Here is a 57,671-nt window from a genome sequence, read left to right as displayed (position 1 = left end):
TGCCGCAATGGCTGGTGGAACAGCTTCAACAGCATTGGAGCGAAGAAGAAATCCTCGCCTTCGGCCGCAGCATCAACCAACCTGCCCCGCTCGACATCCGCGTCAATACCTTGAAAGGCAAACGCGATAAAGTGCTGCCATTGTTGCAAGCCGAAAGTGCTGATGCAGAGGCCACGCCTTATTCGCCTTGGGGTATCCGCCTGAAAAACAAAATCGCGCTTAACAAACACGAGCTGTTTTTGGACGGCACACTGGAAGTCCAAGACGAAGGCAGCCAGCTGCTTGCCTTATTGGTGGGCGCAAAACGTGGCGAAATCATTGTCGATTTCTGTGCCGGTGCCGGCGGTAAAACCTTGGCTGTCGGCGCGCAAATGGCCAACAAAGGCAGAATCTACGCCTTCGACATCGCCGAAAAACGCCTTGCCAACCTCAAACCGCGCATGACCCGTGCCGGACTGACCAATATCCACCCCGAACGCATCAGCAGTGAACACGATACCCGTATCGCCAGACTGGCAGGCAAAGCCGACCGTGTGTTAGTGGACGCGCCCTGCTCCGGTTTGGGTACTTTACGCCGCAATCCCGACCTCAAATACCGCCAATCTGCCGAGACCATGGCCAACCTTTTGGAACAGCAACACAGCATCCTCGATGCCGCCTCCAAACTGGTAAAACCGCAAGGCCGCTTGGTGTACGCCACCTGCAGCGTATTGCCGGAAGAAAACGAGCTGCAAGTCGAACGTTTCCTGTCCGAACATCCCGAATTTGAACTCGTCAACTGCGCCGAACTTCTGCAAAACCTAAAGGTCGATTTGGATACCGGCAAATACCTGCGTCTCAACTCCGGAGAACACCAAACCGACGGCTTCTTTGCCGCTGTATTGCAACGTAAGGATTAAGGTTGAAAAAAGGCCGTCTGAAATCCTTTCAGACGGCCTTTTTGATAGATTTTTTACATTAAAATCATTAAATACGATAGTCGCGCTCTGCAATAATATACTTTAAGGCATGTATCTCGACCTTTCATCAGAATATTGTGAAAAGCTGGAAAAAATGCTTTATGCTTTGTAAATGTATGTGTTCTCGTTCAAAATTCGCCCGGTCATGCCTCAGGCGATACCCGATACAGACAACGATAATATATAAATCATTTGGTTAAAAATCATGTCGCATATTTATTCTTCACCCACAAAGCCCCGTTTATTGTCATCGGCCGTTGCCGTCGCCTGCTGTCTGTTGCCGTTTCAGACGGCCTCTGCATACAGCCTGCAAGACATCCTCAGGGACGCTTTAATCAGCGACCCGATTGTGCGTGAAGCCAAAGCCACTCAAGAAGCAGCACAAAGCACGACCAAAGCCACGCGCGCACGCCATTATCCTGTCGTTACCCTGACCGGTACGAAAGTGCTGGCGCAACACAATAAATACAACAGCAACGACATGGATGACGGTATCGGCGTGCGCGGCAGCGTGAACATCTACTCATGGGGTGCGATTGAAGCCGCCGTCCGCCGCGACCGCAGCCGCGAAGAATACTATCAACACAAATACACCGAAAGCCAAGAGCAGCTGGGCAGCGATATCGGCCGCCTCTACCTGAGCGCATTGCGTGCAAAAGAAACCCTGATCCTCAACGAACAGACTTTGGCGCGCCACAACAACCTCTTAAAAGACTTGGACACCATCGTCAAATATGATGCCGGCCGCCGTTCCGAGCTGATTGAAGCGCGCGCACGCCAACTGCAAGTTGCAAACATCATTGCCCAACAACGCCGCACCATGGATTTGGCACTGAGCCGCCTATCCCGCTATACCTCGCGCCAACTGACTGCCAACGATTTGGAAGATCCGTTTAAAAACGACACGGCGAAATCCATCACCAAACGCTTCAACAACCCCAACCGCAACAACAATCCGTCCTATCAGGCGCAATTGGCCGAACGCGACAGCGTCCGTGCCGATTTGGATGCCTCCAAAGCCGAACGTCTGCCTGCCCTCAATTTGGAAGGCAGTGCGACGCGCAACACCAGACAGCTTTATTTAAACGTCGCATGGAATGTGTTGGATATTGCCGCACGACACAATGTAGAGCGCAATGCCAAATCATTGATTGCCGCAGAAGCCAAGTCCGAACAAATCCTGCGCGACATGAACGAACGCGTTCAAACGTCGGCCATCGATATGCAGGAAAGCGAACAGCGCACCGCGCTGACGGCGCAACACATCGCCGCCCAAAAAGAAGTCATCAAAGTGTACGAATTGCAGTTCAAAATCGCCCGACGTACGCTGACCGACGTTTTGAGCGCATACAGCGAGTTATCCTCCATCGAGCAGGATTACGTTGCCGCCCGCAACGATTTCCGTGATGCGGCACTCGACTATTTAAATACCCAGGCCAAGATCTCCGCTTGGGTCGGTTTGGCACAAAAATAAAGCCATATCCGCCGGTTAAACCAAAAACATTACGCGAAAAAATATGAAAGCCATCATTGAACATATCGTTTTAGTGACCCGCCTTTTGGGTGCGCCCGTATCCGAAGCCGCTTTGTCCGCCGAAGTCGTGCGCGACAAAAAGCTCAAGGTCAACTATCACTCGCTGGTCGAAGTCCTGCGCAGCCACGGCTTTGAAAACACCTTATCCAAACGCAATCTAGAAGACATCCCCTCGCTTGCCGTGCCGGTCATGATTATCCTGCACAACGAAGAGGCAGCGGTCATCACCCAAATCGAAGGCTCCGGCCAAGAGCGTAAATACCATATCCGCCAAGTTGACGGTTTGGAACAAGAACTCAGCCATGAGCAGCTCTCCGGCCTGTATTTGGGCTACTGCTGGTTTATCAAACCCAAAATGGCTACCGATATGCGCTCGGAGCTGCCTGAATACCATTTGCCCAAAGCATGGTTTTGGAAAGTCATTTGGCGTTTCCGCAGCTACTACTACCAAGTCATCTTGGCCACCATCATTATCAACTTCCTTGCGCTCGTCAGCTCTTTATATGTGATGAACGTGTACGACCGCGTGATTCCCAACCAAGCCTATGAAACCTTGTGGGTATTGAGCATCGGCGTGGTCTTGGCGATTTTGTTTGAATTTGCCGCCAAGATGATTCGCGGTCATTTGACCGATATTGCCGGTAAAAAGGCCGACCTGATCATCAGCTCCGCCCTGTTCCGCCGCGTGATGGCATTACGTTTGGCAGACCGTCCTGCATCTTCCGGTTCATACGCCAGCAACCTGCGCGAATTTGAAGCCGTGCGCGAGTTCATGACCAGTGCCAGCTTGTTGACTATTGTCGACTTGCCTTTCCTGTTGCTGTTTATCTTCGTAATTTCCATGGTCGGCGGCAAACTGGCACTCGTTCCCTTGACCATCATTCCGATTGTCGTGATTGTCGGTTTTGTCGTACAACGCCCACTCTCTCGCCACATCAACGAATCAATGAAAGAAGGTTCGCAACGCTCCGGCCTTGCCGTTGAAGCCATCGAAGGCATCGAAACCCTGAAAACCAACAACGCCACATCTTGGGCGCAACAACGTTGGGACGAATACACCGCCAAAACTTCCGCTTCTTCCATCAAAGTCAAAGACACCAGCAACTTCATGGTCAACTTCGCCGTTGCCATGCAGCAACTTAATACCGTCTTCTTGGTCGTTGTCGGTACCTATTTGATTCATGCTGACAACCATGCGGAACGCATTACCATGGGTGCATTGATTGCCTCCGTGATTCTGTCCGGCCGCGCCTTGGCGCCATTGGCACAAATCGCTGGTTTGGCCACCCGCTTCCAACAAGCCAAACTTGCCCTCAAAGGCGTAAACGACATCGTTACCCGCCCTATCGAGCGCAATCCGGAACGCAAATATATTACTTTGGACAATGTTCAAGGCAGTATTACCTTTGAAAACGTATCGTTCAAATATCAAGCCGACAACAACAGCGCCGTCGAAGATTTGCGCCTGACCATCAAACCGGGCGAAAAAGTCGGTATTTTGGGCCGTATCGGCAGCGGTAAAAGCACCATGCTCAAACTGGCCAGCGGTCTGTACGATACCGAAAAAGGCAACGTTACCCTTGACGGCCTCGATATGCGCCAGCTTGACCCCAACTTCCTGCGCGATCAAGTCCTGCTGTTGAGCCAATCGCCACGCCTGTTCCTCGGCACATTGCGTGAAAACATGGATTTGGCGCGTACCGGCAGCTACTCTACCGACCAAGACTTACTGACTGCGCTCAACCGTTTCGGCCTCGATAAAATCATCCGCAACCATCCGCGTGGTTTGGATATGCCTCTGGGTGAAGACGGCTTGGGCTTGTCCGGCGGTCAAAAACAAATCATTGCCCTGGCGCGTATGACCTTGCGTAACCCGAAAGTCGTCTTGCTGGACGAGCCGACCACCAGCCTGGACCAGGCTACCGAACGCATGGCGCTCAATGCCATTGCCCAATGGGGCCGCAACCGCACCATGCTTTTGGTAACCCACCGTCCGCAAGTGCTGCAAATCGTCAACCGCATCATTGTGATGGACAATGGTAAAGTCGTGATGGACGGCCCGCGTGACCTAGTATTGCAAAAACTCATGCAAAACGAACAGGCCAAAGCAGCCAACGTCAAACAACAACAGCAACAAGCTGCCACAGCCCCTCAATCGGCAGCACAATAAAGCAAAAGGCCGTCTGAAACCTACTTACCCTTTCAGACGGCCTGCCCTAATGGTTAAAATCCACCAAACACAATAAAGATACACGATTATGAGCCGCGAAAACAACGTCAAATCCAAAGACCTACACCTCATCAACGACCTCAATGCCGCCCTTCAAAAAGAAAAACACAGCGGCCAATTTTGGGTCATCATCCTATTCTTCCTTTTCCTGGTTGTCTTCGTCGTCTGGGCATACAACAGCCCGGTCGAAGAAGTGACCCGCGGCAACGGCAATATCATTCCCAGCAGCCGTGAGCAAGTAATTCAAAGCCTCGACCCCGGCATCGTAACCGAAATCATGGTTAAAGAAGGCGATATGGTCGAGAAAGATCAGATTCTGATGAAACTCGACGACACGCGCAGCTCCGCCGTTTTGCGAGAAAGCGAAGCCAAAGTCGAAAACCTCGAAGCTACTGTTGCACGCCTTAAAGCCGAAGCCTACGGCACCAAGCTCTCCTTCCCTGACAGCGTGGGTCCCGAGCTTCGCCGTCGCGAAATTGCCGCCTACAAAGCACGCCGTCAAGCCATGACCGACGCCGTCAGCGGCCTCTCCCAAAGCAAGGCTGCGCTTGACCGCGAAATCGCCATTACCGCACCTATGGTTGCCGAAGGCGTGGTTTCCGAAGTCGAACTTTTAAGAATGCGCCGTGAGTCTGCCGACTTGGCCACCCAAATTTCCGAACGCCGCAACCGCTACAAAGCCGATGCCAACAACGAACTCTTGCAAGCCGAATCCGAGCTGGCGCAATCCAAAGAAAACGTTGCCATGCGTGCCGACCCGGTTGAACGCTCGCAAATCCGCGCACCTATGCGCGGTATCGTCAAAGGCATAAAAGTCACCACCATCGGCGGCGTTGTGAACGCAGGCGAAGACATCATGCAAATTGTCCCCGTTGACGACAAACTGCTGGTCGAAGCCTATATTCGTCCGCAAGACATCGCCTTTATCCGCGCAGGCCAACCTGCATTGGTTAAAGTCAGCGCATACGACTACTCCATCTACGGCGGTTTGGAAGGCAAAGTTACCCTCGTCGGCGCCGATACCGTCAGCAATTCCATGCAAAACCGTGCCAACGACCTGAAACTCGACCCGAACCAAGTCTATTACCGTGTTCTCGTCCAAACCGAAAACAACTCCCTGAAAGACAAAAACGGCAAACCTATGCCGATTATTCCGGGCATGGTTGCAACGGTGGACATCAAAACCGGCGAAAAAACCATCTTCCAATACCTGATCAAACCGATTACGCGTATGAAACAAGCGTTGAGCGAACGCTAATCGATAAAACGATAAAAGGCCGTCTGAACGTTTTCAGACGGCCTTTAGTTTATGTTTTAAATACCTCCTTATCCGGCAGATAAATTATTTCTCCTTAAACGTAGCTCCGACAAACGTTCTTTTCGGATTGCCGCGCTCTACTTGATAGAGTTGCGCGTGCTGATCCTGCGAAAAATTTCCTGCTTGTCCGGCATGATGCTCCGCCAGCTTTTGCGCCAATAACATTACCGCCAATTTTTTATTGGCATGCTGGCTGCGTTCGCTCTCGACCCGCACGGAAATGCCGCTTTCTTTATGGGTAGCGCGGACGGCACTTTCGGTTTTATTGACATGTTGTCCACCCTTGCCACCTGAGCGGCAGGTTTGAAACTCGATTCCGTCTTCAGACGGCATTTCATACGTCTGCGGCATATCGGGCAAGCAGAAAACGCCTATATACCAATTTTTGCGCGGATGTTTCGGGCGGACGGGGCTGGGGCATACCCATTGGAGCGTCCCCTGCCAAGTTTGCGCTAGGCTTTCGGCTTTCTGCCCTTCCAACTTGAGCGTCGCCGACAAAATGCCGTGCTTATCGGCGGTTTCGGTAACAAGTTCGGCATCAATGCCTTTTGCTTGGGCTTCGGCAAGCAGCTTGCCCAAGACGAAACGGACAAATATACGGCACTCTGCCGGCCCTTGCGCGGTGGAAATTTGCAGATAAATCAATGGTGTATTCTGTTTCATCTTTACGCTCCACACTCGCCGCCGGTTTTATAAGTCAAAACAGGCTTAAACCGTGCGACCAATTCAATCAAACCTACATTTTTCATAGCAGCAATAACGCTGTCGATGCTTTTATAAGCCTGCGGCGCTTCTTCAAAAATCAAGGCCTTATCCTGACAAACGACTACGCTGCCGAATTCGGTCTGGCGCAGGCTGTCGGCAGTGTATTTGTGCGACAGCCTGCCTTTGCATTCGCCGCGCTGCCACTTCCGACCTGCGCCGTGAGCCAAGGTATTCAACGAAATTTGGCAATCTTCGGCAGGTCGGACCAGATAGCTGTAATCGCCGCGCGAGCCGGGTATCATGACCAAGCCTTTATCGGTGGGCGTTGCGCCTTTTCGGTGCAGCCAACCGATTGTGCCGTCAATCTCGGTTTGCTCCAAAAAATTATGGTGGACATCAAGCAGGCATGTTCCTTCTGCGCGCCAACGGTCGAGCATTCTGACCGCAATCAAACGGCGGTTAAGGCTGGCAAATTCAAGGGCTATTTGGTGTTCGGCAAGATAGGCCGCCGCCGCTTCGCCCTCTTCCGCCAAACCTTGATGTCCAAAGGCAGCAATATGACGTTGCAAAATCTGCTGGCCCAATCCGCGCGAACCGCTATGCACCAACAGTTGCAGATGGTTTTCATCAAAATCGGGCGGAAGCAGATCTGCGCGATAAACGGTGTCAACGGTTTGCAACTCGGCAAAATGGTTGCCGCCGCCAATCGTACCGACGGCAAGGCCGTCTGAAAATTGGCGCATATCGACAGCGTCGCCTAACAAATCAACCTGTTCGTCTTTGTCCAACGGCGTATCGATATTGCCCAGCTGTTTGGCGAGTTTGGCCGGTTTTAGTTTGGCTGCGCGTAAATTGGTCTGCCAAAACGCCATACCGCAACCGATGTCGTTCCCAATCAGGGCAGGATAAAAATGACGGTCGCTGAAAAATGCTGCGCCAACCGGATAACCGCGCCCTGCGTATAAATCCGGCATTCCGGCAACGCGTAACATATGCGGTAATCGGGCGGTGGTTTCGAGCTGTGCGACAGCGTTGCCTTCAATCCATGTATTTGAATCGGCAATAATTTGAATATGATGGGGATAATTGCCCATGTGTTTATGCTTTCTTTAAAACGGATAGAAACCGTCAACAGATGACAATAAATATCTACCGTCTGCGAAATGTTCAGACGGCCTGGTTTCTAGCCGATAATCGTAGGGAAAGCAGCCCGAAGCGGGCGACATGGAATGCGAAAAGCGTTATCCGAAAGTCAGACCGACGCTTGGGCTGCAAAGAATGTGATTGAGCGGATTGAAGTATTGCGTGTCATGGCTTACTCCTTTCTTTGCATGAAAATATTAAAAACGTTCGGATTATAGAGTGTTCATTTCCAATCATGCAAACTTACTGACATCAATCTGCCAATAATGTTGCATAAATGGCAACTATTGAGAACATAATTTAGGCCGTCTGAAAACTTTTCAGACGGCCTTTGATACCCAATAATCCTTACAAAACAACGGTCGGATAAGAGCCGACAACTTTCACGAAGGAAGCGCGTTCGCCCAAAAGCTGCAAGGCTTTTTGGACATTTTCATCGCTTTGATGTCCTTCGATATCGATGAAGAACAGGTATTCCCACAAAACCGATTTGCTTGGGCGGCTTTCAAATTTGGTCATAGAAATGCCCAACTCGGTGAAAGGTTGCAACAAGGAAGTAACGGCACCGGCACGGTTGGGCGCGGAGACGACCAAAGAGGTTTTGTCGTTGCCGCTGCGGCCGGTTTCTTGATGGCCCATCACCAAGAAGCGCGTGGTGTTGTTCGGTTCGTCTTCGATACATTCGGCGGCAAAGCTCAACTGATAAATTTCCGCGGCAATACGTCCGGCAATGGCGGCCACATTCGGGCTGTCAGATTCGGCAACCAAACGCGCTGCTTCAGCATTGCTGGCTACGGCGATACGCTCGGCATTGGGCAGGTTGCGGCCGAGCCAGTCGTTGCATTGCGCCAAGGCTTGGGCATGGGCAAAAACTTTGGTAATGCCGCCGATTTCGTGGCTGTCTTTACGCAGCAGATTGTGATGAATGCGGACAACCACTTCGCCACAGGCTTTCAACGCAGTTACTGCCAACAAGTCCAAAGTACGCCCCACTGAGCCTTCGGTCGAATTTTCTACCGGCGCCACCAAATAATCGGCTTGACGCGTTTCAACTTGTTTGAAGCAGTTGTCGATGGTGGTACACGCCATGGTGTGTGCGGCGTGGCCGAAATGTTTGATGGCGGCTTGCTGGGTAAATGTCCCCTTCGGGCCCAAATAGGCAATCGTCAGCGGACGCTCTACCGCCAAACATTCGCTCATAATCTCGCGAAACAGCCGAGTGACCGATTCATCCGGCAAAGGGCCGCGGTTCAAATCCTGAATCCGGCGCAAAACGGCCACTTCCCGCTCAGGACGATACACTGCGCCTGTCCCTTTCAATTCGCCGATAGCATGCGCATGACCGGCGCGCTCGTTGAGCAAACGGAGGATTTCCGCATCGATGCTGTCGATGGCATTGCGGTGCGGCAATAATTGTTCGTCTATGGATAAAGGCATAAGCTGTCTCGCAATTTTGTGGGGGATATTTTGATTTTAACATTAAAGGCCGTCTGAATTCCGTTTTCAGACGGCCTCAACACTATCTTTATCTAACTTTATCGTCTATCAGGTTTGCAAACGCCTCCAAATCCATCATAATTAAGCCTTTTGAACGACAAGGCCTATTCCATGCACTCAGACGGACTGTACACCCGTTTTCTGCCCGATGAAGAAGCAACCCTGAAACTGGGTGAAGAATGGAGCAAGCAGCTTTCCGCTCCGCTGACCATCTACCTTGAAGGCGGGCTGGGCGCAGGCAAAACCACGCTGACACGCGGGATTTTGCGCGGACTGGGGCATACGGGCGCAGTCAAAAGCCCGACTTACACCATTGTCGAATCTTATCCGCTGGATACATTCACCCTCCACCATTTCGACCTCTACCGCTTTACCATGCCTGAGGAATGGGAAGATGCCGGTTTGGACGAATTGTTTGCGCCCGACAGCATCTGCCTCATCGAATGGCCGCAGCAAGGTGGGGAATTCACGCCTCCGGCAGACATTACCATTACATTGACGTACACCGATAAGGGCAGAACCTGCACCTTTTCCGCCCACACAAACCAAGGCCGAAAAAGTTTAGAATCATGGTCAAATTAACTAGAAGACACATTCTCCGTCAAGGCACAGGACTATTTCTCACCCTCACGCCCGTTGGTGCTGCATTGGCCAAACCGGCCTCTCCTGCGCAATTCCTTGCCGTCCGCATTTGGCCGGCGAACGCCTACACACGCGTTACCCTTGAGAGCAACCACTCGATGAAATACCAACATTTTATGTTGGACAACCCCAGCCGGTTGGTCGTCGATATTCAAGGAGCGGAAATCAACAGCGTCCTGCAAGGCATTTCCAGCAAAGTGCTGTCTAACGACCCTTTTATCCGCAGCATTCGCGCCGGTCAAAATACGCCCAATACCGTGCGTATCGTCATCGACCTTAAACAAAGCACCCATCCGCAAGTCTTCGCACTCGCCCCCGTCGGCAACTTCAGAAACCGCTTGGTTATCGACCTCTATCCGCACGGCGCAGATGCCAACGACCCGATGATGGCCTTGCTCAACGGCAATGTTCCCAAACAACGTCAAAATACCAATATCGCATATGACACCCCTGCCCCTAAAAACAATCGTGGCAGCGGCAGCAACCGCCGTCCCGTGATTATGATAGATCCCGGTCACGGTGGCGAAGACCCCGGCGCAATCGGCCCGAGCGGCCTCAAAGAAAAAAACGTTGTACTCTCCATTGCACGCGAAACCAAAAAACACCTCGAAGCCTTGGGTTACAACGTATTCATGACGCGCAACGAAGACATCTTTATCCCATTGGGCGTACGCGTTGCCAAAGGCCGTGCGCGCAATGCCGACGTATTCGTATCCATCCACGCCGATGCCTTTACCAGCCCGTCCGCTCGCGGTACCGGCGTATATATGCTCAATACCAAAGGCGCAACCAGCTCGGCGGCAAAATTCCTTGCCCAAACCCAAAACAACGCCGACGCCATCGGCGGTGTACAATCCAGCGGCAACCGCAACGTCGACAACACGATTTTGGACATGACCCAAACCGCAACCCTGCGCGACAGCCGCAAGCTCGGCCATTCCGTCTTGACCGAATTGGGCAAACTCAACCAACTACACAAAGGTCGCGTTGACGAAGCCAACTTCGCCGTCCTCCGCGCGCCGGATGTTCCGTCCATTTTGGTGGAAACCGCCTTCCTCTCCAACCCTACCGAAGAGCGGCTGCTCGGCAGCGAATCATTCCGCCAGCAATGCGCCCAAGCCATTGCCACCGGTATTCAAAAATACATCAATACCGCCGTTTTACGCCGCGGTTAATGACTATAAGAAACAAAGGCCGTCTGAAAATTTTTCAGACGGCCTTATCTTTTCAAGCAATCCATTTAACCGCATTTCCCTACCGCAGCCGGATAAATGGACACCTTCGTCTGCGTCAATGCAAACAGGTTTTCCAACTGCATTTGCGCCTGACGGTTGGCATGTTCCAAAATCTCAGCCTTACACGCGCTTTGCAATACCTGCCGTTTCGCTTCTTCCTGCACCGTCTTGAATACCGACTTATCCATAGGCAGCAAATTAAACGAGCCGGTCTGAATATCGTACACTTCGATATTTTCCAAATCCACGCTCAAGATTTCCACCGCCGGCAGGCTGATCAATACTTTATCGTCCACAATATTGACATTGCCCGCACCTAACTTGTCCAAATCCAAACCGGCCAACACCTTACCGCGCACAATAAAAATACCGCTTTGCGAATCCTGCCAAAGCCTGCGCCAATCCCCTTTTTTCTCCGTACGGATAATCGTATCGATATAAAATGCCGTACTTTCCAAGCGGTTCATCTGCTTAATCTGCATCAAAACCCCCTCACGGGACAAAACCTGATGTTCTTCGTTCTGACCATGCAGGGCATAAAACCAGCCGCCTGCAGCCGTCAGCGCACACAACACCAGCACGACCAATCCGCGCCCAAACATTTTCATTTCAAACATCCCCCGTTAAAATAATCATCAAAACATTCCCCATATTCTCCCAAAACTGTCAATTTCAAGCCATATTCAGGCCGTCTGAAACAATAAATTTCATTACCAAAAAGTAATAAAAATCTCAACAAACAAAGTTTGCCTTTTGGTAAAGACAAGACTACAATCCATTACACACAATTCAATTTCATCTCATCATGAATACCACCGACCTGCGCCGCCACAACCTGCGGCAATGGATAACACAACACCACAACGGCCAACAGACCAAGTTTGCCCAAGCCATCTCCATCAACCAAGGCGAGCTGTCCGCCCTGCTGAAAAACAAATCTTTCGGCGAGAAAAAAGCCCGAAAAATCGAGCAGGCAGCCAATATGCCTGACATGTGGCTGGATCAAGACCACCAAGACCGCCACCCCCCCACCATCAGCCAAGAAAGAAATACCATGTCCCACATCTCCACCATCCCCGAAATCCTAGCAGACATCAAAGCCGGCAAAATGGTCATCATCACCGATGCCGAAGACCGAGAAAACGAAGGCGACTTGCTGATGGCCGCCCAATTCGTTACCCCCGAAGCCATCAACTTCATGATCAAAAACGCACGCGGCCTGGTCTGCCTGCCGATGGACGGCGAAATGGTCGAAAAACTCGGCCTGCCCATGATGACCCAGAAAAACGGCGCACAATACGGCACCAACTTTACCGTCTCCATCGAAGCCGCACACGGCATCACCACCGGCATTTCCGCCGCCGACCGCGCCCTGACCATTCAAACCGCCGTTTCCCCATCCGCCAAACCCGAAGACATCGTCCAACCCGGCCACATCTTCCCACTGCGTGCCCAAAAAGGCGGCGTACTCGTCCGCGCAGGACACACAGAAGCCGGCGTTGACCTGGCACAAATGAACGGCCTGATTCCCGCCGCCGTCATCTGCGAAATCATCAACGACGACGGTACCATGGCGCGTATGCCCGAACTGATGAAATTTGCCGAAGAACACAATCTCAAAATCGGCACCATTACCGACCTCATCGAATACCGCAGCCGTACCGAAAGCCTGCTTGAAGACATGGGCAACGCACCCGTACAAACCCCGTGGGGCGAGTTCCAACAACACGTTTACGTCGACAAACTCTCCGGCGAAACCCACCTCGCCCTCGTCAAAGGCACCCCAACCGCCGACGAAGAAACCCTCGTCCGCGTCCACGAACCCTTCAGCGTCATGGACTTCATCCAAGCCAATCCGCGCCATTCATGGTCATTACCTAAAGCCCTTGAGCGCATCCAACAAGCCGAAAGCGGCGTAGTCATCCTCCTGCACCGCACCGAAGACGGCGCCACCCTGCTCGACCGCACCCTGCCCAAAGGCGCAAACCAAGCCTACAAATGGGACAGCAAAAGCTACGGCATAGGCGCACAAATCCTCGCCGGCCTCAACGTCAAAAAACTGCGCGTCCTCGGCCAGCCGTCATCCTTCACCGGCCTCACCGGCTTCGGTCTCGAAGTCGTCGGCTTTGAAGAAGCAGAAAACAAATAAACCGCCCGTCTTATCAAAAGGTCGTCTGAAATCCCGATTCCGGTTTTCAGACGACCTTTTGCTATAAATTACCTGATTCAGCTAAAACCTCCCATAAAAGTCATTATTAAATTTATTCTAAATAAAAATAATAATATAATAAATTAAGAATAATTTAAGAATAATTTTTATTGCATTTGAAATTAAGATGTAGCATAATAATCTCCATCAAGAAGGGGGCACTTCCTCCTGATATTTTATTTAATCTTAAAAAACAAAAGGATATAATTATGCCCAACAGCTATATCGACCGCCGCACAGAAATATATAACCAACGAAATCAAAATAAGATTACGTTGAGTTTACGTTTATCCATTAAAGATGATTTGATTTTGCAAGAGCTTGCCGATGCTTGGGAAACAACCCGCCAAGATATCATTAATGATTTAATTCAAGAATTCATTATTCAAGACTGGGAGAACAAACGAATGATTGACAAACAAAAAGACGAAGAAGAATTTGATAATTCAACTACAACACGATATTTCTTATTAAATACTAATAGTGCCAACGACCTGGAAGACCATAATTTTATGATGACAAACCAAGTAGCTGCTGCATTTGAAGATGGCTACAAAGAAAAAATCTGTCGGATTAAAAAAGGAGACTATGTATTCCTATATGCCTCCGGACAAGGAATTGTTGCATATGGTCAAGCAACAGGAATCGTAGAGAAAACTCATCATTACGGTGTTGATAACAAAACATTTTTTCAGAAACTAGAACATTTTGTCGATTTAAGTCAAAATCCAATCAAAGCAAGACAGGTTAAATCCATTTTGGGACGTTCTTTTCCTTTTGCCCAAACATTATCTCAGATTACTGATGGGGAAAAACTGTTGGAGAATCTCAAATAAGACAAAGTAAGGCTACAAGTATCCTGTAAAACGGCAGTTAAATTTCAAAAGGTCGTCTGAAAGTTTTCAGACGGCCTTTTAAGTTTGTTATCCAATTCAAAAACATCGAATATAAAAAAAGCCGATACACCTTCCTGATGTATCGGCTTTCGCTATCTGCTCAACGCTTAATTTCTGCCGGGCAATTCTTTTTCGCTCAATGGTTTAATGTACCAAATATCGCGGCAGTAGTCGGCGATGGAGCGGTCGGATGAGAAGAAGCCCATGTTGGCGATGTTGATCAAGGCTGATTTGCGCCATGCGGATACGTTGCGGTAGTGTTCGTCCGCTTTGTATTGCGTGTCGATGTAGCTGCGGAAATCGGCCATCAGCTGATAGAAGTCGCCGTATGGTTGCAACACGTCGTTGTAGCGGTTTGGCTCTTCGGGAGAGAAAGTGCCTTGGCTGATTTGGTTGACGACGCGGCGCAGGTCGCTGTCTCGCTCGATATAGCTCAACGGGTCGTAACCGTTGCGGCGGATTTCTTCGACTTGTTCTACGGTGTTACCGAAGATATAGCAGTTGTCCGCACCGACTTTTTCCAAAATTTCGACGTTCGCGCCATCCAGTGTACCCATACAGATTGCGCCGTTGAGGGCGAATTTCATGTTGCTGGTACCGGATGCTTCCGTACCCGCCAGTGAGATTTGTTCGTGCAAATCGGCGGCCGGGATGATGATTTGGGCAAGGCTGACGCTGTAGTTCGGGATGAACACAACTTTAATCAGGTCACGGATACGGGTGTCGTTATTGATAACTTTGGCAACGTCATTAATCAATCGGATGATTTTCTTCGCCATGTAATAAGCGGAAGCGGCTTTACCGGCAAAGATGAACACGCGCGGCTGCCAATCGAAATCCGGGTTTTCCAGGATTTTGTTGTAGCGGTCAACGATGTGCATCACGTTCAATGCTTGACGCTTGTACTCGTGGATACGTTTGATTTGGATGTCGAAAAGTGCATCGGTATTAACCTTGATGCCCAGCTCGGTTTCGATGTATTTGGCAAGGCGCTCTTTGGCGGCTTTTTTCACTTCGCCGAATTCTGCCTGTACGGAGGCATCGTCCACTTTGTCGTTGAGCTTGGTCAGGTTGTCCAAATGCAGACGCCAGTCTTCGTCGCCCAGATGTTTGTCCAAGAATTTGGTCAGGCCCGGGTTGGCGATGTTGATCCAGCGGCGCGGGGTGACGCCGTTGGTTACGTTGGTAAAGCGTTCCGGGAACACTTTGGCAAAGTCGGCAAAGATGGATGTGGTCATCAAATCGGAGTGGATTTTGGCCACGCCGTTGACTTTGTGCGAACCGATCACGGCAAGCCATGCCATGCGGACGCGACGGCCGTGGGTTTCGTCAATGATGGATACGCGGCGGACAAAGTCGTCGTCGAAGTTGCCGATGGCACGTAAGGCATTGAGGAAGTAGGCGTTGATTTCAAAGATGATGTCCAAATGGCGCGGCAGCAGACGGCTCATCAGGTCAACCTGCCAGGTTTCCAAGGCTTCGCTCATCAATGTGTGGTTGGTGTAAGAGAAAATCTTACAGCACATATTCCATGCTTCAGTCCATTCGATGCCCTCTTCGTCAATCAGGATGCGCATCAATTCTGGAATGGCAAGCACCGGATGAGTATCGTTCAAGTGGATGGCGACTTCGTCCGCCAACGTGCGGATGCTTGGGAAACGGCATTTGTGGCGTGCAACAATATCTTGAACGGAAGCAGAAACCAAGAAGTATTCTTGCTTCAGGCGCAATTCGCGGCCGGAATCGGTAGAGTCGTTCGGATAGAGGACGCGTGAGATGTTTTCGTCGCTGTTTTGTGCGCGAACAGCAGAGGCATAGTCGCCTCGGTTGAAGTCGGCAAGGTCGAACAGGTTGCCTGCGTGCGCAGTCCACAAGCGTAATGGGTTGGCACATTCGCCGCCATAGCCCGGAATAATTTCATCGTATGCCCAAGCGGAAATTTCTTCGCTCGGCTGCCATTCTTTTTTGTTGCCCAAGTTCAATACTTGGCCGCCGAAACGGACGGAATATTGTTTGTTCGGACGGGCAAACTGCCATGCCAAATCTTGGTCGAGCCACAAATCGGGTTTTTCGACTTGTTGGCCGTCCACGATTTCTTGTTTGAACATACCGTATTGGTAACGGATGCCGTAGCCCATGGCAGGAATGCGCAGGGTTGCCAAAGAGTCAAGGAAGCAGGCGGCCAGACGGCCCAAACCGCCGTTACCCAAACCCGGATCTTCTTCTTGTTCGCAGACATCGGCAAATTCTTTGCCCAGTTGCTTGAAGGCTTCTTCAAACTCGGCATAAACGCCTTCGTTAATCAGCGCATTGACAAACGCACGGCCGAGCAGGAATTCCATAGACAGGTAATAAACCATGCGTTTGCTGTTGTCGATGTGAGCGCGGCGTGTTTTGAGGAAATCCTCGGCAATCAGGTCGCGTGCGGCCAACATGGCGGCGTTGAGCCATTGGTGTGAAGTTGCTTCTTTAGGATCGACGCCCAAGATGAAAATCAACTTGTAAACAATGGACTTGCGGATGGTTTCTGCATCCGGTTTGGGCATAACGTAATCGTAGCCGGAGATGGGGAGTTTTTGCTTAGCCATGGAAGCCTTTCTTTAATTTGAGGCACTTGGACAACGCGCCTGATGGTTTATAGAAACAACGTCATTCAGTTTTCAGACGGCCTGAAGGAGTATAAATGCCGTCTGAAAAATTTATAGGTAGGTTTGTTTCAGGTTTGATACGGATTATAACTGAAAGATTCAACTCCGTATTATTTTTTCCTTATAAAACATTTAATTACAAATTAAACTACTCATCATCTCATCGGCATTTCCATTTATGCCATGCAAGCTTCGGCTCAACGGATACAGACGAAATATCAAAGAGTTAATACAATAACAGCTTGGTTTTTCTTTAATTCGTTTTATGTAAAACCCAAATCCCCATGTGTTCGACAACACATTTTCCAGCCTCTTCGTAATTAAATTTCTCAGATGGTACGCAAGAAATTTCCCAGTTGCCTTGAGGCAGGTTAAATAACTGACGACTACGTTTGGCATTGACCAACAGCAGCCATTCATCGTCCAAAACAACCTGAATCGCCTTGCTGCCTCTGTTGTGCCAACAATATTCGGTCATCTGGCTACCGTCCGCATTGAACCATTGCACACGCTCTTTTTCCCACCAGCAATCATCTGTCAGCAGCTTGATTTGGCTGCGGACGCGTATCAGCGCTTGAGTGTAATTTTGCAACTCATGAGGCTCATTTTGCCAATTCAACCATGTAATCGGATTATCTTGGCAGTAGCTGTTGTTGTTGCCTTGCTGACTGTTGCCGAACTCATCGCCCGCCAAAAGCATGGGCGTACCGTTGGATAAAAATAAGGAGGCAAGCAACGCTTTGGAGGTGTATTCACGATTTTGCAAAACCTCTTCATCATCGGTTTCGCCTTCTACGCCGTGGTTGTAGCTGATGTTTTCATTATGCCCGTCGCGGTTGTTTTCGCCGTTGGCTTCGTTGTGTTTTTCGTTGTAGCTGACCAAATCGCGCAAAGTGAAGCCGTCGTGTGCGGTAATGAAGTTGATGCTGGCGGACGGGTGGCGGCCGCTGTGGTTGAAAATATCGGACGACCCGGCCAAGCGTTCGGCAAATGCGCCCAAATTGCCGCTTTCCCATGACCAAAACGCGCGCATATCATCGCGGAAACGGCCGTTCCATTCGGCAAAAGGTTGCGGGAAATTGCCCAAGTGATAACCGCCCTCGCCGATGTCCCATGCTTCGACAATCAGCTTCAAACCGGCCAAAACCGGGTCTTGATACAGGACTTGGAAAAAACGGCCGTACGATTGGAAATCGGGTTCGCGTCCCAATACGGTTCCCAAATCGAAACGGAAGCCGTCGACATGAAACTCTTCCGCCCAATAGCGCAGGCTGTCTGCCGCCCAACGGGTAACGTCGCGCCGGACAATATTGAGCGTATTGCCGCAACCCGACCAGTTTTCATAATTGCCGTAAGGGGTGTGCCAATACCATAAGGTGTTGTCGATACCGCGCTGACACAGCATCGGGCCTTTGTCGTCCTGCTCTGCCGTGTGGTTGTACACGACATCCAAAATCACTTCCAAACCTGCCTGATGCAGGGCTTTGACCGCTTGTTTAAACTCCGCCGCCGCACGTTCGGGATTATCGGCATAAGACGGCTCGACGGCAAAATGGGAATAAGTGTTGTAGCCCCAATAATTGCTCAAGCCCATCTGCTGAAGATGGTATTCATCCAAATGATAATGAATCGGCAGCAGCTCGACCGTCGTTACCCCCAATTCTTGCAAATAGGCCAAAACCCGTTTATCGCACAAGGCTTTATAAGTGCCTGCGTACTTCAAATCGGGGAATTGCTTGGTCAACCCTTTGACATGGGCTTCATAAATAACGGTTTTGCCCCACGGTATTTCCGGATGGCAATCTTTGGCCCAATTAAATCGGCTGCGTCCGACCGCGACGCTTTTCGGCGCAACGGCGGCATTGTCTCGTTCATCTTCCGGCCTGAACCATGCCATTTCTTCGGCGTTACGGTAGCTTGGTTTGCCGTCAATTTTTTTGGAATACGGGTCAATCAGCAATTTGTTGGGATTGAAACATGAGCCGTATTCTGCGTTTTCACGTCCATACACGCGGAAACCGTATCGCTGCCCTGCCTTAACGTCCGGCACAAATCCGTAAAATACCGAACCGCGCCGCGAAGGCATCTCCAAACGGGTTTCTTTATCTTTATCAAACAGACACAATTCGACCTTTTCGGCATTGATGGAAAACAAAGTAAAATTCGCGCCCTTGCTTGTCAGGGTCGCGCCCATGGGATAAGGCTTGCCTTCCTCGATATGCCATGATTTGGCAGTCATAGAATGATTCCTTGGTATGTATTTGGTTTCGTGTCCAATATAAGGCCGTCTGAAAATCTTTCAGACGGCCTTGAGTCATATTGATATCACTATCTTTTAATTTTCAGCTGTTTAGGCAAGCATGATGCCCACCCTCAAAGTTGATTTACGCTTCTTCTTTGACTGCCGCCTGATACAGGTAAACGGTTGCCAACGGCGGCACGGTCACAGACAGGGAATTTGGTTTGCCATGCGACCAAACTTCTTCTGTCTCCACCGTTGCGCCGGCAGAAACGCCGCTGCCTTTGTAATGCAGGTCGTCTGAATTGAGGATTTCGCGGTATTCGCCGGCAGAATTCACGCCGAAGCGGTAGCCTTCGCGTACTACTGGCGTGAAGTTGCTGATGACGATAACGCGGTTGCCTTCGCGGTCGCGGCGTTCGAAGACGAAAACGGAATTGTTGCCATCATCGGCAACCAGCCATTCGAAGCCTTCCGGCCATTGGTCTAATTGGTAAAGCGGCGCGGTGTCTTTATAGACATGGTTCAATTCGCGCACAAAGTCTTGTACGCCTTTGTGCCAGCCGCCCTCTTGCTCCAGCAGGAACCAATCCAGTCCTTCGTTGTAGTTCCACTCGCGGCCTTGCGCAAACTCGCTGCCCATAAACAAGAGTTTTTTGCCGGGGAAGCCGTACATAAAGCCGTAGTAGGCGCGCAGGTTGGCAAATTGTTGCCAGCAGTCGCCGGGCATACGTCCGAGCAGCGAGCGTTTGCCGTGCACGACTTCATCGTGTGAAAGCGGCAGGACAAAGTTTTCGCTGTACTGGTACATCATGCCGAAGGTCATTTTGTTGTGGTGGTATTTGCGGTTGATGGGGTCTTCCATCATGTAACGCAAAGTATCATTCATCCAGCCCATATTCCATTTGAAGCTGAAGTTCAAACCTTCTTGGCGGGTCACATTGGCAAATGATGTGGACTCTTCGGCGATTTCAGTCGCAGCCGGAACTTCCTCTTTCAACATGGTGTTGGTATCACGCAGGAAAGCGATGGCTTCGAGGTTTTCATGGCCGCCATATTGGTTCGGAATCCACTCGCCGTCTTTGCGCGAATAGTTGCGGTAAATCATCGAAGCAACCGCGTCAACTCGGATACCGTCGAAGCCGAAACGTTCTATCCAATACAGGGCATTGCCTTGCAGGAAATTTTTGACTTCGTTTCTGCCGAAGTTGTAAATCAGGGTGTTCCAGTCTTGATGGTAGCCTTCGCGCGGGTCGGCGTGTTCGTACAATGCGGTGCCGTCAAACTTGGCCAGACCGTGATCGTCGGTCGGGAAATGGCCGACCACCCAATCGAGGATAACGCTGATGCCCTCGTCGTGCGCGGCTTTAATCAATGCGCGCAATTCTTCCGGCGAACCGAAACGGCTGGTCGGCGCATACAAACCGGTTGCCTGATAGCCCCATGAGCCGTCAAACGGATATTCGGAAACAGGCAAAAACTCGATATGGGTAAAGCCCATGTCTTTGACGTATGCCACCAACTCTCTGGCCAGATCTTCGTAAGTCAGCCAGAAATTGTTTTCCGGATTGCGTTTCCATGAACCCAAATGCACTTCATAAATGCTGATCGGCGCATCAATGGCGTTGGCACGGGCGCGGAAAGCCGGTTCTTCCACTTCGCCAGGCAAACCGCGCACGATAGATGCCGTGGTCGGGCGCAGCTCCGCACCGAAAGCATACGGGTCGGCTTTCTTGCGCACATTGCCGTTGGCATCGCGGATTTCAAATTTGTAGAGGGCATTAAGTTTGACTGCAGGAATAAAGATGTCCCAAATGCCGTTGTCGCGGTGGAAACGCATCACATGGCGGCGGCCGTCCCAGTTATTAAATTCGCCGATAACGGAAACGCGTTGCGCATTTGGCGCCCAGACGGCAAAGCGTACGCCCTTCACGCCGTCCAACTCAGCAAAATGCGCGCCTAAAGTCTCATAAGGACGCAGGTGCTTGCCTTCGGCCAACAGCCAGGAATCCATGTCTTGCAACGCAGAGCTGAAATGATAAGGGTCTTCTTCAATCACAGGCTCGGAGTCTTCGGTATGACGGATACTCAAAGCGTAATCGGGCGCATCATCGGGCAAAACAGCCACAAAGAAACCACGTTCATCAATTTTTTCAGACGGCACGATGAGTTCGCCGCTACGGCGGTTCACAATATCCACACTTACTGCGCCGGGAATCAAAACGCGCACTACTTCATCGCCCTCTGCAAGGCGGTGTCGTCCCAGATAAGCGAACAAGTCGCTGTGAGTGGCAAGAAACAGGCTTTCGACCGTATCGCGCTCGATTTGGTCAAGTTCATGATAAGCCTTGATTTGGCTGTTTGTTTTCATGCGTACCTCGTCAATAATGGCAAGTTGGCCGCCCATGAGGCGGTGTTGTGGGAAATCTTCCAAAGAAACCGGCATTTTTTGCGCCCAGTTCGGATAGCCGTCCGTTACGCCGGGGACATTCAAATTGTCAATGACGCCCAGCAGGTTTTCCAGTTGTACGGCGTAAAGCTTGCTACGGCTCAATGCGCCGTATTTGTGCAAAGCCGCCAGCAAGGTTTCATCGGCTTTTGCCGGCATTTGTACGTCCGCACTCAGACAGCCGGTATATTTCAATTTGTCCAGCAAATCGGCTTTATCGTGTTCACGCTCGTCCAAGGCCGTCTGAAAAGCGGCTGCATCAGGCAAAGTACCGAGTTTGAACATCGTATCCAAATCTTTGCCTGTCCAATAACCTGCCAAGGGTGCGACATCGTGGGTACTGATGACCGTAATCGCCTGCTCGGGGTATTCTTCCGGCAATTGGAAATCGTTCCAACCCTTGCTGAAATACATGACTTTGTACGAGAAAACCTGATAGCGGTTGAGCAGATGGCGGGCTTCGTCGGGTACCGTACCCAAATCCTCGCCGATAATGACGCAACGGTTGCGCCGGCTTTCCAACGCCAAAATAGCAAACATCACTTCGGCATCGTAATGCACATACGCGCCGAAATCTGCTGTTTTACCGTTTAACACCCACCACAAACGGCACAATGCCATTACATGGTCGATCCGCAATACGCCATACAGACGCATGTTTTCGCGCAACAGATGGGCAAATTTTTCATAGCCCGTATGCTTCAACATCAACGGATTAAGCGGCGGCAAATCCCAATTCTGCCCTGTCGGCCCCAAAGGATCGGGCGGCGCGCCGACTGACAAGTCCATACAATAATCTTGGCGGTTTAACCAAGTATCCGCGCTGCCTCGCGCCACGCCGACTGCCAAATCGCCGTAAATGCCGAGTTTGACACCGTATTCGGCAGCGGCTTGGTTGACTTCGCGCAACTGCTCCGCGCAAAGCCATTGTAGCCACATATAAAAACGGATTTCACGTTCATGACTGCGTGCGAATTTTTCTACCGCTTCGCCATCAGGCTGATGAAATTCAGACGGCCATGACTGCCAACCCACTTGTCCGGGACGGCTGTAATACTGGTCCAAAGCCTCAAACAAACCGAAGCCCCGTAAGGCTTTGCCTTTTTCTAATACAAACGCTTCAAATGCAGCGCGTTCATTTGCCGCAGCCTCGCAAGTATCCTGTTCAAACGCGTTAAACGCCATGTGCAGCGCATCACGCTTGCACGCCCAAACCGCTGTATAAGTCACCGTTTCCGTAATACGCAAAGCGGCGATACGCTGACGGATTTTCGGTTGTGCCAGCCAGTTTTTCAGTTGCTCGTTATAAGTGAACGCACCGACCTTCTCAACATCCAAATAAATCGGATTGAGCCATTCGCGCGAAGAAGGGCTATACGGGCTGGCAAAGGCGGGCTTGCTGGTAAACAAAGCGTGCAAAGGGTTGATACCGACAAAATCCAGCTTTTTCTCCGCCGCGTATTTCATCAGGTTCAGCAAATCGGTAAAGTCGCCTATGCCCCAGTTGCGCTCAGAACGCAGGCTGTACAAATGCATGGTCAAACCATTCATCCGTCCGCCATTGGCAAGCAATTTAGGCTGGTAAACCGATTCAGGCGCAACAATCAGGCGCACAAAGCAACTTTTGCCGCCGCTCTCGGCCGACAAGGTGTAATAACCGCAAGCCAGTTGGGGCAGCTTAATCCAAAGCGTATCGTTGTCGCCCGGATACACAGTCAAGGTCTGACATTTATTTGCTTCATCAATCAATAAGACCGCTTCCGCGCCATGAAATTCAGACGGCATCTGTAAAGATTCTTCGCCGTTTTCATGCGCAACCATCGTATTCAAATAAAGGCCGTCTGAATCCGGTTTGCTTTTATCCAAAACAGCGACAATCGATTCCAAAACTTCCGTTTTGGTCACATGATAAGTGCCGTTGATGTCGTGATAACCTAAATCAATACCGGCCTGTACCGCCTGCTGCTCCAATGTTTCACTCATTGCATTCTGCCTGTTTTACCAATATCTGAATCTTAATACAGATTCTGCCGCACCGTGATATGTAATTCATTGTAGTCTCAAACAAACCCCATATTTCCCCGCTTGATTTGACCTGAGCCAAAATTTCCTATTTATCTGTCTTGTAAAAACTTAAAGGCCGTCTGAAAAGGAGGATTTCATTCCTTTTCAGACGGCCTTTATCATGCTTTAAGCCTGATTAGTGGTGATGATGACCGTGCGGACCGTGTACGTGACCGTGGGCAATTTCTTCCTCGGTCGCATCGCGCACGCCCTCAACAGTCGCTTTGAACAATACTTTCATACCGGCCAAAGGATGGTTGCCGTCCACCACGGCTTTGCCGTCGACAACATCGGTTACACGATAAATCAATACATCGCCGGTTTCCGGATCATCAGCTTCAAACATCATGCCGACTTCGACTTCAACAGGGAACACGCTGACATCTTCAATGCGCACCAACTCAGGATCTTGTTCGCCGAAAGCATCATCGGGCGACAAAGCCACTTCGACGGTATCGCCTACATTTTTGCCGTGCAACGCTTCTTCCACCAAAGGGAAAATACCGTCATAACCGCCATGCAGGTAAGCAATCGGCTCTTCGGTTTTGTCCAACAGTTGGTTGTTGGCATCGTACATTTCATAATGCAGGGAAACTACGGAATTTTTAACAATAGACATCATGCCGTCCTTAATCAATATTTAAAAGTTACGCTACGGTTATTCTATCACAGCCTCAACCAAACAATCGGCTTGCTTTAATAAATACCCCGTTCAAATGCGACAAAAAGATAAAAGCCTATATAAAAAAGCAAAATCAAATGATTTCAATACGCATAAGTTGCTTTTTCACAACACAAAGTGATTAAATTACAAAAAACTTCCCCAAAGCAAAAACATTCCAAACCCTTAAAACCAATAACAAATAAAACTACACAACCAATTGAATATAATATGTTTTTAAAATCTTCATCAATAATGAATATTTTCAGATGATTTTTCGCGCGCCAATATGATTTACATTATTTTCACTATTTTCGTATTGATTTTAGCCGGCAAACGGTTACGCAACGTTGCATTGACCTATCCCGTGGGGCATAATATTGAAAAATTCAGCAATGAATTTCTACTGTATAGGCCGTTTGACGGCTATTTTTAGTTTAAATCGATTTAAAAAAGGTTCTTAAAAATGAAAAAATCTCTGTTCGCTGCTGCTTTGTTGTCTTTAGCTTTGGCCGCTTGTGGCGGTGCTGATAAAGCTGCTGAAACTGCTGCTTCTGCCGCTTCTGCTGCTTCCGAAGCCGCTGCATCTGCTACTGAAGCTGCTGCTTCTGCTACTGAAGCTACCGCTTCTGCTGCTACCGAAGCTACTGAAGCTGCTGCTTCTGCTACTGAAGCCGCTGCTTCTGCTACTGAAGCCGCTGCTTCTGCCGCTTCTGAAGCTGCTAAATAATATTCTTTTGAATATAAGAAAAGCAGGATACCATTGCGTATCCTGCTTTTTTACATTCCTCACATTCCCCTTCCCGACTTTTCCTCCTGACTGCCATGCACCTTCACGACCGTTTTGCAGCGTTTCTTTCCGCCTCTGAAATCATCGAAGCCACTCCGGCCTTGTTAAACGACCAACGCCGCCGTTTTGTTTCTTCGCCGGATATTGTCTTACAGCCGAACTCTGTCGAGAGCGTGCAGAAAATCATGCGTTTCTGTTTTGAAAACCGCATCCGTGTAACCCCACAAGGCGGCAATACCGGATTATGCGGCGCAACGGTAATCACCAAAGGTGTACTGCTAAATCTCTCCAAGCTCAACCGCATCCGCGATATCAACCTTGCCGACAACAGCATGACGGTTGAAGCTGGCGTGATTTTGCAAAATGCTCAAAAGGCGGCAGCCGAAGCCGGACGACTGTTTCCGCTCAGCCTTGCCAGCGAAGGCTCTTGCCAAATCGGCGGCAATATCGCCTGTAATGCCGGCGGTTTGAATGTCTTGCGTTACGGCAGCATGCGTGATTTGGTATTGGGTTTGGAAGTCGTTTTACCCAACGGCGAACTGATTTCCCACCTTCAGCCCCTACACAAAAACACGACCGGCTACGACTTGCGCCATCTTTTTATCGGCAGCGAAGGAACATTAGGCATCATTACCGCCGCCACACTCAAACTCTTTGCCCAGCCCAAAACCAAAGCGACCGCATGGGTAGGCCTAGATGATATTGAATCCGCCGTCTCGCTTTTGACCGCTGTGCAAGGCCATTTTGCCGAACGCTTGACCAGCTTCGAGCTGATCAGCCGCTTTGCCCTTGATTTATCTTCGGAATTCAGCCAACTCAAAAAGCCTGCCGATGCGGAATGGCATATTTTGATCGAACTTGCCGACTCTGTTCCCGACGCAGGTTTGGATGAAAAACTTGCCGAATTTCTCTATCAAAACGGATGGGAAAACAGTATCTTGGCGCAATCCGAGCAAGAGCGCTCCGATTTGTGGACCTTGCGTGAAAATATTTCCGCCTCCCAACGCAAACTCGGCACCAGCATCAAACACGACATCGCCATCCCTATCGCCCAAGTGGCCGCTTTTGTCCGCCAATGCGCGCCTGCCTTGGAAACCCGCTTCCCCGGCATACAAATTGTCTGCTTCGGACATTTAGGCGACGGCAGCCTGCATTACAATACATTCCTGCCCAACGTATTGAGCAACGAAGCCTACCAATACGAAGACGCCGTCAATACCATTGTTTATGAAAACATCCTTGCCTGCCACGGTACGATTGCTGCCGAACATGGCGTAGGCATCATCAAAAAACATTGGCTGCCCCGAGTGCGCACACAGGCCGAACTTGCTCTGATGCATGCCATCAAAAATCAGCTTGACCCTTACGGCATCATGAACCCGGACAAACTCCTGCCTTCTTTGGATTAACCAATACAAAAAGGCCGTCTGAAACATTTCAGACGGCCTTTCATCTTATCCAAACTATTTCAATGCCGTTTTCCAGTCCAATCCGCCCAACGACGGTACCTGTATCACTTCATTGGTATCCAAATTGACCGCTGTCAGCTCTCCGCCCCACAACGCTCCGGTATCCAAAGCAATTACTTGGTCTGTGTTAACGTAGCCCAACGACGACCAATGCCCGAACACGGTAATATAATCCAAATTTTGCCTATCAGGCGCTTTAAACCAAGGGCGCAGGTAAAGTGGCATTTTCTTCAAAGTGGATTTATATTCGTAATCCAATTCGCCTTTGTACGTCAGCGCACGCATACGGGTAAAGACATTGACAATCATCCGCAGGCGCTCGTAGCCGGTCAAATCATCCGTCCACGCAGTCGGCTTGTTGCCGTACATTTTGCCAAAAAATTTCCTGTATTTTTTACCTTGCAATTCAGCCTCGGCTTCACGGGCAAGGCTTTCGGCCTTATCAACCGACCATTGCGGCAAAATACCGGCATGCACCATCACATGCCTGTTGCCGCGCACCAAAAGCGGTTGATGACGCAGCCAGTCCAATAGGGATTGACTCTCGGGATGGGTCAAAATCGGCTCAACCGTATCGCTGCGCTTGAGCGTTCCTTCACCGCAACCGACGGCCAAAAGATGCAAATCATGATTACCCAAAACCATTTGCACACTGCTGTCGTGCTCTTTGGCAAATTTCAGGGTTTCCAATGACTTCGGACCGCGATTGACAATATCGCCGACCAGCCAAAGGGTGTCCGTACCATGATTAAAGCCGATTTTGGCAAGCAGCAAAGTCAGCTCGTCAAAGCAGCCTTGAATGTCTCCGATTGCGTAATGTGCCATTATTATTGTTTTCCGTTGTTATTATTTTCAGACGGCCTCAAGCCCAGCCCAGGCCGTCTGAAACATCAATTATGCGTTTAAAACCAATACTGCTTCCGCTTCAACCTGAACGCCTTTAGGCAGGCTGGCCACGCCAACCGCCGCACGCGCAGGGAAAGGTTGTTCGATAAATTCAGCCATCACTTCATTAAACACGGCAAAGTTGGCCAAATCGGTCAAATAAGCATTGAGTTTGACAATATCGTTCAAAGAACCGCCGGCCGCTTCGGCTACGGCTTGCAGGTTTTTAAATACTTGCACTGCTTCGGCGCGGAAGTCGCCATTACCGACCACAGTCATCGTGGCCGGATCCAAAGGAATCTGTCCGCTCATATAAACCGTATCGCCTGCGCGGACTGCTTGGCTGTATGCGCCAATTGCGGCAGGGGCTTTGTCGGTATGGATAATGGTTTTAGACATGATATTCTCCTCAAGTAGAAATGTCAGAAACAGGTGGAAGCTTCGAATTTTACTTTCAACAGAAATACGTTTCAATAAAAGCATTCAATTAATGCGTTTAGCCCATCTTGTTCTTCCTCGATTTTAAACCTACAATCCCACACATTATTCATTTCAAAGCCGAAATTATTATGTTTTTTGTCTTATCCCCAGCCAAAAACCTCAACGAAAAAGACCCCTCCCCCGTCAGCAGCTTTACCCAGCCCGACCTTCTGCCCGAAGCAGAAATCCTGATGCAGGAGTTGCGTCAGCTTGCCCCTCAACAAATCGCCGAGCTGATGCACGTTTCCGACAAAATCGCCCTGCTCAATGCTGAACGCAATGCCGTATGGCACACGCCGTTTACCCCTGAAAACGCTAAACAGGCCGTATTTATGTTCAACGGCGACGTCTATGAAGGCATCGCCGCCGATACGCTCAAACCGGAACAAATCGACTACCTGCAACAACACGTCCGCCTGCTCTCCGGCTTATACGGCGTACTGCGCCCGCTCGACTTGATGCAGCCCTACCGCTTGGAAATGGGTACGGCCTTTGCCAACTCGCGCGGCAAAAATCTCTACGAATTTTGGGGCGATAAAATTACCGACCTGCTCAACCAAACGCTGAAGCAGGCCGACAGCGACGTTTTAATCAACCTCGCCTCACAAGAATATTTCAAATCCGTCAACACCAAAAAACTCAACGCACGCCTGATTACGCCGATTTTCAAAGACGAGAAAAACGGCAAATACAAAATCATCAGCTTCTACGCCAAACGTGCGCGCGGTTTGATGGTGCGCTACGCGGCAGAACACGGCATTACCGATCCTGAAATGCTCAAAAATTTTGACTACGAAGGCTATTCATTCAATGAAGCAGCTTCAAACGAAGCCGAATGGGTATTCATGCGTGAAAAACAATCTAAATAAAAACAGAATACTAGATATTTTTTCTAAAATACCTCTTGGCAAAGGCCGTAAGTTCCATTAATATTACGGCTTCAAGAACGGAAGCGTGGCAGAGCGGTTTAATGCAACGGTCTTGAAAACCGTCGAGGGTTGATAGCCCTCCGTGAGTTCGAATCTCACCGCTTCCGCCATTCTTGATATTTTTTTATCTAGTGAAAATGAAATGCGAGACTTGATGATTCAAGTCTTTTTTTATTTTCAAATCCAAAGAATACCGTAAAGGCCGTCTGAAACTTTCTATAACGCAGTTTCAGACGGCCTAATACCTTTAAAATTCCCCCAAATCCCTAAAGTCCTACCCAGACATTTAGGAATTTGGGGGATTTTTGCAAAGGTATCCGCTTTTCTGATCTTTGCCGTCAATGGTATCGGCCTACCCATCACCAATACAGAATTTTTGCTCGACAATAGAGGGGCGTTTTCTATGCCGACGCGATCGTGCATTTTGCCTCAAGTCTATGTACTACCGTATCGTTTACAGTAGGATTTGCTGCATATTCTGAGCTGTTGCCACAGCGTACCGCCGTTGCTGTTATCTTGGAGAAGATTGCGGTAAGCAGTGTTTAGATGGAGTGTCATTCGATGATGGTGTGGTGGCAGGACAGGTCTTGAATGTGGTATCGTTCTTCTTGGGTCAGTTGCGTGTCGCTCATGGTAATCTTTCTTATAGGAGAGACCGTATGTTGCTGCATCCAAACTTTTCCGTTATGGAAAGTTTGCCCTTCAAATCTGAATCTGCTGGCCTCTATTTATCATTATTTAATTGCTACAAGGATATTTAAATGAAACGGGAAACCATTGCACTGCATGCAGGCTATCAATCCGAACCGACTACCAAATCCGCTGCTGTCCCCATTTACCAAACCACTTCCTACACTTTCGACAACACGCAACACGGCGCAGACTTGTTCAACCTTGATGTAGCGGGCAATATCTACACCCGTATCATGAATCCGACCACTGCCGTTTTGGAAGAACGCGTTGCCCGTTTGGAAGGAGGTATCGCCGCATTGGCTGTCGCCAGCGGTATGGCGGCAATTACCTATGCCGTTCAAACTTTGGTTGAAGCAGGCGACAACATCATTGCAACCAAAACCCTCTACGGAGGCACATACAATTTCTTTGCCCACAGCCTGCCGCGCCAAGGCATAGAAGTACGCTTTATCGATCCGGCCAAGCCCGAAGAAATCGCCGCCAATACCGACAGCCGCACCAAGCTGGTGTATTGCGAATCTATCGGTAATCCCGCCATCAATGTCGTCGATATTCCAGCATTTGCCCAAGCCGCGCACGCTCAAGGGCTGCCTTTAATGGTAGATAATACCGTCGCTACGCCCACGCTGTTCCGACCCATCGAACACGGCGCCGACATCGTTATCCAATCCCTGACCAAATACATCGGCGGCCACGGCACAACGATTGGCGGTGCCATTATCGACGGCGGTAAATTCCAATGGGCAGGCAATCCGCGTTTTGAAAAAAACTTCAATCAGCCTGATCCGTCTTACCACGGTGTAAACTACTGCGAACATTTTGGTGCGGCGGCCTATATCGCCCGCGCCCGCGTCGTTCCATTGCGTAATACCGGTGCCGCCCTGTCTCCGCACAGCGCATTTTTACTGCTTCAAGGTTTGGAAACCCTCGCCCTGCGTATGGAGCGTCATTGCGAAAATGCCCTAAAAGTAGCCGAATTCTTAAATAAACATCCGCAGGTCGAATGGGTGAACTATCCCGCCCTGCCCGACAGTCCGTATAAAGCCTTGATTGACCGCGACTACGGCGGAAAAGCCTCAGGTTTGCTGAGTTTTGGTATTAAAGGCGGTCGTAAAGCCGGAGCGAAGTTCATTGATGCCCTGCAACTCTTCCTGCGCTTGGTGAATATCGGCGATGCCAAATCGCTGGCTACCCATCCTGCTACAACGACCCACCGTCAGCTTGACGATGCAGAACTCGCCGCAGCGGGCGTCAGTCCCGACATGGTACGTCTGAGCGTGGGTATCGAGCATATCGACGATTTGCTTGCCGACTTGGCGCAGGCATTGGATGCCGCACAGGCATAAGCAATAGCAGCGCTAATTAGATGGAAAAAGTCTCCGCTTAAAAAGGCCGTCTGAAAACTTCTTTTCAGACGGCCTTTTTCCTTTTCTACAAATCAAATGCGGCGTTAATCAAACGTTTGGTGTAATCGTTTTGCGGATGGTGGAAAATCTGATCCGCGCTGCCGTACTCAACCATTTCGCCCTGCTTCATCACAATCACATTATCGCTGACAGCGCGCACGACAGACAAATCATGACTGATGAACATATAAGTCAGGCCGTATTTCTTCTGCAAATCGCGCAAAAGTTCGACCACTTTGGATTGTACGGAGCGGTCAAGCGCAGAGGTTGGCTCGTCCAAAAGGATGAATTTCGGGCGCAGGATAACGGCGCGTGCAATAGCGATACGTTGACGCTGGCCGCCGGAGAATTCGTGCGGATAACGGTTGAGCGCGTCAAGCGGCAGGGACACTTCCTTCATGACTTCCAAAACGCGTAGGATGCGTTCTTTTTTGGTCATTTCAGGATGATGAACCGTCAAACCTTCGCCGATAATTTCACCAACGGTCAGACGCGGGGAAAGCGAACCGAACGGATCTTGGAACACAATTTGCCGTTGCGATTTCAGACGGCGTGCTTCTTCGGCGGTATAGTTTTTCAGGTCTTTGCCTTCAAAGGAAATATTGCCGGTATAAGGCAGCATCTGCATGACGGCTTTGCCCAGCGTGGATTTGCCGGAACCGGACTCGCCGACGACGCCCAATGTTTCACCTTTTTTAATTTTGAGGCTGATGCCTTTGACGGCGTCAAAAGTTTTGAGCGGTTTGCCGAAAAAGTTTTGCTTCAATACGAAAGAAACATGGACATTATCGGCTTCGATTAACACACCGGCATTGTTTTCTTCCGGCTCTTTCATGCCTTTGGGAATGGCATTGATGAGTTCGGCAGTATATTCGTGTTTCGGATGGGCAAATACTTCTTTGATTTTGCCGCGCTCGACAATTTCGCCGTTGCGCATGACGCAGACGGTTTTGGAATAGTGTTCCGCCAAACCCAAATCGTGGGTAATGAAGATAATCGCCATGCCCATTTGCTGTTGCAAGTCGTGGAGCAAATCGAGAATCTCGGCTTGAATGGTTACATCCAAAGCGGTGGTCGGCTCGTCGGCAATCAGCAGGTCGGGTTCATTGATGAGCGCCATAGCAATCATGATGCGTTGCAGCTGACCGCCGGAAAACTCGTGCGGATACTGCTTCATGCGGCGTTTGGCTTCTTTGATGCCAACCCGTTGCAACAATGCCAATGCTTTTTGTCCTGCCTCTTTTTTGCCGAGCTTTTTATTGTGTACCCGCGCCGCTTCAATCAGCTGCGTACCGATACGCATAAACGGATTGAGGGAAGTCATCGGCTCTTGGAAAATCACGCTGATGCGGTTGCCGCGCAAATCGCGTAAGGTTTTCTCATCGGCGTCCAAAATGGAAATGCCGTCAAACGTAATACGCGAATCTTTGCTGTATCGGGCAAATTTTTCAGGCAGCAGACGCATGATGGACATGGACGTTACCGACTTGCCCGAACCGGATTCGCCAACCAAAGCCAATGTTTCGCCCTCTGCCACTTTAAAGCTGACATTACGCACGGCGTGCACGGTTTTCTCATGCAGTTCGAAATTGATGTCCAGATTTTCTACAACCAGTAACTGTTTTGTCATTTTGATTATCCTTTTGGTTGTGGTTTAGCGGTCTTTCGGATCAAGCGCATCGCGCAGGCCGTCGCCGATAAAGTTGAAACAGAACAAAGTGGTTACCAGGAAGAAACTCGGTACGAGCAGCTGCCATGGTGCGGCTTCCATCGAAATCGCGCCTTCTTGCAGCATCGAACCCCAACTGGTCATAGGCTCTTGCACACCCAAGCCCAAGAAGCTCAAGAAGGATTCAAACATAATCATGCCCGGTACCAACAATGAGGCATACACCATCACCACGCCCAAAACATTCGGAATAATGTGGCGCGTTACGATTTTACGTTTTGCCACGCCGCTCACACGCGCCGCTTCGACAAACTCTTTATGCTTCAAGCTCAAGGTTTGACCGCGCACGATACGCGCCACGTCCAACCAAGACACCAAACCCACGGCGGCAAAAATCAAAAGCAGGTTGCGACCGAAGAATGTAGTCAGCAGAATCACGAAAAACATAAATGGAAACGCGTTCAAAATTTCCAAAAAGCGCATCATCAGCGAATCGAGCTTACCGCCGATAAAGCCGGCAATCGCGCCGTAAAGCGTACCGATGACAACGGCCACCAATGCGCCGGCCACACCGACCAGCAAGGAAATACGTCCGCCGGTTGCCGCGCGCGACAGCAAATCGCGGCCGAGCAAATCTGTACCCAGATAGTGATGGGTAGAAAAGGACGGCGGAATCTGCATATTGTCCCAGTCGGTGAAGTCGTAGGTGTAGCGGACAATCCATGGCGCCACAATCACAAAAATGCTGATCAGCAACAGGATGATAATGCTGTACACCGCCGCTTTGTTTTGTTTAAACCGCCGCCATGCGTCGCTCCACAGGCTTTTGCCGTGTACTTGGGCGTATTCTGCTGCCTCTGCGAGGGCCTGAGTCTGCTTCTTTTTGAATAACATAATGTTCTCTCTCGCTTTTTATTCTTTCTTCAGGCCGTCTGAACGTTTCAGACGGCCTTTGCGCAAATGGGATTAATAACGGATTTTCGGGTCAATAATGGCATACAGAATATCGAGGATGGCGTTGAACAAAATGGTCATAATGCCGACCAAAATCGTCAAACCCAAAATCATGCCGTAGTCGCGGTTGAGCGCGCCGTTGACAAACAATTGTCCGACGCCGGGAATACCGAACACGTTTTCAATCACAATGGAGCCGGTAATGATGCCGACAAATGCCGGACCTAAGAAAGAAACAATCGGCAGCATGGCGGGACGCAGCGCATGGCGCAGAATGATGCGGCTCATGGGCAGGCCTTTGGCGCGTGCCGTGCGGATAAAGGGACTGTTCAACACTTCAATCATCGCGCCGCGCGTAATCCGCGCGATACTGGACACATAACCAATGGACAAAGTAACAACGGGCAAAATCAAGTTCATCAGTGCACCATCGTTCCAGCCGCCCGCAGGCAGCCATTGCAGTCTGACGGCAAACACCAGCACCAATACCGGCGCCATCACAAAACTGGGAACGACGATACCGGTCATCGCGCCGCTCATCAGCGAATAATCCAGCCAGCTGTTTTGTTTTAAGGCGGCGATAATGCCGATAAACATGCCGAAGATGGCGGCGATTAAAAAGGCGTAGAAGCCAAGTTCTGCCGATACCGGCAGGGATTGGGCAAGCAACTCATTAACGCTGAAATCTTTATATTTGAACGACGGCCCCAAATCCCCCTGCGCCAACTGCTTGAGGTAGTGGAAATATTGGAGGTACATCGGATCATTGAGGTGATATTTCGCTTCGATGTTGGCCATGACCGCAGGCGGCAAATTGCGTTCGCCCGTGAACGGGCTGCCCGGTGCGAGCCGCATCAGAAAAAACGATACGGTAATCAACACCAGCATGGTCGGGATGGAAGCACATATCCGTTTGATGATGAATTTCAACATAATCAGGCTGTCCTGTCTGAACATACCGGACTCGTGAAAACAAAGCTGACCTGAAGCGGAAATCGAATGAATGGCAGCAGGCATCTGTAACGTCGCCGCGCCGGTTTCTCTCTCTATTCCGACCGGGTTATTGTTTTTATTCGGAGTCGGGTAAGGTTTTTTTAGTTTTTAGATAATTGTTGTTATAAGGCCGTCTGAAACTTTGTATCCGCCGTTTCAGACGGCCTTTCACGTTAACGCGCCAAAGGTTCGGTGCGTTCAATCAGCCATGCTTTAGCCGCGCCTTCTGTCAAAGGCTCAAGACGGCGGCGCACTTCGGCGTGATATTGATTCAGCCATTCGATTTCGCTGCCGGTCATCAGTTTGGTATCGATCAGGCGCGTATCGATTGGGCAGAGGGTAACGGTTTCAAAATACAGGAATTTACCGAACTCGGTTTCCTCAGGGTTTTCAACCGGACGGTTGATTACCAGGCTTTCGATACGGATACCCCATTTGCCCGGACGGTAAAGACCCGGTTCGTTGGAAGTCAGCATGCCTGACTTCATCGCGTGATGCGGTTGCGGTACGGCGGCAACGGCAATGCTTTGCGGGCCTTCATGCACATTGAGGAAATAGCCCACGCCATGACCTGTACCGTGACCGTAATCGCATTGCGCCTGCCAGAGCGATTTGCGGCAGATGGCATCAATCATCGGGCCTTTGATGTTTTCAGGGAAAATGGTTTCCGCCAGAGAAATATGCGCCTTCAACACCAAAGTGTAATCGCGCTTCATGGCCGCACTTGGATTGCCGACGGGAACCACGCGCGTGATGTCGGTCGTACCGCCCCAGTATTGGCCGCCGGAGTCAATCAGCAGCATACCGTCGCCTTTGATTTTGCTGTTGTTTTCCGGTGTCGCGCTGTAATGAGGCAAGGCGGCATTGGCATTGTAGCCGGCGATGGTGTCGAAACTTGGCGAAATAAAGCCGGGACGTTGGCTGCGGTGTTTGTAGAGCATGCCGTCGATGTCCAGCTCGCTCAATTCGCCGCCGTCTGCCAAAATTTGTTCAAACTCGGCAAAGAAGCCGCACAATGCCGCGCCGTCTTCCGCCATGGTATTGCGGATATGGGCGATGTCGGCATCGGATTTGACTGATTTGAAGAATGTGCTTGGGTGGATGGCTTCAATCAAACGAACGTCTTCAGGCAGGCGGCGCAAAGTACCGACAGCAGTTTTGTTCGGATCAATCAGCAATGCGCCCTTAACGCCTGCCAAATAGTCCGCCGCTTGCGCATAAGGCAATACTTCAAAACCTGCCGCTTTTAAAGCTTCGGCAGATTCGGCTTTCAGACGGCCTGCATCGGTAAACAATACGGCTTTGTCTTGGCTGATAAACAAATGGGACAAGAACACGGGGTTGAACGGCACATCATCGCCACGCAGATTGGTAATCCAGGCGATGTCGTCCAAAGAAGAAACCAAATGCGCCTCTGCGCCCTGCTCTTTCATGGCCGCACGAATACGGGCCAGTTTTTCGGCCGCCGTTTCGGAAACATAGTCGGGATGGTGAACGTAGATTTCCGGAGTCGGCAATGCAGGACGGTCGTCCCACACTTCGTCCAACAAGGTTTCAGGATATTCGAGGCGGATGTTTTTGGCGGCAAGTGCCTGTTTCAAACCGCGCTCGCCGCTGAGTGCGAACATATCGGCAGGCGCGCCGACGACTGCGCCCTCGGGCAGATTTTGTGCCAACCACTCGGTATAAGGCGCATCAACGCCCATTTTTTGCAGCTCGATGCCGTTTGGCGCAAGCTGTTGGCCTGCCTGTTCCCAATAGCGGCTATCCGTCCACACGCCTACTTTATCGGCGGTTACCACCAAAGTACCGGCCGAACCGGTAAAGCCGGAAAAATCGCGACGTGCCTGCCAATGCTCGGGCAGGTATTCGGAAAGGTGCGGATCGGCGGAAGGAATGACAAACGCGTCCACGCCATGTTTTTTCATGGCTTCGCGTAAAGCGGACAAACGTTGTTGTACAGATTTCATGTGTTATGTCTCCTGTTGTTTCAGACGGCCTCTGTCATCAATGCCGTCTGAAAACTTGTACTGTCTATAATCAATCTATTTTTTCGGTGCGAACGACCAGCTCTTGACCGTATAGTTCCGCAAAGGGTCTTTGTCGGAATAGCCGATAATATCGGGTTTGACCATACGCACTTCAACCTGATGATACAGCGGAATCAGTGCAGCGTCTTCTTGAAGCTGCTTCTCCGCATCGGCATAAAGCTGGCTGCGCGCTTCCTTGCTGACACCATCTTTCAGCGTATTGTTCATAAATGTGTCAAACGCCGCGCTTTTGTAGCGGAATGCATTGTTTGAGTTGTTGGATTTCAAGATATTGAGCATACCCGCCGGATCGTTGAAATCGGAACACCAGCCGCTGAACGAAACCTTGAAATTGCCTTGCGCGCGCGTATCCAAATAAGTTTTCCATTCCTCGTTGGACAAAGTCGGACGGATAAACGGAATGGCGGCCTTCCACACCGACTGCACGGCAGTAATTTGTTTTTTAGACGCTTCGCTGGTGCTGTACAAAATATCGAACTCAAGCGGATGGTCATCGTTGTAGCCTGCTTCGTTCAACAGTTTGCGTGCGGTTTCGATGCGTTTTTCAGGCGTCCACTCTTTCCACTCTGGATAAACAGGAATCACGCCCTGCATTTGCGGCGGCGTCAATTGGAACGCAGGCGTATCGCCACGGCCGCCCACTTTGACGACGATGTCGCGGCGCGTCAGCATATTGAGCGCCTTGCGGACGCGCGGATCATTAAACGGCGCCGCTTCGTGGTTCGGCTCCAAATACCAGCTACACAAAGAAGTTGTACGTTTCACTTGTCCCGGAAACTCAATATCCGCCACTTTGACCTGGTCACTGGGAATACCGTAAGTTACATCAATTTCATTGGCGCGATAACGGTTGTACTCGCCGCTGCCTGACAAGAAAACCGCCTTCGGAATGGCTACTTTGTCTTTATCGTAATAATTGGGATTGCGTTCCATATTGATGTGGCTGTTGACTTTCCAATCCTTTAACAGATAAGCGCCACTGGAAACATAATGACCGGGCTGCGTCCACTTGTTGCCGTATTTTTCAACAGTGGCGCGGTGAACCGGAAAAGTGAATTGCTGAATCAGCATATCAGGGAAATAAGGTACAGGCGCAATCAACGTAAATTGCAGGGTCTTCGCGTCCAATGCCTTGACGCCCAATGTCTCAGGCTTGGCTTTGCCGTTTAATATATCTTCCGCATTTTCCACTTGGGCATCGACCAAATAGCTGCCGAAAGGTGCGCCGGTGGCCGGATCGGCAAGACGGCGGAAGCTGTACACGAAATCTTCGGCAGTAATCGGATCGCCATTACTCCATTTGGCATCACGCAGATGGAAGGTCCAAACACGCTCGCCCTCGCTCTCCCATTTTTCCGCCAAAGCAGGAATGGTTTTGCCTTCGGCATCCGTACCGACCAAACCATCCATCAACTGACGGATAATCGCACCGGCCGCCATATCACCGCTCATCTGAGGATCCAGCGTACCCGGCTCGACGCCGTTGCTGACTACCACGCGCTCATAATCGGTACGCTTAAACTCAGGAGCAGGCTTGACATCGCGGCTGCACGCTGACAATGCGAATACGGCAGTCAATGATGTAGCCAACAGCGGATAGGTTTTTCCGGCCATATTTCATTCCTTCTTTTGGGTATTCTTCTCTTTCAGACGGCCTGATTATTCAAACTACACTTAACTACATTTATTTAGAAGTTTTCCAGCATAGTTAAATCGTCTATTTCAAGTCATGAAAATAGTGTTTCAAACCACATATTCCAACGAAATAATAGTAAGCCGTCCAAGATTGTTGGCAAATTAACACAAAAATACGTAACTGAAAACTATTTTTCAATTTATCCTACGATAAGTTACAAATGTATTGATTTTTTATGTTTTGTCAAATAAGATTATCCGAACTCTTTCGCCATAAGCAAGAAAAAGACATAAAAAGGAGAATCAAATGAAGAAGTTATCTTACTTTATTGCCACTGCCCTCATCGGCTCTTCCCTAAGTGCCGCCCACGCCGAACCTAAAATGAGCGGCACCATCTACATCATGACCGAGGTCGAACACAACAATAAAACCGGTGTAACCAATACAACCATTTCCGATAAAAGTTCCAGTCTTTATCTCTCCGATGAAGTACGACTCAACGACGACTTATGGTTGAAATGGCAACTTGGCTCCTTTATTTACTTCGATTCCGACCGCTGGGGCGGCTGGGGTACTGCCGACTCATACGTCGCGCTCAACAGCTACAAAAACCTTGGCACCGTCAAAATGGGTTACATCAGTACGCCCATGAACAGCATTTATCTGAACCCGTTCGACACCAACAGCCCGATTTTGGAGTTCGGCAAAATTTCCCGCTTCGGCCAACGCCGTGTTTCCATGGCTTATGAGTCGCCTTGGAAAAACGGTTTCCAATTCAAATTCAACGTTTCCCCCGGTTCCAATGCCGCGCGCAACAACAATGACTGGAATCCGGACAAAAAACGTGACGGCGACTGGGTCTTCGGCTGGGGTGTAGACTACTACCACCCAAACAACGGCTTTAACGCGCACTACGCTGCCGAATACGCACCCAACGACTCTCCAACCGAAACCAAAGACTTCCAAGCCCATGCATTCATGGCCGGATATAGCAAAGACAAAATCTCCGTCGATGCCGCGTTCCAATACGCCAAAAATACTTGCGACGGCTTCAGCTGCTGGGGCGTATGGAAAGATGCGGCAGGCAACGTAGCCGGTTCTTACGACAAAGAAATCAACAACACCAAAGAATTTATGGTGTCCGGCTCATACAAAGTGGGCAATTTCAAACCTCAAATCGGCTTTGCCTACGGTAAAAGCTCTGTCGGCGAAGACTACAAACACGTCGCCGTCAGCACCGATTACAGCTTCTCCAAACGGACAACCGCCACACTCGGCGCCGGCTGGTTGAAAGAAAACGTCAATCCGAAATACGACGAAGATTTGCCGAAAAAATCTTCTTACGCAGTGGGCATGGTATTCAAACACCGCTATTAATGCCTGACAGATTAAAGGCCGTCTGAAACAATTTGTTCAGACGGCCTTTTCTACATCCTATAATTAAACTTGCAGCCTACCTTAAAAATCATTACATTGCCCACACTCAAGCAACAAAAACGTCATCATGAACGCCCACCGCACCCTCATCATCTCCGTTTTTATCGTCGCCAGCTGCGGCCTCGCTTACGAGCTCATCATTGCCGCGCTCGCAAGCTATCTTTTGGGCGACAGTATTTTGCAGTTTTCCTCCGTCATCGGACTTTATCTGTTTTCAATGGGTATCGGTGCCCACCTGACCCAATACATCAAAGATAAAGACGTATTGCACCGCTTTATCGAAATCGAACTTCTGGTCGGCATCATTGGTGGTATTTCCGCGCTGGCATTATTTGTGGCCTTCGGTTTATCCGCCGCCCCGTTCCGCATCCTGCTCTACGCTTTTGTACTGATTGTCGGCATGGTTGTCGGCATGGAAATCCCTTTGGTCATGCGCGTGTTAAACCAAAAAGGGGCGGAATTTAAAGAACTCGTTTCCAAAGTATTGACCTTCGACTACTTGGGCGCACTTGCCGTCTCTCTGTTGTTTCCGCTCCTGCTCGCCCCCAAACTCGGCATGGCGCGTTCCGCCTTGTTGTTTGGCATCTTCAACGCCGCCGTCGCCTATCTGACCGCCCGTGTATTCAAAGCCGAATTACCCCGCTATCACGCCATCCGTACGCGTGCGTTTATCGTATTGACCGCGCTCATTACGCTCTTCATCTACGCCGACCGTATCTCTTTCAAAGCCGAACAAAGCTATTTCGGCGATCCCGTCGTCTATCAAAGCCATTCTCCCTACCAACGGCTCGTCGTGACACGCTGGAAAGACGACACCCGCCTCTACATCAACGGCAACCTGCAATTCTCCTCACGCGACGAAGCCCGTTACCACGAAGCACTCGTCCTGCCTGCCATGCAGATGGTGCCGAACGCCGAACGCGTCCTGATTCTCGGCGGCGGTGACGGATTGGCGGCACGCGAAGTCTTGAAATATCCGCAAGTCAAAAATGTTACTTTGGTCGATCTCGACCCCGACATGACCGCTACTTTTAAAACCTCCGCCACCTTGAGCGCGCTCAACCAAGGCTCGCTATCCCACCCCAAAATGCACGTCGTCAACGACGATGCCGCCAAATGGCTGGAAGGGTCGTCTGAACAATTCGACGTCATCATCATCGACCTGCCCGATCCCTCCAATTTCTCGCTGGGCAAACTCTACTCCGTCCCCATGTACCGCCTCGTTGCCCGCCATCTTCAGCCGCAGGGCAAAATCGTCGTCCAATCCACCTCCCCCTACTTCGCCCCCAACGCCTACTGGTCGGTCGTCGCCACCCTCGAAGCGGCCAAGTTGAATACCGCGCCCTATCATGTTTACGTCCCCTCATTTGGCGAATGGGGATTTGTGTTGGCAGGGTTTGACCAAAACTTCCCCATTCCGCAAAAATTCGACGTACCCACCCGCTATCTCAATGCCCAGACCGCCGCCGAAATGTTCCGCTTTCCGCCCGATATGGCAAGGCGCAAGGTTGAAGCAAATTATTTGAACAACCAAATTCTCGTCAGTTATTTTGAAAGCGATTGGAACAATGTGATGCGATAGAATATCTAAAGGCCGTCTGAAACATCAGTCTTCTTTTTATCTCCGTTCAGACGGCCTCATCGTCCGTTTACCCTTTTTCACACAGCATTTGCTTGAAAAAATAAGGTTTATCTTTATCTAGATAAAACACAATCGACACTATCCGTTGAATGAAGGAACAAACACTTATGCAGTATTTTGGAATCGGTTTTTTGGTTTTAATCTTTTTGGAAATCATGTCCATCGTCTGGGTTGCCGACTGGATAGGCGGCGGCTGGACGCTGTTTGTGATGGCCGTCAGCTTTATCAGCGGTATCTTTATGCTGCGCCATACCGGCATTTCCGGCCTTTTGCTCGCAGGCGCAGCCGTCCGCAGCGGCCAAAACATTTCCCTCTATCAAATGCTGTGGCCGATTCGCTATACCGCCGCCGCGGTTTTCCTGCTCAGCCCCGGCTTTATTTCAACCGCCGTCGCCCTACTCTTGCTGATTCCGTTTAAAGGCAATACGCCGGTTTCTTCTGCACAGTCTTTCCAAAGCCGCCAAACTTACGGTCCTGCCAAAGATGATGAAGACATTATCGAAGGCGAATACACGGTTACGCGCACCGGCAAAGCCGACAAACCGCAAGACTATATCGAGCACAAACCCGATTGACGACTTCCTTCATAACAGGCCGTCTGAATTAGGAATACCTCAAAAGTGTTTCATATTTCAGACGGCCTGAGTCATTTCCGGGCTTTGAAAATGTAAATATCGGTTTGTAATTCGGTTATTCCGCATAAATCATTTAAAATAAGCAGCTATTTTGATTCTAAAAACGACACGGTATCCAATGAACGTTCAACGTCTTTTCCCTCTCTCCCTCAGCTTGATTACCGCCGCTGTTTTATCGGCGTGCGCCACCCAAAACACACCGACTGCTTCGAAAACCGAAAGCGTCGTTCAGCCTAAATCCACTTCTATTCCTTCACGCCGCGCCGACAGCGAGTCCAAAGTCCTGTCCGATTACAGCCAATACCAAAGCGCCATCGATGCCGCCAAACGCGGCGACGATGCTTGGGTACAACAATTTTTATCCCAAGCCAGCGACAGCGCAATGGCTGAAAACGTCCGCAACGAATGGCTGAAAACCTTGGGCGCGCGCGGCCAATGGGATTTGTTCCGTCAAGAATTCAGCAAATTGAACGCCGCCGGCGTCGCACAAGAAGTGCAATGTTATGCCGATTTGAGCAGCGGCAATGACAGCAAAGCCGCCGAGCTGGTTCGCGTGACCGGCAAACTGCCTGCCGGTTGTACCCGCTTGGTTGAAAGCGCGGCAGCTTCAGGCCGTCTGAACACCAACGACGCATGGCGTCGCGTGCGCGGCTTGTTGAGCAACAGCCAAACCACGGATGCACGCAACCTCGCCGCCGCATTGGGCAGCCCGTTTGAAGGTGGCGCGCAAGGTGCGACCGAATACAGCCTATTGAGCGTAATCGGCAAAGATGCACGCAAATCCGCTTCTGCCGCCGCCACCCTGTCCGACATGGAATCCGGCCTCAGCCGCGAACAACGCAGCTTCGCATGGGGCGTATTGGGCCACTACCATGCACAAAGCCAAAACATGCCGACTGCTTTGAGCTACTACGGCCGCGTTTCCGACCGCAAGCAACTGACCGACGAGCAATTGGAATGGTACGCACGCGCCGCCTTGCGCCTGCAACGTTGGGACGAATTGGCAAGCGTGATTCAGCATATGCCTGAAAAACTGCAAAAAGACCCGACATGGCAATATTGGCTGGGCCGCAGCTTTGCCGCACAAGGCAAAAGCAGTCAAGCCAAAGAAATGTATGAAAAAGCTGCCGCTTCCGGCCGCAATTTCTACGCTGTATTGGCAGGTGAAGAGCTGGGCCGCCGCATCAATACGCGCAACAACGTTTCCGATGCCGATGCCAGAGACGTCCGCCGCATGAGCGAAGACGGCGCCATCAAACGCGCATTGGTTTTGTTTAAAAACAGCCAAAGCAACGGCGACTCTAAAATGCGCCGTCAGGCACAGGCAGAATGGCGTTTTGCCACCCGCGACTTCAACGAAGACAACCTGCTGACTGCCGCACAAGTCGCTTTTGACAACCAGTTCTACGACATGGCAATCAACAGCGCAGACCGTACCGACCACAAGCTCAACTACAAACTGCGCTATATCTCTCCATTTAAAGACCTGACCGTCCGCTATGCCGCACAGGCAGGCGTTGACCCGGCATGGGTTTACGGTTTGATTCGCCAAGAGAGCCGCTTTGTCATGGGCGCGCAATCCAGCGTCGGCGCACAAGGCCTGATGCAGGTCATGCCTGCAACCGCCCGCGAAATCGCCGGCAAAATCGGCATGAGCAGCAGCGAACTCTACACCATGGACGGCAACATCCGCATGGGTACTTGGTACATGGCAGATGCCAAACGCCGCCTGCAAAATAACGAAGTGATGGCCACCGCAGGCTACAATGCCGGCCCAGGCCGCGCCCGTAACTGGCAGGCTTCTTCACCGTTGGAAGGCGCGATTTACGCCGAAACCATCCCATTTACCGAAACCCGCGATTACGTGAAAAAAGTCATGACCAATGCGACTTATTACGCGTCATTGTTCAACGAACCGCAAACTTCGTTGAAACAACGTATGGGTACAGTTCCCGGCCGTTATTAATACCCGATAGGCCGTCTGAAAAGTGAGACAGAATCAAACGTTCAGACGGCCTGCAATCTTGACAGACTATCGAGTTTATAAGATAATCGCCCGATTGTTTCTGACCGAAAAGGTCACTTGCACGGCAAAAGCCGACTTGTTAGGAGGTGATGTTTACATCACGGCGCGTATCCCGCCCTGCCCTCGGCAAACCAGCGATACAACAACTCCCCCATTATGACAAGCCGTCCCCTATTTCTTAAAACGGTTTGATTGAACAAAATTTAAAGGAAATAAAATGCCAGCTATTCGTGTTAAAGAGAATGAACCATTTGAAGTTGCTATGCGTCGTTTCAAACGTGCCGTAGAAAAAACCGGTCTGTTGACCGAACTGCGCGCCCGTGAAGCGTACGAAAAACCAACTACCGAACGCAAACGCAAAAAAGCTGCTGCAGCAAAACGTCTGCAAAAACGTCTGCGCAGCCAACAACTGCCTCCTAAAATGTACTAATTACAGGCCTGCCCTGTGATAAACGACACACCGCAAGGGCAGCTTTGCGGTGTGTTTTGTTTTTCAGACGGCATCTTTTTATTGATATAAAGTGAGAACATTATGAGCCTAAAAACACAATTAACCGAAGACATGAAAACCGCCATGCGTGCCAAAGACCAAGTATCTTTAAGCACCATCCGCCTGATTAATGCCGCCATCAAACAATTTGAAGTAGACGAGCGCACCGAGGCCGATGACGCCAAAGTCATCTCCATTCTGACCAAAATGGTGAAACAGCGCAAAGACAGCGCCAAAATTTATACCGAAGCCGGCCGTCAAGATTTGGCTGACAAAGAAAACGCAGAAATCGAAATCCTCAACCGCTACCTGCCACAAATGATGTCCGCAGAAGAAATCAAAACTGCCGTGGAAGCAGCTGTTGCAGAAACCGGTGCATCAGGCATGGCCGATATGGGCAAAGTCATGGGGGTATTGAAAACCCGTCTGGCCGGCAAAGCCGATATGGGTGAAGTCAACAAGGTTTTGAAAGCCGCATTGACTGCCTAATCGTCAAACAAAAAGGCCGTCTGAAATATGATTTTCAGACGGCCTTTTTTTATTATATCCATCAAGCAGTGGTTACTTTGTCCTCATGACGCAACAAGGTAATTAAATCGCTGATACGTTTTTTCATGGAACGGCGATCGACGATTTGGTCGATTGCGCCCTTCTCTAACAAGAATTCTGCACGTTGAAAACCTTCCGGCAAGGTTTCGCGTACAGTCTGCTCGATAACGCGCGGACCGGCAAAACCGATCAGCGCATTCGGTTCTGCCAAAACCACATCACCCAAGAAGGCAAAGCTGGCAGACACGCCGCCCATGGTCGGGTCGGTCAATACGGAAATAAACGGCAGACGTTTTTCAGTCAGCAAATGCAAAGCCGCGCTGGTCTTCGTCATCTGCATCAAAGAGTTGACCCCTTCCTGCATACGCGCACCACCGGAAGCCGCCACGCAAATAAACGAACAATTATCTGCAACGGCACGACGTACACCCTGAACGAAACGCTCGCCCACGACCGAGCCCATAGAGCCGCCGATAAAACGGAATTCAAACGCAGCCACAACGACAGGCAGGCCGTTCATGGTACCTTTCATAACGACCAATGCATCGTCTTCGCCGGTTGCTTTACGTGCAGCCGCGAGGCGGTCAGGATATTTTTTACTGTCTTTGAATTTCAGCGGGTCGGTCGGTTTAATATTGGCTGCAATCTCTTCACGGCCTTCTTCATCCAAAAGCAGATTCAAACGTTCGCGCGCAGAAAGCGGATTGTGGTGATTACATTTCGGGCAGACTTCGCTGTTTTGCTTCAACTCGGTTGAATAAACCGTTGCCGAACAAGACGGACATTTGTGCCACAGGCCTTCAGGGACGCTGGACGAACTGCTTCGGTTTTTAATTTTCGGAGGAAGAATTTTATCTAGCCAGCTCATGAATGACTCCTTGGAATTCAGAATTCAGACGGCCTATTGAATGTAAGGCCGTCTGAAACAATGGAATAAAAAATTTAGCGAATCGCGTCTTTCAACTCTTTAACCAACACGCCTACCGCCTCGGCCTCGCTACCTGCGTGGCTTTCAATCTCTTTGACGATACGGCTGCCGACAATAACGGCATCCGCTACCGCGCCAATCTTACGTGCACTCTCCGCATTATTAATGCCGAAGCCGACACCGATCGGAATATCAATATATTTGCGCAAAAGCTCTATTTTACGCGAAACTTCTTCAGTATCCAAACTTGCCGCACCGGTTACACCTTTGAGCGATACATAATACACAAAACCACCGGCTACTTTGGCAATCGTTTGAATACGCTCTTCAGTTGTTGTCGGCGCAATAAGGAAAATACAATCAATACCTTGCGCTTTCAACGAGTCATGCAGTGGGGTAATGGTTTCTACCGGGGAATCCACAGTCAACACGCCATCTACGCCCGCGTCGGCAGCCGCTTGTGCAAACGCTTGATAACCCATTTTATGTACTGGGTTCAAATAGCCCATTAACACAATCGGCGTTTTATCATTGGTTTGGCGGAACAAGCGTACTGTTTCCAATACGTCATGCAAAGAAACATGATTTGCCAACGCCCTTTCAGCCGCACGCTGAATAGTCGGACCATCCGCCATCGGGTCAGAAAACGGCACACCCAGTTCCAAAATATCAGCACCGTTAGCCACCAGGCTGTGCATCAATGCCAAGGTCGTCTCAAGGTTGGGATCACCCACCGTAATATAAGGAATCAGTGCTTTTGCGCCATTGAGCGCTGAGAAAGTTTGTTGGATTCTGCTCATTTTCTGCTATCCATTTCATCGATTTGAATGTTGTCCGACAGCCTAATCTATTCTGCCGTTACATTTATTGTAAAAAACTTAGTCTGCCGCAAAAACAAATGACCACTTTTCCCAATCGGCAAACAAGAGGCTAAGTATAACATTTACGGCTATTTCATAGAATCATTTGCAATCAAGATTCTGATATTTTGAAAGCAATATAAAACAATAAAGGCCGTCTGAAAACAATTCAAACAGCCTTTACAATAATCAATCATGCAAATCTTTGTATGCCTTCGCACTTTTGATCACAATTTCCTTATCGATTACGGCTCGACATGGTGGTTTTGTTGTTCAGAACCCAGATGACGCTCCAAATCAGACAAAATCTGCACCAGACCATGACGGACTTCTTCCGCATTGGCGGCAGGGTTGCCGTTTGCATCTAAAGCGCCACGACTGAACGTATCGATATACGGTTCAAACGTATCTTTCAGTTTCAACAACTTAACTACATCCGAGCGCGTATATCGATCGCCACCGTATCCAATCACAACATTATTTTCATGTTGCCATTGGGCAAACTGGGCCGGACTGATTTGCACCAATTGGCACATCTCATCCAACGTAAAATAACGCTTGGCAGGAATAACCGGGTTATTGTTGTTTGTCATAGTAATGCTCCACCATGCCTTTGAGTTTTTGGCTGGCATGGAAAGTTACCACACGGCGTGCGGTAATCGGCACTTCTTCGCCGGTTTTAGGGTTACGACCCGGGCGTTGAGGTTTGTCGCGCAATTGGAAATTGCCGAAACCGGAAATCTTAATTTCTTCGCCACGCGCCAAAGTGCTGCGGATTTCTTCAAAAAAGAGCTCGACGATTTCTTTGGCATCATTTTTGGTGACGTTGCTGACTTTGTCGACCAAAATATCGGCCAATTCTGCTTTAGTTAGTGTCATGTGTTTACCTTCATTCAAACTGGTGCAATTATTACCAAAATTCTTTTAAAAATCAAGTCCTCACCAAAAAATCAAATATGATTGGCAATTTTTGGCGACAACTTTTATCTTGTTTTAAGCACGAAGCTGTGCGTCTTTTTCGGCTGCCGCTTTAATCATTTTCGCAACCAAAGGCTCGATGACTTCATCTGTCAGCGTGTTTTCCATATCCTGCAAAATGATTTTGACGGCAACGCTCTTCATGCCTTCAGGCACGCCCGTACCGCGGTAAACGTCAAACACGCTGATTTCTTGAACCAGCTTGTTCGCCGCCGCTTTCAGGGCATTTAACAAATCATCATGCGTTACAGCTTCAGGCATTACAAATGCCAAATCTCGGCGTGCAGGTTGGAATTTGGATACGGTCTGATAACGGGTTTTCTCACGACCCAATACCGCATCCATATCGATTTCAAACACCAGCGGCGCTTGTGGCAAATCATATTTTTGCAGCCATTTCGGATGCAACTCGCCGACAAAACCAACTACTTTGCCGTCTGAAACAATATTGGCGGCACGTCCAGGATGCAAGGCCGGATGTTCGGTCTTCACAAAGGATACTTCCTTGTTTTTCAAAAGGCTCTCAACATCGGCTTTCATATCGTAGAAATCTACGTTGCGTGTTTTCTCGCCCCATTGCTCGGGCAACACGGAGCCATACCACAAACCGCCGATACGTTCGTTTTGAACAAATTGATCAGCCGAATCTTTGCGGAACACGCGGGCAATTTCAAATACGCGTACACGGTTTTGCTTACGGTTCAAATTATTTTGCAAAACTTCCACCAAACCGCCGATAAGCGTAGAACGCATGACGGCATACTGCGCCGCCAACGGATTTTGCAGGCGGATAGGATGGGTATTGGCAGCAAAGTCTTGCTCCCATTGCTCATCCACAAACGCATAGCTGACCACTTCACGGTAACCGCGTGCTGCCATTTCGTTATAAACCGCAAAACGCGGGCGTTTGGTCTCAGGCAGAGCCAACATTTTCAGACGGCCTGAAGTATAGTCGTCAGGGATATTTTCATAACCGTAAACACGGCCGATTTCTTCAATCAGATCGGCTTCGATTTCGATATCGAAACGGAAGCTAGGAGAAGTGACACGGAAGCCTTCTGCGGTTTTCTCAGGCTGCAAACCCAGGTGTTGCAAGATAATTTCGACTTGCTCGGCAGGGATTTCAACGCCCAATACCGTTTTCAGACGGCCCAAACGCAATTCGACCTGTTTTGCCTCAGGCAACTTGCCTTGTGCCTCAACCATTTCACCGGCTGCACCACCGCAAATCTGCAACACTAATCCGGTAGCACGCTCAATGGCATCAGCTTGCAAGCGGTAATCCACACCGCGTTCAAAGCGGAAAGAAGAATCCGAACCAAAACCGTATTGACGGGATTTACCGGCAATAATCTCAGGAGCAAACCAAGCAGCTTCCAATACAATATTTTGCGTCTCATCAGAAACCGCACTTGCCTCTCCGCCCATCAGACCGGCCAAGCTCAACACACCTTTTTCATCAGCGACCACCAGTGTATTGTCAGCCAAAGTAACCGTCTTCTCATTCAGGCACGCCAAAGTCTCGCCATTTTGAGCACGGCGGACAATCAAACTACCCGACAGCTTATCGGCATCGAAAACATGCATCGGCTGACCGATTTCCAGCATGACATAGTTGCCGATGTCCACTAATGCGGAAATGCTGCGGATACCGCTGCGTTCCAAACGTTGTTTCATCCAATCTGGAGTAGGCGCCTTCGCATTGACATTTTCAATCACGCGGCTGATAAAACGGCCGCAGTCAGCCGGTGCATCAATACGGACAGCCTGTTTTTTCTCACTGCCGATAGAGGCCGTCTGAATTTCGACAGGCGTAAACGCAAATTGAGTCAACGCAGAAACCTCACGCGCAATACCCTTAACGCTCAAGCAGTCAGTGCGGTTAGGCGTAATTTTCAGCGTAAACAGCGTATCGTCCAAATCCAAGTATTCGCGGATATTGGTACCGACAGGCGCATCTTCGGGCAGAATATGCAGACCGTCTACACCATCATCAGGCAAACCCAGTTCATTGGTCGAGCACAGCATACCGTTTGATGGTACGCCGCGCATTTTAGTCGGCTTAATTTTGAAATTGCCCGGCAAAACGGCACCTGGCAACGAACACGGCACTTTAATGCCCGGCTTGACATTCGGCGCACCACAAACAATCTGAACCAACTCGCCCGTACCGGCATCAACTTGGGTAACGTTCAAACGGTCTGCATCAGGATGTTTCTCAACGGATTTTACTTCGGCAACAACCACGCCACTGAAAGCAGGGGCGGCAGTATCGATTTCTTCCACTTCCAAACCAGCCATGGTTAAAAGATGTTCCAGTTTATCGGCAGAAAGATCAGGATTGGCTTGGGTTTTCAGCCATGAATAGGAGAATTGCATATTTTTCCTAAAATAAAGTTTGAGTCGGCAATTAAATCAATATGATGTGAATCACATTGCACATTTTTCCATGAAGCAGTCTAAAAATTCTTCATTTACTGCCTTACTAGTTAGTTTGCGGCGCATACACAGGGAGTATAATTCCTCAACAGCAGAATAAGGAAAATATTGAGCATCCAAACTTTGGAACATCGGAACATTTGCTTCTTTAAAAACTTTATCCCTATCTTCATCAGGAGCAACGATAACCCAGCGCGTATTAGCATATGGTGGCAACAGGTCTTTCAACTGCTTCATCCGCGCAAGGCCGGAACGTACACCCGTACTATGTTCAACCTCCATCACCGCCGGCATCAGTTTTCCATTCCTGAACCAGATGCAATCAATATGCATTGCGGCCTGAACCGCGCCGTCAAACGAACTGATAAGTTTCTCGCATTCTATCTTTTGCACGATACCGTCCAAATCGGCAATTTTTTTATCCCCATAACTGATACCTTGGTCGTTTCTCGCAATCCACGTCCTGAAACCAAGCTGGAAACCTATTGCTGAAAGGGCAATCTGTATTTGCACGTGACGGCGTTTTACATCTATATCTATTTCTGAATGGGTCGAAGGAAGGGATAAAGCATCGTAAACCACATTGTTGGAGGGGATTTCCGAAATAACGACATCTGTCTCATATTCCTTCATTACGCCTTGTTCATGCGGCCTATCGGGAAGCCAAATAATGTGCTTGTGTCCTTCCACCACCTCGCTTTTATTTAGACCCGGTTGTATCCGCTGCAATTTGCACCAGTAAATTTCGGGTGTATGGGCAAGCAATGCCTCCAGTGCGGAACGAAAGTTATAACTTGCGCCAAACACCCTGTCCACATTAACAGGCTCCCCCGTGGATAACGCATCCGCCAACCGCCAAATTGCTTGTTTCGATATCGAAGTTTTCGTATTTCCCCTTTTAATCTTAATCGGACCTTCTGGTTTTTCAACATGGACAATTTGTATGGTATGCGTATTTGAGCTGTTCACATAGTTATAATTGACATTCTTTTTCAAGCTGTCAATCGCACTGACCAAATTAGCAGCCGTCAGTTTTTGTCCGCTCATAGTGATTCTCCAAATAAGATTTCAGTGTCATCGCAATCCCTTTTGCTGCCAAAAACGGTACACCGTTGCCTATAGTTTTGAACATATTGCTCAATGTCATGTTATCAGGCAGCTCAAACTCCTTCGGCAAAGACTGTATTGCCAATGCCTCCGCAGCGGAAATCCTTCTTGGCAGATAGGGATGAATGTGGACTTCGTTGTTTCCGTATGCGGCAGTCGGGGAATAACGCCATCGATGCAGACGTTTGTAGGATTTTTTCTTATCATCCCCTTCGCTGATTGTTTGAAATTTTTTCAAACCAGCCCTCGGTTGAAAATGCTTACCTGCATTCGGGTGCGTATCCACGCCGTTGCGATCGAACCAATATTGAACTGTCAGCTCAGGGTAAATGTTTTCAGGCTGACTAACAGCACTTCCTACATCTTCTGTCGTAGGCCAGTTTTTCCCCAATGCATCGGGGAATAAAATATGGGCATCCCAATCGAACTTCTGTAAAGTATCAACATGCTGATTCAAAAAACCTACTAAGATAATCCTTTCCCTATCTTGCGGTACGCCATATTCGATAGCGTTAATGAGTTTTTCTGTACACACATATCCAAAATTGGAAAGTTGCCGTTTCAGCGCATTAAAAAACTCCCTATGCTTGGCAGTCCTATAGAGTCCTTTCACATTCTCAAATATGAAAAAATCAGGCTGGTTTTTACAAATTAAATCCACATAACTTTGCGATAACTTCCCATTCTCACCATCCCTACCTTTATTTTTCCCTGCTACGGAAAAATCCGGACATGGGGGACCTCCGACAAATCCGACAATAACACCATCCTGCTTTTCCTTTTTAACCCAACTAGACAAATCTTTTGCTTTTTCCATATCAAGACATTCGTCGATACTACCTTCGAAATATCCATATTTAGGCTTTGGAATACCCATTTTGCTTCGAGAGTATTTATACGCTTCCAAAAACGGAGGATGGACTTCATTAACGAAGGCAATCTCAAATCCCGACAACTCAAAGCCCAAATCTAAAAAGCCTGAGCCAGAAAAAAAAGAAAAAATCAAAGTTTTTTTTCTTTCTTGTCGTCCGTCTATATCTAAGTTGTAGCTTTTATCCAGTAACTGAGACGAGGGGTTATTTTTTCCCTGCTTGTTGAGATTTTGACAATCTCTGTTTTTCGCAGATGACTTGTCTGACTGCTTCGGCACAGCTGCTTGTATCTTTAACGACATCGTTACTCCAAAAACGTAAAACCGTCCAGCCCTCGGCTTTCAGACGGCCTGTTACTTCCATATCCCGTCGGATGTTGCGTTCTATCTTGGCAATCCAAAATTCGCGGTTGCCCTTTATTTCCGCTTTTTTCTGTTCCCAATCCTTACCGTGCCAGAATTCTCCATCGACAAATATGGCAACTTTATATTTTTTAAACGAAAAATCAGGTTTCCCAAAAATGCTTCCGCTATTCTTCCGATACCTGAGCCCCAAAGCCCACATTGCCTTCGCCAACACAAGTTCGGGTTTCGTCCCTGTACTTTTGTTGGACTGCATGCATTTTTTACGCTGCTCCGGGGTTAATTTATCCATTGGGTTTATTTGAAATTTATTTAAACTGCTTCAAAAAGTTCAAATCATTATCGAAGAACAAGCGCAGGTCATTAACGTTGTAACGCAACATGGCAAAGCGGTCGAGACCGATACCGAAAGCGAAACCGGTATATTTCTCAGGGTCGATATTGACGTTTTTCAATACGTTAGGATGTACCATACCGCAGCCGCCGACTTCCAACCATTTACCGTTTTCGCCCATGATGTCGATTTCGGCAGAAGGCTCGGTGAACGGGAAGAAAGACGGACGGAAACGTACTTGCAGGTCATCGCGTTCAAAGAAGCGACGGATAAAGTCAGTAAACACTGCTTTCAAATCGGCAAAAGTGACACCCTCCTCCACCCACAAACCTTCGGCCTGATGGAACATAGGCGAGTGAGTGGCATCACTGTCCACACGGTAAACGCGGCCGGGAGCAATAATGCGGATAGGCGGCTCTTTTTTGTCGAGCATATAGCGGATTTGAATAGGCGAAGTGTGTGTACGCAAAACGTCGCCATTTTCAACATAGAAGGTATCTTGCATCGCACGCGCAGGGTGATTTGCAGGAATATTCAAGGCTTGGAAATTGTGGAAATCGTCTTCGATTTCAGGGCCGTCCGCCACTTCGAAACCCATACCGTGAAACAGCTCAACCACACGTTGCAAAGTCAAAGTCACTGGATGCAAACCGCCATACTCTTGTGCACGACCCGGCAAAGTAATATCCAAGGCTTCAGCAGCCAATTGAGCTTGCAGCTTGGCTTCATTCAGGGCATCGCGTTTGGCATTAAAGGCCGTCTGAAACTGATTTTTGCATTCGTTGATGTGCGCGCCTATGGTTTTACGCTCTTCAGGAGACATTTGACCCAAAGTTTTCAAAAGTCCGGTCAATTCGCCGGTTTTACCAAGATAGCGTGCTTTAATTTGTTCTAAGGCATTGAAGTCTTGCGCGGCTTCAATAGCGGCAATACCTTCTGCAACGATACGGTTTACATTTTCCATAGTAGTTTATCGTCTGTTTGTTGATGGCAGGCCGTCTGAAACAACAAAGCCGTCTGTTGGGTTTGATTGCAAACCTGTTCAGACGGCCTTTTGTATTAGTGCGGCCAATCCGTTTGATAAGAGGGGTCTATTTTATCGCAAATCAGTATAAAAAAATAGAGTTTAAAGAAAGAAAATCAACTACATAGAGTTTCTTCTGAAAAAGAAAAAAGGAAGCATAAGCTTCCTTTTTAAATAATCTTATCGAATTAAGCAGCCAAAGCAGCTTTAGCTTTTTCAACCAATTGTGCAAATGCAGCTTTGTCGAATACAGCCAAATCAGCCAATACTTTGCGGTCGATTTCGATAGCAGCGCGTTTCAGGCCGTTCATGAATTTGCTGTAAGACAGACCATTCTCACGGGCACCTGCGTTGATACGAACGATCCACAGTTGACGGAATTGACGTTTGCGTTGGCGACGGTCACGGTATGCATATTGACCGGCTTTCATTACCGCTTGCTTGGCAACACGGTAAACGTTTTTACGACGACCGCGGTAGCCTTTGGCTAACGCGAAGACTTTTTGGTGACGAGCACGAGCGGTAACACCGCGTTTTACGCGTGGCATATTCTAAACTCCTTAAGCGTAGGGCAACATTTTAGCAACAGAAGCCAAATCGCGTGAATCCACCATAGCGGTGCCGCGCAATTGACGTTTAGTTTTAGTGGTTTTTTTGGTCAGGATGTGACTTTTGAACGCATGACCGCGTTTTACACCACCGTTACCCAGTACTTTAAAGCGTTTTTTCGCGCTAGACTTGGTTTTCATTTTAGGCATTGGAAAACTCCATTCGTTATTAGATAAGGTATAAGGGGGTTTTGAAATAAATTTCAAACGCTTGAAACCCAAAATACCACGGTTTTTGCCGCTAATTAAACCTTATTTCGAGCGGCAATCGAAATAAGCCTTGGATTATAGCTTTATTTTTTCTTAGGCGCAATCATCATCACCATTTGGCGGCCTTCCATTTTAGGGAAGGACTCGATTTGCGCTACTTCTGCCAAATCTTCTTTTACGCGCTCAAGCAGTTGGGCACCCAGTTGTTGGTGGGCCATTTCACGACCGCGGAAACGCAATGTTACTTTGACTTTGTCACCATCGGCAAGGAAGCGGTTGATGTTGCGCATCTTGATTTGATAGTCGCCTTCATCTGTACCCGGACGGAATTTAATTTCCTTAATTTGTACCTGCTTTTGGTTTTTCTTGGCTTCGTCGCGCTTCTTGGCTTGTTGGTATTTGTATTTACCGTAATCCATCAGTTTGCATACGGGCGGTTTGGCAGTCGGGGAAATTTCTACCAAATCGACATCTTGCTCTTCGGCCATAGCCAGAGCCTCACGAACTGAAACGACACCAAGCTGATCGCCTGACTCACTGATTAATCGCACTTCTTTGGCGGTAATTTCACCATTGATTCGTGCTTCGCGTTCTTGAGCGATGATGAATACTCCTATAAAAATTAATGATTGACGAGGGCATCAGTGATTTCTTGCTGTAATTGTGCAATGAAATCATCTACATTCAAAGAACCCAAGTCTTCTGCTTTGCGGCGTACCGCAACTTTGTTTTCTTGTTTCTCTTTATCGCCGACAACGATTTGGTAAGGGAAACGGTATTGGCTGTTGTCGCGGATTTTGTAACCGATTTTTTCATTACGCAAATCCAATTCGACACGGAAGCCTGCCGCCTGCAACTTGGCAGCCACTTCGCGACAATAATCTGCCTGGTTTTCAGTGATATTCATAATCACCATTTGAACCGGCGCAAGCCACAATGGGAATGAGCCTGCATGGTTTTCAATCAGAATACCGATGAAGCGCTCCAACGAACCCAAAATAGCACGGTGCAACATTACAGGACGCGCGCGGTCGTTGTTTTCGGTTACATATTCTGCATTCAAACGCTCCGGCAATACGAAGTCCAACTGCAAGGTACCGCACTGCCAAGAACGACCCAAAGCATCTTTGACATGGTACTCAATCTTAGGACCATAGAATGCGCCTTCGCCAGGCAATTCTTCCCACTCTACACCGCAAGCGGTCAATGCATCACGCAGGCCTTGTTCGGCTTTATCCCAAACTTCGTCAGAACCTGCACGTTGTTCAGGGCGGAGGGACAACTTCACGGCAACATCATGGAAGCCGAATTGTTTGTAAATGCGAACCAGCAACTCATTGAATGCGCGTGCTTCATCAACGATTTGGTCTTCGGTACAGAAGATATGCGCATCATCTTGCACAAAACCGCGAACACGCATCAGACCATGCAACGCACCGCTTGGTTCATTGCGGTGGCAAGAACCGAACTCGGCCAAACGCATTGGTAAATCGCGATATGAACGCAAGCCGTTATTAAAAATTTGTACATGACCCGGACAGTTCATCGGTTTAACCGCGTATTCGCGTTTTTCGGAACTGGTCACGAACATATTGTCTTTATAGTTTTCCCAGTGGCCGGATTTTTCCCAGAAGGTTTTATCCATAATCTGAGGCGTTTTCACCTCTTTATAACCGGCAGCATTCAGCTCTTTGCGCATGTGCTGCTCAATCACTTGCCACAAAGCCCAGCCTTTAGGATGCCAGAACACCATGCCCGGCGCCTCATCTTGCAGGTGGAACAAATCCAATTGTTTACCCAGCTTACGGTGGTCGCGTTTTTCCGCTTCCTCGATGCGTTGGATATATGCTTTTAATTCGTCTTTACTTGCCCAGGCTGTACCGTAAATACGTTGCAGCATTTCATTGTTGCTGTCGCCGCGCCAGTATGCGCCTGCCAGTTTGGTCAGCTTGAAGTTTTTCAAGAAACGGGTATTGGGAACATGAGGACCGCGGCACATATCGACGTATTCTTGATGATGATACATACCCATTGCTTCCACTTCAGGCATGTCTTCAATCAGACGCAATTTGTACTCTTCGCCGCGATCTTGGAAAATTTTGATGGTTTCTGCACGGGGCGTCATCACTTTAACGACGTCATAGTCTTGTGCAATCAATTCTTTCATGCGCGCTTCGATGGCGGCTACATCATCAGGCGTAAATGGTTTTTCAGTTGCAATATCGTAATAGAACCCGTCTTCAATGACCGGGCCGATAACCATTTTGGCATCAGGGTAGAGCTGCTTGACCGCATGACCGACCAAGTGCGCACAGGAGTGGCGGATAATTTCCACACCTTCTTTGTCTTTAGGCGTAATGATTTGAACGTGGGCATCTTCGGTAATCGGATCGCAAGCATCCACCAATTTACCGTTAACCTTGCCCGCTACCGTTGCCTTTGCCAAACCTGCACCGATAGACGCTGCAATTTGCGCCACGGTAACGGGTGATTCATATTGGCGGACCGAACCGTCCGGCAAGGTAATGTTCAACATCAGAAAGCTCCAAAACATTAAAAAATAACGGCATAAAGCCGTTATGGAAATTTGGTAGGCACAATTGGACTCGAACCAACGACCCCCACCATGTCAAGGTGGTGCTCTAACCAACTGAGCTATGTGCCTTCATCTAAGTCGCTTATTGTAACGAAGCGTGTTCCCTTTTGCAAGCATCTGTAAATACTTTTCAGACGGCCTGGATATTTTTGTTTGATTTAGGGGCTGACGTAGATTAGCAGTTATGCTA

At 49.3% G+C, this 57,671-nt stretch carries 46 protein-coding genes, 2 tRNA genes and 1 pseudogene (1 of these 49 running past the window's edge); 19 read left to right on the top strand and 30 right to left on the bottom strand.

Annotated features, from left to right (window positions below; genetic code table 11):
* The 4 genes from HMPREF2661_RS09315 to HMPREF2661_RS09300 all read left to right on the top strand — a co-directional run.
* A protein-coding gene (locus tag HMPREF2661_RS09315; protein ID WP_070823510.1) for an RsmB/NOP family class I SAM-dependent RNA methyltransferase crosses the window boundary here: on the top strand, positions 1 to 899 show its 3' portion. The gene continues 361 nt to the left of window position 1, outside the view; 899 of the gene's 1,260 nt are visible here — the last part of the coding sequence; the start codon falls outside the window, past its left edge; the stop codon is at positions 897 to 899.
* Between the two features lie 304 nt (positions 900 to 1,203).
* Positions 1,204 to 2,433: a TolC family protein gene (locus tag HMPREF2661_RS09310; RefSeq protein WP_070823592.1), complete on the top strand. Its 1,230-nt coding sequence runs from the start codon at positions 1,204 to 1,206 to the stop codon at positions 2,431 to 2,433.
* Between the two features lie 43 nt (positions 2,434 to 2,476).
* Positions 2,477 to 4,663: a type I secretion system permease/ATPase gene (locus tag HMPREF2661_RS09305; RefSeq protein WP_070823508.1), complete on the top strand. Its 2,187-nt coding sequence runs from the start codon at positions 2,477 to 2,479 to the stop codon at positions 4,661 to 4,663.
* Between the two features lie 88 nt (positions 4,664 to 4,751).
* Entirely contained in the window at positions 4,752 to 5,981 is a 1,230-nt protein-coding gene (locus HMPREF2661_RS09300; RefSeq protein ID WP_049323522.1) for an HlyD family type I secretion periplasmic adaptor subunit, read from the top strand.
* A gap of 84 nt (positions 5,982 to 6,065) precedes the next feature.
* On the opposite strand, the gene prfH is transcribed toward HMPREF2661_RS09300, so the two are convergent.
* The 3 genes from prfH to pheA form a co-directional block, all read right to left on the bottom strand.
* The gene (gene prfH, locus HMPREF2661_RS09295; RefSeq protein WP_084824330.1) at positions 6,066 to 6,704 is read right to left on the bottom strand and encodes a peptide chain release factor H; all 639 of its coding nucleotides are present in this window, start codon (positions 6,702 to 6,704) and stop codon (positions 6,066 to 6,068) included.
* 2 nt (positions 6,705 to 6,706) lie between these two features.
* On the bottom strand, positions 6,707 to 7,840 hold the full coding sequence (locus HMPREF2661_RS09290) for an RNA ligase RtcB family protein (RefSeq protein ID WP_070823506.1): 1,134 nt from the start codon (positions 7,838 to 7,840) through the stop codon (positions 6,707 to 6,709).
* 397 nt (positions 7,841 to 8,237) lie between these two features.
* On the bottom strand, positions 8,238 to 9,326 hold the full coding sequence (gene pheA / locus HMPREF2661_RS09285; RefSeq protein ID WP_049323519.1) for a prephenate dehydratase: 1,089 nt from the start codon (positions 9,324 to 9,326) through the stop codon (positions 8,238 to 8,240).
* Between the two features lie 171 nt (positions 9,327 to 9,497).
* Here pheA and tsaE point away from each other — a divergent pair, with 171 nt between their 5' ends.
* Both tsaE and HMPREF2661_RS09275 read left to right on the top strand, forming a co-directional pair.
* Positions 9,498 to 9,968 carry a tRNA (adenosine(37)-N6)-threonylcarbamoyltransferase complex ATPase subunit type 1 TsaE gene (gene tsaE / locus HMPREF2661_RS09280; RefSeq protein WP_070823504.1) on the top strand — a complete coding sequence of 157 codons (471 nt, stop codon included), beginning with the start codon at positions 9,498 to 9,500 and terminating at the stop codon, positions 9,966 to 9,968.
* On the top strand, positions 9,956 to 11,203 hold the full coding sequence (locus tag HMPREF2661_RS09275) for an N-acetylmuramoyl-L-alanine amidase (protein ID WP_070823502.1): 1,248 nt from the start codon (positions 9,956 to 9,958) through the stop codon (positions 11,201 to 11,203). Before tsaE ends, HMPREF2661_RS09275 begins: the two co-directional genes overlap by 13 nt.
* 65 nt (positions 11,204 to 11,268) lie before the next feature.
* Here the strand turns inward: HMPREF2661_RS09275 and HMPREF2661_RS09270 are convergent, their stop codons facing one another.
* A complete protein-coding gene (locus HMPREF2661_RS09270; protein ID WP_084824329.1) occupies positions 11,269 to 11,880 on the bottom strand; it encodes a DUF4230 domain-containing protein in 612 nt (203 codons plus the stop codon).
* Positions 11,881 to 12,065: 185 nt separating this feature from the next.
* On the opposite strand from HMPREF2661_RS09270, the gene ribBA reads away from it, so the two are divergent.
* Both ribBA and HMPREF2661_RS09260 read left to right on the top strand, forming a co-directional pair.
* Positions 12,066 to 13,412 carry a bifunctional 3,4-dihydroxy-2-butanone-4-phosphate synthase/GTP cyclohydrolase II gene (gene ribBA / locus HMPREF2661_RS09265; RefSeq protein WP_199900469.1) on the top strand — a complete coding sequence of 449 codons (1,347 nt, stop codon included), beginning with the start codon at positions 12,066 to 12,068 and terminating at the stop codon, positions 13,410 to 13,412.
* Between the two features lie 269 nt (positions 13,413 to 13,681).
* Entirely contained in the window at positions 13,682 to 14,308 is a 627-nt protein-coding gene (locus HMPREF2661_RS09260) for an EVE domain-containing protein (RefSeq protein ID WP_070823495.1), read from the top strand.
* Positions 14,309 to 14,475: 167 nt separating this feature from the next.
* Here HMPREF2661_RS09260 and HMPREF2661_RS09255 read toward each other — a convergent pair whose 3' ends face one another.
* The 4 genes from HMPREF2661_RS09255 to HMPREF2661_RS09240 form a co-directional block, all read right to left on the bottom strand.
* Positions 14,476 to 16,956: a glycogen/starch/alpha-glucan phosphorylase gene (locus HMPREF2661_RS09255; RefSeq protein ID WP_070823493.1), complete on the bottom strand. Its 2,481-nt coding sequence runs from the start codon at positions 16,954 to 16,956 to the stop codon at positions 14,476 to 14,478.
* A 313-nt stretch (positions 16,957 to 17,269) separates the two neighbouring features.
* The gene (glgX, locus tag HMPREF2661_RS09250) at positions 17,270 to 19,255 is read right to left on the bottom strand and encodes a glycogen debranching protein GlgX (RefSeq protein WP_049323509.1); all 1,986 of its coding nucleotides are present in this window, start codon (positions 19,253 to 19,255) and stop codon (positions 17,270 to 17,272) included.
* 145 nt (positions 19,256 to 19,400) lie between these two features.
* On the bottom strand, positions 19,401 to 23,687 hold the full coding sequence (gene glgB / locus HMPREF2661_RS09245) for a 1,4-alpha-glucan branching protein GlgB (RefSeq protein ID WP_070823491.1): 4,287 nt from the start codon (positions 23,685 to 23,687) through the stop codon (positions 19,401 to 19,403).
* A gap of 217 nt (positions 23,688 to 23,904) precedes the next feature.
* Positions 23,905 to 24,387 (bottom strand): FKBP-type peptidyl-prolyl cis-trans isomerase, encoded by a 483-nt coding sequence (locus HMPREF2661_RS09240; protein WP_070823489.1) that lies wholly within the window; start codon positions 24,385 to 24,387, stop codon positions 23,905 to 23,907.
* A 508-nt stretch (positions 24,388 to 24,895) separates the two neighbouring features.
* Here HMPREF2661_RS09240 and HMPREF2661_RS09235 point away from each other — a divergent pair.
* A complete protein-coding gene (locus tag HMPREF2661_RS09235; protein WP_049333183.1) occupies positions 24,896 to 25,159 on the top strand; it encodes a hypothetical protein in 264 nt (87 codons plus the stop codon).
* A 95-nt stretch (positions 25,160 to 25,254) separates the two neighbouring features.
* Positions 25,255 to 26,628: an FAD-binding oxidoreductase gene (locus HMPREF2661_RS09230; RefSeq protein WP_070823487.1), complete on the top strand. Its 1,374-nt coding sequence runs from the start codon at positions 25,255 to 25,257 to the stop codon at positions 26,626 to 26,628.
* A gap of 54 nt (positions 26,629 to 26,682) precedes the next feature.
* Here HMPREF2661_RS09230 and HMPREF2661_RS09225 read toward each other — a convergent pair whose 3' ends face one another.
* Positions 26,683 to 27,513, bottom strand: a complete 831-nt coding sequence (locus HMPREF2661_RS09225) for a symmetrical bis(5'-nucleosyl)-tetraphosphatase (protein ID WP_003746004.1) — start codon at positions 27,511 to 27,513, stop codon at positions 26,683 to 26,685.
* Positions 27,514 to 27,582: 69 nt separating this feature from the next.
* Positions 27,583 to 27,972 (bottom strand): RidA family protein, encoded by a 390-nt coding sequence (locus HMPREF2661_RS09220; protein WP_003746001.1) that lies wholly within the window; start codon positions 27,970 to 27,972, stop codon positions 27,583 to 27,585.
* A 170-nt stretch (positions 27,973 to 28,142) separates the two neighbouring features.
* Here HMPREF2661_RS09220 and yaaA point away from each other — a divergent pair, with 170 nt between their 5' ends.
* Both yaaA and HMPREF2661_RS09210 read left to right on the top strand, forming a co-directional pair.
* Positions 28,143 to 28,922, top strand: coding sequence for a peroxide stress protein YaaA (gene yaaA / locus HMPREF2661_RS09215; protein ID WP_070823585.1), 780 nt, complete (start codon positions 28,143 to 28,145; stop codon positions 28,920 to 28,922).
* A gap of 79 nt (positions 28,923 to 29,001) precedes the next feature.
* A tRNA-Ser gene (locus HMPREF2661_RS09210) sits at positions 29,002 to 29,092 on the top strand.
* Positions 29,093 to 29,337: 245 nt separating this feature from the next.
* Here the strand turns inward: HMPREF2661_RS09210 and HMPREF2661_RS11810 are convergent.
* Positions 29,338 to 29,549, bottom strand: a pseudogene (locus HMPREF2661_RS11810) (IS30 family transposase); the annotation flags it as partial.
* Between the two features lie 194 nt (positions 29,550 to 29,743).
* Here HMPREF2661_RS11810 and HMPREF2661_RS09205 point away from each other — a divergent pair.
* Positions 29,744 to 31,021, top strand: a complete 1,278-nt coding sequence (locus tag HMPREF2661_RS09205) for an O-acetylhomoserine aminocarboxypropyltransferase/cysteine synthase family protein (RefSeq protein WP_070823486.1) — start codon at positions 29,744 to 29,746, stop codon at positions 31,019 to 31,021.
* Between the two features lie 85 nt (positions 31,022 to 31,106).
* Here the strand turns inward: HMPREF2661_RS09205 and HMPREF2661_RS09200 are convergent, their stop codons facing one another.
* The 5 genes from HMPREF2661_RS09200 to HMPREF2661_RS09180 all read right to left on the bottom strand — a co-directional run bounded on the left by HMPREF2661_RS09200 (position 31,107) and on the right by HMPREF2661_RS09180 (position 38,362).
* On the bottom strand, positions 31,107 to 32,711 hold the full coding sequence (locus HMPREF2661_RS09200) for an ABC transporter ATP-binding protein (protein WP_049323495.1): 1,605 nt from the start codon (positions 32,709 to 32,711) through the stop codon (positions 31,107 to 31,109).
* A gap of 24 nt (positions 32,712 to 32,735) precedes the next feature.
* Complete coding sequence (gene oppC / locus HMPREF2661_RS09195) at positions 32,736 to 33,644, bottom strand: oligopeptide ABC transporter permease OppC (protein ID WP_003683112.1); 909 nt, start codon at positions 33,642 to 33,644, stop codon at positions 32,736 to 32,738.
* Between the two features lie 72 nt (positions 33,645 to 33,716).
* Positions 33,717 to 34,637, bottom strand: a complete 921-nt coding sequence (gene oppB, locus HMPREF2661_RS09190) for an oligopeptide ABC transporter permease OppB (protein ID WP_036472303.1) — start codon at positions 34,635 to 34,637, stop codon at positions 33,717 to 33,719.
* A 233-nt stretch (positions 34,638 to 34,870) separates the two neighbouring features.
* Complete coding sequence (locus tag HMPREF2661_RS09185) at positions 34,871 to 36,667, bottom strand: aminopeptidase P family protein (protein WP_070823483.1); 1,797 nt, start codon at positions 36,665 to 36,667, stop codon at positions 34,871 to 34,873.
* Positions 36,668 to 36,742: 75 nt separating this feature from the next.
* On the bottom strand, positions 36,743 to 38,362 hold the full coding sequence (locus HMPREF2661_RS09180; RefSeq protein WP_070823478.1) for an ABC transporter substrate-binding protein: 1,620 nt from the start codon (positions 38,360 to 38,362) through the stop codon (positions 36,743 to 36,745).
* Between the two features lie 328 nt (positions 38,363 to 38,690).
* On the opposite strand from HMPREF2661_RS09180, the gene HMPREF2661_RS09175 reads away from it, so the two are divergent.
* From HMPREF2661_RS09175 to HMPREF2661_RS09150, 6 genes are all read left to right on the top strand, one after another.
* A complete protein-coding gene (locus HMPREF2661_RS09175) occupies positions 38,691 to 39,761 on the top strand; it encodes a porin (protein WP_070823476.1) in 1,071 nt (356 codons plus the stop codon).
* Between the two features lie 124 nt (positions 39,762 to 39,885).
* Positions 39,886 to 41,403 (top strand): polyamine aminopropyltransferase, encoded by a 1,518-nt coding sequence (locus tag HMPREF2661_RS09170; protein ID WP_349267278.1) that lies wholly within the window; start codon positions 39,886 to 39,888, stop codon positions 41,401 to 41,403.
* Between the two features lie 167 nt (positions 41,404 to 41,570).
* Positions 41,571 to 42,038 carry an FxsA family protein gene (locus tag HMPREF2661_RS09165; RefSeq protein ID WP_036490296.1) on the top strand — a complete coding sequence of 156 codons (468 nt, stop codon included), beginning with the start codon at positions 41,571 to 41,573 and terminating at the stop codon, positions 42,036 to 42,038.
* A 178-nt stretch (positions 42,039 to 42,216) separates the two neighbouring features.
* Positions 42,217 to 44,064 carry a lytic transglycosylase domain-containing protein gene (locus tag HMPREF2661_RS09160; protein WP_070823471.1) on the top strand — a complete coding sequence of 616 codons (1,848 nt, stop codon included), beginning with the start codon at positions 42,217 to 42,219 and terminating at the stop codon, positions 44,062 to 44,064.
* A 277-nt stretch (positions 44,065 to 44,341) separates the two neighbouring features.
* A complete protein-coding gene (rpsU, locus tag HMPREF2661_RS09155) occupies positions 44,342 to 44,554 on the top strand; it encodes a 30S ribosomal protein S21 (protein ID WP_003680926.1) in 213 nt (70 codons plus the stop codon).
* 102 nt (positions 44,555 to 44,656) lie between these two features.
* On the top strand, positions 44,657 to 45,103 hold the full coding sequence (locus HMPREF2661_RS09150) for a GatB/YqeY domain-containing protein (protein WP_036490300.1): 447 nt from the start codon (positions 44,657 to 44,659) through the stop codon (positions 45,101 to 45,103).
* Between the two features lie 61 nt (positions 45,104 to 45,164).
* Here the strand turns inward: HMPREF2661_RS09150 and accD are convergent, their stop codons facing one another.
* The 14 genes from accD to HMPREF2661_RS09080 all read right to left on the bottom strand — a co-directional run bounded on the left by accD (position 45,165) and on the right by HMPREF2661_RS09080 (position 57,550).
* Entirely contained in the window at positions 45,165 to 46,031 is an 867-nt protein-coding gene (accD, locus tag HMPREF2661_RS09145; protein ID WP_070823469.1) for an acetyl-CoA carboxylase, carboxyltransferase subunit beta, read from the bottom strand.
* Between the two features lie 74 nt (positions 46,032 to 46,105).
* Complete coding sequence (gene trpA / locus HMPREF2661_RS09140) at positions 46,106 to 46,891, bottom strand: tryptophan synthase subunit alpha (protein ID WP_003745973.1); 786 nt, start codon at positions 46,889 to 46,891, stop codon at positions 46,106 to 46,108.
* Positions 46,892 to 47,196: 305 nt separating this feature from the next.
* Positions 47,197 to 47,544, bottom strand: a complete 348-nt coding sequence (locus tag HMPREF2661_RS09135) for a hypothetical protein (protein ID WP_070823468.1) — start codon at positions 47,542 to 47,544, stop codon at positions 47,197 to 47,199.
* Complete coding sequence (locus HMPREF2661_RS09130) at positions 47,528 to 47,830, bottom strand: integration host factor subunit alpha (RefSeq protein WP_003680933.1); 303 nt, start codon at positions 47,828 to 47,830, stop codon at positions 47,528 to 47,530. Before HMPREF2661_RS09130 ends, HMPREF2661_RS09135 begins: the two co-directional genes overlap by 17 nt.
* 114 nt (positions 47,831 to 47,944) lie before the next feature.
* Entirely contained in the window at positions 47,945 to 50,308 is a 2,364-nt protein-coding gene (gene pheT, locus HMPREF2661_RS09125; RefSeq protein ID WP_070823466.1) for a phenylalanine--tRNA ligase subunit beta, read from the bottom strand.
* Between the two features lie 51 nt (positions 50,309 to 50,359).
* Positions 50,360 to 51,385 (bottom strand): restriction endonuclease, encoded by a 1,026-nt coding sequence (locus HMPREF2661_RS09120; RefSeq protein ID WP_070823465.1) that lies wholly within the window; start codon positions 51,383 to 51,385, stop codon positions 50,360 to 50,362.
* 1 nt (position 51,386) lies between these two features.
* Entirely contained in the window at positions 51,387 to 52,481 is a 1,095-nt protein-coding gene (locus HMPREF2661_RS09115) for a DNA cytosine methyltransferase (protein WP_070823463.1), read from the bottom strand.
* Positions 52,482 to 52,551: 70 nt separating this feature from the next.
* Complete coding sequence (locus tag HMPREF2661_RS09110) at positions 52,552 to 53,001, bottom strand: very short patch repair endonuclease (protein ID WP_070823461.1); 450 nt, start codon at positions 52,999 to 53,001, stop codon at positions 52,552 to 52,554.
* Between the two features lie 16 nt (positions 53,002 to 53,017).
* Positions 53,018 to 54,007, bottom strand: coding sequence for a phenylalanine--tRNA ligase subunit alpha (gene pheS, locus HMPREF2661_RS09105; RefSeq protein WP_049322746.1), 990 nt, complete (start codon positions 54,005 to 54,007; stop codon positions 53,018 to 53,020).
* A 248-nt stretch (positions 54,008 to 54,255) separates the two neighbouring features.
* Complete coding sequence (rplT, locus tag HMPREF2661_RS09100; protein ID WP_003675502.1) at positions 54,256 to 54,615, bottom strand: 50S ribosomal protein L20; 360 nt, start codon at positions 54,613 to 54,615, stop codon at positions 54,256 to 54,258.
* Between the two features lie 12 nt (positions 54,616 to 54,627).
* On the bottom strand, positions 54,628 to 54,825 hold the full coding sequence (rpmI, locus tag HMPREF2661_RS09095; protein ID WP_003675505.1) for a 50S ribosomal protein L35: 198 nt from the start codon (positions 54,823 to 54,825) through the stop codon (positions 54,628 to 54,630).
* Between the two features lie 143 nt (positions 54,826 to 54,968).
* Complete coding sequence (infC, locus tag HMPREF2661_RS09090) at positions 54,969 to 55,490, bottom strand: translation initiation factor IF-3 (RefSeq protein WP_079453755.1); 522 nt, start codon at positions 55,488 to 55,490, stop codon at positions 54,969 to 54,971.
* A 17-nt stretch (positions 55,491 to 55,507) separates the two neighbouring features.
* Positions 55,508 to 57,421: a threonine--tRNA ligase gene (gene thrS, locus HMPREF2661_RS09085; protein ID WP_003745962.1), complete on the bottom strand. Its 1,914-nt coding sequence runs from the start codon at positions 57,419 to 57,421 to the stop codon at positions 55,508 to 55,510.
* A 52-nt stretch (positions 57,422 to 57,473) separates the two neighbouring features.
* Positions 57,474 to 57,550: transfer RNA gene (locus HMPREF2661_RS09080), tRNA-Val, on the bottom strand.
* Positions 57,551 to 57,671: the final 121 nt, after the last annotated feature.

This window comes from Neisseria sp. HMSC061B04 (assembly GCF_001836705.1).
Lineage (GTDB): Bacteria > Pseudomonadota > Gammaproteobacteria > Burkholderiales > Neisseriaceae > Neisseria.
This window is presented reverse-complemented; position numbering and strand designations above follow the sequence as displayed.

Bases quoted from the DNA above. Each gene is read 5' to 3' on its own strand.
- HMPREF2661_RS09305 (WP_070823508.1), top strand. From the start codon at position 2,477: ATGAAAGCCATCATTGAACATATCGTTTTAGTGACCCGCCTTTTGGGT.
- HMPREF2661_RS09300 (WP_049323522.1), top strand. From the start codon at position 4,752: ATGAGCCGCGAAAACAACGTCAAATCCAAAGACCTACACCTCATCAAC.
- prfH (WP_084824330.1), bottom strand. From the start codon at position 6,704: ATGAAACAGAATACACCATTGATTTATCTGCAAATTTCCACCGCGCAA.
- HMPREF2661_RS09290 (WP_070823506.1), bottom strand. From the start codon at position 7,840: ATGGGCAATTATCCCCATCATATTCAAATTATTGCCGATTCAAATACA.
- pheA (WP_049323519.1), bottom strand. From the start codon at position 9,326: ATGCCTTTATCCATAGACGAACAATTATTGCCGCACCGCAATGCCATC.
- tsaE (WP_070823504.1), top strand. From the start codon at position 9,498: ATGCACTCAGACGGACTGTACACCCGTTTTCTGCCCGATGAAGAAGCA.
- HMPREF2661_RS09275 (WP_070823502.1), top strand. From the start codon at position 9,956: ATGGTCAAATTAACTAGAAGACACATTCTCCGTCAAGGCACAGGACTA.
- HMPREF2661_RS09270 (WP_084824329.1), bottom strand. From the start codon at position 11,880: ATGTTTGAAATGAAAATGTTTGGGCGCGGATTGGTCGTGCTGGTGTTG.
- HMPREF2661_RS09260 (WP_070823495.1), top strand. From the start codon at position 13,682: ATGCCCAACAGCTATATCGACCGCCGCACAGAAATATATAACCAACGA.
- HMPREF2661_RS09255 (WP_070823493.1), bottom strand. From the start codon at position 16,956: ATGGCTAAGCAAAAACTCCCCATCTCCGGCTACGATTACGTTATGCCC.
- glgX (WP_049323509.1), bottom strand. From the start codon at position 19,255: ATGACTGCCAAATCATGGCATATCGAGGAAGGCAAGCCTTATCCCATG.
- glgB (WP_070823491.1), bottom strand. From the start codon at position 23,687: ATGAGTGAAACATTGGAGCAGCAGGCGGTACAGGCCGGTATTGATTTA.
- HMPREF2661_RS09240 (WP_070823489.1), bottom strand. From the start codon at position 24,387: ATGTCTATTGTTAAAAATTCCGTAGTTTCCCTGCATTATGAAATGTAC.
- HMPREF2661_RS09235 (WP_049333183.1), top strand. From the start codon at position 24,896: ATGAAAAAATCTCTGTTCGCTGCTGCTTTGTTGTCTTTAGCTTTGGCC.
- HMPREF2661_RS09230 (WP_070823487.1), top strand. From the start codon at position 25,255: ATGCACCTTCACGACCGTTTTGCAGCGTTTCTTTCCGCCTCTGAAATC.
- HMPREF2661_RS09225 (WP_003746004.1), bottom strand. From the start codon at position 27,513: ATGGCACATTACGCAATCGGAGACATTCAAGGCTGCTTTGACGAGCTG.
- HMPREF2661_RS09220 (WP_003746001.1), bottom strand. From the start codon at position 27,972: ATGTCTAAAACCATTATCCATACCGACAAAGCCCCTGCCGCAATTGGC.
- yaaA (WP_070823585.1), top strand. From the start codon at position 28,143: ATGTTTTTTGTCTTATCCCCAGCCAAAAACCTCAACGAAAAAGACCCC.
- HMPREF2661_RS09205 (WP_070823486.1), top strand. From the start codon at position 29,744: ATGAAACGGGAAACCATTGCACTGCATGCAGGCTATCAATCCGAACCG.
- HMPREF2661_RS09200 (WP_049323495.1), bottom strand. From the start codon at position 32,711: ATGACAAAACAGTTACTGGTTGTAGAAAATCTGGACATCAATTTCGAA.
- oppC (WP_003683112.1), bottom strand. From the start codon at position 33,644: ATGTTATTCAAAAAGAAGCAGACTCAGGCCCTCGCAGAGGCAGCAGAA.
- oppB (WP_036472303.1), bottom strand. From the start codon at position 34,637: ATGTTGAAATTCATCATCAAACGGATATGTGCTTCCATCCCGACCATG.
- HMPREF2661_RS09185 (WP_070823483.1), bottom strand. From the start codon at position 36,667: ATGAAATCTGTACAACAACGTTTGTCCGCTTTACGCGAAGCCATGAAA.
- HMPREF2661_RS09180 (WP_070823478.1), bottom strand. From the start codon at position 38,362: ATGGCCGGAAAAACCTATCCGCTGTTGGCTACATCATTGACTGCCGTA.
- HMPREF2661_RS09175 (WP_070823476.1), top strand. From the start codon at position 38,691: ATGAAGAAGTTATCTTACTTTATTGCCACTGCCCTCATCGGCTCTTCC.
- HMPREF2661_RS09165 (WP_036490296.1), top strand. From the start codon at position 41,571: ATGCAGTATTTTGGAATCGGTTTTTTGGTTTTAATCTTTTTGGAAATC.
- HMPREF2661_RS09160 (WP_070823471.1), top strand. From the start codon at position 42,217: ATGAACGTTCAACGTCTTTTCCCTCTCTCCCTCAGCTTGATTACCGCC.
- rpsU (WP_003680926.1), top strand. From the start codon at position 44,342: ATGCCAGCTATTCGTGTTAAAGAGAATGAACCATTTGAAGTTGCTATG.
- HMPREF2661_RS09150 (WP_036490300.1), top strand. From the start codon at position 44,657: ATGAGCCTAAAAACACAATTAACCGAAGACATGAAAACCGCCATGCGT.
- accD (WP_070823469.1), bottom strand. From the start codon at position 46,031: ATGAGCTGGCTAGATAAAATTCTTCCTCCGAAAATTAAAAACCGAAGC.
- trpA (WP_003745973.1), bottom strand. From the start codon at position 46,891: ATGAGCAGAATCCAACAAACTTTCTCAGCGCTCAATGGCGCAAAAGCA.
- HMPREF2661_RS09135 (WP_070823468.1), bottom strand. From the start codon at position 47,544: ATGACAAACAACAATAACCCGGTTATTCCTGCCAAGCGTTATTTTACG.
- HMPREF2661_RS09130 (WP_003680933.1), bottom strand. From the start codon at position 47,830: ATGACACTAACTAAAGCAGAATTGGCCGATATTTTGGTCGACAAAGTC.
- pheT (WP_070823466.1), bottom strand. From the start codon at position 50,308: ATGCAATTCTCCTATTCATGGCTGAAAACCCAAGCCAATCCTGATCTT.
- HMPREF2661_RS09110 (WP_070823461.1), bottom strand. From the start codon at position 53,001: ATGGATAAATTAACCCCGGAGCAGCGTAAAAAATGCATGCAGTCCAAC.
- pheS (WP_049322746.1), bottom strand. From the start codon at position 54,007: ATGGAAAATGTAAACCGTATCGTTGCAGAAGGTATTGCCGCTATTGAA.
- rplT (WP_003675502.1), bottom strand. From the start codon at position 54,615: ATGCCACGCGTAAAACGCGGTGTTACCGCTCGTGCTCGTCACCAAAAA.
- rpmI (WP_003675505.1), bottom strand. From the start codon at position 54,825: ATGCCTAAAATGAAAACCAAGTCTAGCGCGAAAAAACGCTTTAAAGTA.
- thrS (WP_003745962.1), bottom strand. From the start codon at position 57,421: ATGTTGAACATTACCTTGCCGGACGGTTCGGTCCGCCAATATGAATCA.